This window comes from Streptomyces sp. NPDC107522, from assembly GCF_055657525.1.
On record NZ_JBVKAU010000005.1, the window covers coordinates 422674 to 477974 of the forward strand.

Annotated in this window: 53 protein-coding genes and 1 riboswitch (1 of these 54 running past the window's edge); of the genes, 24 read left to right on the plus strand and 29 right to left on the minus strand. The window is 71.3% G+C overall.

What is annotated here, in order from left to right; all coding sequences use genetic code 11:
• Positions 1-161: 161 nt before the first annotated feature.
• Complete coding sequence (locus ACZ7L6_RS19090; protein ID WP_471925269.1) at positions 162-1088, minus strand: peptidoglycan-binding domain-containing protein; 927 nt, start codon at positions 1086-1088, stop codon at positions 162-164.
• Positions 1089-1389: 301 nt separating this feature from the next.
• Here ACZ7L6_RS19090 and ACZ7L6_RS19095 point away from each other — a divergent pair, with 301 nt between their 5' ends.
• Entirely contained in the window at positions 1390-3453 is a 2064-nt protein-coding gene (locus ACZ7L6_RS19095; RefSeq protein WP_471925271.1) for an MDR family MFS transporter, read from the plus strand.
• A 63-nt stretch (positions 3454-3516) separates the two neighbouring features.
• Here the strand turns inward: ACZ7L6_RS19095 and ACZ7L6_RS19100 are convergent, their stop codons facing one another.
• On the minus strand, positions 3517-4011 hold the full coding sequence (locus ACZ7L6_RS19100) for a GNAT family N-acetyltransferase (RefSeq protein ID WP_471925273.1): 495 nt from the start codon (positions 4009-4011) through the stop codon (positions 3517-3519).
• A gap of 223 nt (positions 4012-4234) precedes the next feature.
• Between ACZ7L6_RS19100 and ACZ7L6_RS19105 the strand changes: the two genes are divergently transcribed.
• Together ACZ7L6_RS19105 and ACZ7L6_RS19110 are read left to right on the plus strand one after the other, a co-directional pair.
• Positions 4235-4930, plus strand: a complete 696-nt coding sequence (locus tag ACZ7L6_RS19105) for a hypothetical protein (protein ID WP_471925275.1) — start codon at positions 4235-4237, stop codon at positions 4928-4930.
• 5 nt (positions 4931-4935) lie between these two features.
• Positions 4936-5379 carry a hypothetical protein gene (locus ACZ7L6_RS19110; protein ID WP_471925277.1) on the plus strand — a complete coding sequence of 148 codons (444 nt, stop codon included), beginning with the start codon at positions 4936-4938 and terminating at the stop codon, positions 5377-5379.
• Positions 5380-5389: 10 nt separating this feature from the next.
• On the opposite strand, the gene ACZ7L6_RS19115 is transcribed toward ACZ7L6_RS19110, so the two are convergent.
• Positions 5390-5839, minus strand: coding sequence for a DnaJ family domain-containing protein (locus ACZ7L6_RS19115; protein ID WP_471925279.1), 450 nt, complete (start codon positions 5837-5839; stop codon positions 5390-5392).
• 98 nt (positions 5840-5937) lie between these two features.
• Here ACZ7L6_RS19115 and ACZ7L6_RS19120 point away from each other — a divergent pair, with 98 nt between their 5' ends.
• The gene (locus ACZ7L6_RS19120; protein WP_398817565.1) at positions 5938-6330 is read left to right on the plus strand and encodes a hypothetical protein; all 393 of its coding nucleotides are present in this window, start codon (positions 5938-5940) and stop codon (positions 6328-6330) included.
• 73 nt (positions 6331-6403) lie between these two features.
• Here ACZ7L6_RS19120 and ACZ7L6_RS19125 read toward each other — a convergent pair whose 3' ends face one another.
• Complete coding sequence (locus ACZ7L6_RS19125) at positions 6404-7072, minus strand: O-methyltransferase (protein WP_471925281.1); 669 nt, start codon at positions 7070-7072, stop codon at positions 6404-6406.
• Between the two features lie 51 nt (positions 7073-7123).
• Positions 7124-8269, minus strand: coding sequence for a DUF2330 domain-containing protein (locus ACZ7L6_RS19130; RefSeq protein ID WP_471925283.1), 1146 nt, complete (start codon positions 8267-8269; stop codon positions 7124-7126).
• A gap of 370 nt (positions 8270-8639) precedes the next feature.
• Here ACZ7L6_RS19130 and ACZ7L6_RS19135 point away from each other — a divergent pair, with 370 nt between their 5' ends.
• On the plus strand, positions 8640-10700 hold the full coding sequence (locus tag ACZ7L6_RS19135) for a bifunctional glycosyltransferase 87/phosphatase PAP2 family protein (protein ID WP_471925285.1): 2061 nt from the start codon (positions 8640-8642) through the stop codon (positions 10698-10700).
• Here ACZ7L6_RS19135 and ACZ7L6_RS19140 read toward each other — a convergent pair.
• The 3 genes from ACZ7L6_RS19140 to ACZ7L6_RS19150 form a co-directional block, all read right to left on the minus strand.
• Positions 10654-12243, minus strand: a complete 1590-nt coding sequence (locus ACZ7L6_RS19140; protein ID WP_471925701.1) for a hypothetical protein — start codon at positions 12241-12243, stop codon at positions 10654-10656. The two genes, ACZ7L6_RS19135 and ACZ7L6_RS19140, sit on opposite strands and share 47 nt — an antisense overlap.
• Before the next feature lie 101 nt (positions 12244-12344).
• Positions 12345-16565 (minus strand): caspase family protein, encoded by a 4221-nt coding sequence (locus tag ACZ7L6_RS19145; protein WP_471925287.1) that lies wholly within the window; start codon positions 16563-16565, stop codon positions 12345-12347.
• Positions 16562-17392 carry a hypothetical protein gene (locus ACZ7L6_RS19150; RefSeq protein ID WP_471925289.1) on the minus strand — a complete coding sequence of 277 codons (831 nt, stop codon included), beginning with the start codon at positions 17390-17392 and terminating at the stop codon, positions 16562-16564. Before ACZ7L6_RS19150 ends, ACZ7L6_RS19145 begins: the two co-directional genes overlap by 4 nt.
• Before the next feature lie 304 nt (positions 17393-17696).
• On the opposite strand from ACZ7L6_RS19150, the gene ACZ7L6_RS19155 reads away from it, so the two are divergent.
• Entirely contained in the window at positions 17697-18404 is a 708-nt protein-coding gene (locus tag ACZ7L6_RS19155) for a hypothetical protein (protein ID WP_471925291.1), read from the plus strand.
• 20 nt (positions 18405-18424) lie between these two features.
• Here ACZ7L6_RS19155 and ACZ7L6_RS19160 read toward each other — a convergent pair whose 3' ends face one another.
• A complete protein-coding gene (locus ACZ7L6_RS19160; RefSeq protein ID WP_471925293.1) occupies positions 18425-18841 on the minus strand; it encodes an ATP-binding protein in 417 nt (138 codons plus the stop codon).
• Positions 18842-18933: 92 nt separating this feature from the next.
• Here ACZ7L6_RS19160 and ACZ7L6_RS19165 point away from each other — a divergent pair, with 92 nt between their 5' ends.
• On the plus strand, positions 18934-19785 hold the full coding sequence (locus ACZ7L6_RS19165) for a helix-turn-helix domain-containing protein (protein WP_471925295.1): 852 nt from the start codon (positions 18934-18936) through the stop codon (positions 19783-19785).
• A complete protein-coding gene (locus ACZ7L6_RS19170; RefSeq protein ID WP_471925297.1) occupies positions 19745-19948 on the plus strand; it encodes a DUF397 domain-containing protein in 204 nt (67 codons plus the stop codon). The genes ACZ7L6_RS19165 and ACZ7L6_RS19170 overlap by 41 nt, the downstream gene beginning before the upstream one ends.
• Here the strand turns inward: ACZ7L6_RS19170 and ACZ7L6_RS19175 are convergent.
• A complete protein-coding gene (locus ACZ7L6_RS19175; RefSeq protein WP_471925299.1) occupies positions 19945-21114 on the minus strand; it encodes a steroid 3-ketoacyl-CoA thiolase in 1170 nt (389 codons plus the stop codon). The two genes, ACZ7L6_RS19170 and ACZ7L6_RS19175, sit on opposite strands and share 4 nt — an antisense overlap.
• A gap of 191 nt (positions 21115-21305) precedes the next feature.
• On the opposite strand from ACZ7L6_RS19175, the gene ACZ7L6_RS19180 reads away from it, so the two are divergent.
• A complete protein-coding gene (locus tag ACZ7L6_RS19180; protein ID WP_471925301.1) occupies positions 21306-22541 on the plus strand; it encodes a cytochrome P450 in 1236 nt (411 codons plus the stop codon).
• Positions 22542-22757: 216 nt separating this feature from the next.
• Here the strand turns inward: ACZ7L6_RS19180 and ACZ7L6_RS19185 are convergent, their stop codons facing one another.
• The 6 genes from ACZ7L6_RS19185 to ACZ7L6_RS19210 all read right to left on the minus strand — a co-directional run bounded on the left by ACZ7L6_RS19185 (position 22758) and on the right by ACZ7L6_RS19210 (position 29073).
• Entirely contained in the window at positions 22758-23174 is a 417-nt protein-coding gene (locus tag ACZ7L6_RS19185) for an aggregation-promoting factor C-terminal-like domain-containing protein (protein ID WP_471925303.1), read from the minus strand.
• Between the two features lie 335 nt (positions 23175-23509).
• Positions 23510-24349: an ECF transporter S component gene (locus tag ACZ7L6_RS19190; RefSeq protein WP_471925305.1), complete on the minus strand. Its 840-nt coding sequence runs from the start codon at positions 24347-24349 to the stop codon at positions 23510-23512.
• The gene (locus tag ACZ7L6_RS19195; protein ID WP_471925307.1) at positions 24346-26031 is read right to left on the minus strand and encodes an ABC transporter ATP-binding protein; all 1686 of its coding nucleotides are present in this window, start codon (positions 26029-26031) and stop codon (positions 24346-24348) included. The genes ACZ7L6_RS19190 and ACZ7L6_RS19195 overlap by 4 nt, the downstream gene beginning before the upstream one ends.
• On the minus strand, positions 26028-27101 hold the full coding sequence (locus tag ACZ7L6_RS19200; RefSeq protein ID WP_471925703.1) for a CbiQ family ECF transporter T component: 1074 nt from the start codon (positions 27099-27101) through the stop codon (positions 26028-26030). Before ACZ7L6_RS19200 ends, ACZ7L6_RS19195 begins: the two co-directional genes overlap by 4 nt.
• Before the next feature lie 113 nt (positions 27102-27214).
• Positions 27215-27850: an SCO2322 family protein gene (locus ACZ7L6_RS19205; protein WP_471925309.1), complete on the minus strand. Its 636-nt coding sequence runs from the start codon at positions 27848-27850 to the stop codon at positions 27215-27217.
• On the minus strand, positions 27847-29073 hold the full coding sequence (locus tag ACZ7L6_RS19210; RefSeq protein ID WP_471925311.1) for a prenyltransferase/squalene oxidase repeat-containing protein: 1227 nt from the start codon (positions 29071-29073) through the stop codon (positions 27847-27849). Before ACZ7L6_RS19210 ends, ACZ7L6_RS19205 begins: the two co-directional genes overlap by 4 nt.
• Before the next feature lie 111 nt (positions 29074-29184).
• Positions 29185-29326, minus strand: a riboswitch (cobalamin riboswitch).
• A gap of 35 nt (positions 29327-29361) precedes the next feature.
• Here ACZ7L6_RS19210 and ACZ7L6_RS19215 point away from each other — a divergent pair.
• Positions 29362-30027: a phosphotransferase gene (locus ACZ7L6_RS19215; RefSeq protein WP_471925313.1), complete on the plus strand. Its 666-nt coding sequence runs from the start codon at positions 29362-29364 to the stop codon at positions 30025-30027.
• A gap of 39 nt (positions 30028-30066) precedes the next feature.
• Here the strand turns inward: ACZ7L6_RS19215 and ACZ7L6_RS19220 are convergent, their stop codons facing one another.
• From ACZ7L6_RS19220 to ACZ7L6_RS19230, 3 genes are all read right to left on the minus strand, one after another.
• Positions 30067-30555 carry a nuclear transport factor 2 family protein gene (locus ACZ7L6_RS19220; RefSeq protein ID WP_471925315.1) on the minus strand — a complete coding sequence of 163 codons (489 nt, stop codon included), beginning with the start codon at positions 30553-30555 and terminating at the stop codon, positions 30067-30069.
• A gap of 42 nt (positions 30556-30597) precedes the next feature.
• Positions 30598-31626: an MBL fold metallo-hydrolase gene (locus ACZ7L6_RS19225; RefSeq protein ID WP_471925317.1), complete on the minus strand. Its 1029-nt coding sequence runs from the start codon at positions 31624-31626 to the stop codon at positions 30598-30600.
• Positions 31627-31698: 72 nt separating this feature from the next.
• Positions 31699-31905, minus strand: coding sequence for a hypothetical protein (locus ACZ7L6_RS19230; RefSeq protein WP_471925319.1), 207 nt, complete (start codon positions 31903-31905; stop codon positions 31699-31701).
• A gap of 143 nt (positions 31906-32048) precedes the next feature.
• On the opposite strand from ACZ7L6_RS19230, the gene ACZ7L6_RS19235 reads away from it, so the two are divergent.
• The 3 genes from ACZ7L6_RS19235 to ACZ7L6_RS19245 all read left to right on the plus strand — a co-directional run bounded on the left by ACZ7L6_RS19235 (position 32049) and on the right by ACZ7L6_RS19245 (position 34571).
• Positions 32049-33506, plus strand: a complete 1458-nt coding sequence (locus tag ACZ7L6_RS19235) for an aldehyde dehydrogenase (RefSeq protein ID WP_471925321.1) — start codon at positions 32049-32051, stop codon at positions 33504-33506.
• Between the two features lie 6 nt (positions 33507-33512).
• Positions 33513-33746 (plus strand): ferredoxin, encoded by a 234-nt coding sequence (locus ACZ7L6_RS19240; protein WP_471925323.1) that lies wholly within the window; start codon positions 33513-33515, stop codon positions 33744-33746.
• An 84-nt stretch (positions 33747-33830) separates the two neighbouring features.
• Complete coding sequence (locus ACZ7L6_RS19245; protein ID WP_471925325.1) at positions 33831-34571, plus strand: tetratricopeptide repeat protein; 741 nt, start codon at positions 33831-33833, stop codon at positions 34569-34571.
• Positions 34572-34834: 263 nt separating this feature from the next.
• Here ACZ7L6_RS19245 and ACZ7L6_RS19250 read toward each other — a convergent pair whose 3' ends face one another.
• Positions 34835-35452, minus strand: a complete 618-nt coding sequence (locus ACZ7L6_RS19250) for a TetR family transcriptional regulator (protein WP_471925327.1) — start codon at positions 35450-35452, stop codon at positions 34835-34837.
• A 210-nt stretch (positions 35453-35662) separates the two neighbouring features.
• On the opposite strand from ACZ7L6_RS19250, the gene ACZ7L6_RS19255 reads away from it, so the two are divergent.
• The 3 genes from ACZ7L6_RS19255 (at position 35663) to ACZ7L6_RS19265 (ending at position 39088) form a co-directional block, all read left to right on the plus strand.
• Complete coding sequence (locus ACZ7L6_RS19255; protein WP_471925329.1) at positions 35663-37207, plus strand: glycosyltransferase family 4 protein; 1545 nt, start codon at positions 35663-35665, stop codon at positions 37205-37207.
• A 64-nt stretch (positions 37208-37271) separates the two neighbouring features.
• Positions 37272-38021 carry a class I SAM-dependent methyltransferase gene (locus ACZ7L6_RS19260; RefSeq protein ID WP_471925331.1) on the plus strand — a complete coding sequence of 250 codons (750 nt, stop codon included), beginning with the start codon at positions 37272-37274 and terminating at the stop codon, positions 38019-38021.
• Positions 38018-39088, plus strand: a complete 1071-nt coding sequence (locus ACZ7L6_RS19265; RefSeq protein ID WP_471925333.1) for a prenyltransferase/squalene oxidase repeat-containing protein — start codon at positions 38018-38020, stop codon at positions 39086-39088. The genes ACZ7L6_RS19260 and ACZ7L6_RS19265 overlap by 4 nt, the downstream gene beginning before the upstream one ends.
• A 107-nt stretch (positions 39089-39195) precedes the next feature.
• Here ACZ7L6_RS19265 and ACZ7L6_RS19270 read toward each other — a convergent pair whose 3' ends face one another.
• From ACZ7L6_RS19270 to ACZ7L6_RS19295, 6 genes are all read right to left on the minus strand, one after another.
• Positions 39196-39489 (minus strand): hypothetical protein, encoded by a 294-nt coding sequence (locus tag ACZ7L6_RS19270; protein ID WP_471925335.1) that lies wholly within the window; start codon positions 39487-39489, stop codon positions 39196-39198.
• A gap of 48 nt (positions 39490-39537) precedes the next feature.
• Positions 39538-40551 (minus strand): LLM class F420-dependent oxidoreductase, encoded by a 1014-nt coding sequence (locus ACZ7L6_RS19275; RefSeq protein WP_471925337.1) that lies wholly within the window; start codon positions 40549-40551, stop codon positions 39538-39540.
• A 104-nt stretch (positions 40552-40655) separates the two neighbouring features.
• Entirely contained in the window at positions 40656-41444 is a 789-nt protein-coding gene (locus ACZ7L6_RS19280) for a hypothetical protein (RefSeq protein WP_471925339.1), read from the minus strand.
• Positions 41445-41607: 163 nt separating this feature from the next.
• Positions 41608-42570 (minus strand): N-acetylmuramoyl-L-alanine amidase, encoded by a 963-nt coding sequence (locus ACZ7L6_RS19285; RefSeq protein ID WP_471925341.1) that lies wholly within the window; start codon positions 42568-42570, stop codon positions 41608-41610.
• 112 nt (positions 42571-42682) lie between these two features.
• On the minus strand, positions 42683-43333 hold the full coding sequence (locus ACZ7L6_RS19290; protein WP_471925343.1) for a class I SAM-dependent methyltransferase: 651 nt from the start codon (positions 43331-43333) through the stop codon (positions 42683-42685).
• A 100-nt stretch (positions 43334-43433) separates the two neighbouring features.
• Positions 43434-45191 carry an MFS transporter gene (locus tag ACZ7L6_RS19295; RefSeq protein WP_471925345.1) on the minus strand — a complete coding sequence of 586 codons (1758 nt, stop codon included), beginning with the start codon at positions 45189-45191 and terminating at the stop codon, positions 43434-43436.
• Positions 45192-45345: 154 nt separating this feature from the next.
• On the opposite strand from ACZ7L6_RS19295, the gene ACZ7L6_RS19300 reads away from it, so the two are divergent.
• From ACZ7L6_RS19300 to ACZ7L6_RS19320, 5 genes are all read left to right on the plus strand, one after another.
• Positions 45346-45891 (plus strand): alpha/beta fold hydrolase, encoded by a 546-nt coding sequence (locus ACZ7L6_RS19300; RefSeq protein WP_471925705.1) that lies wholly within the window; start codon positions 45346-45348, stop codon positions 45889-45891.
• 13 nt (positions 45892-45904) lie between these two features.
• Positions 45905-47350, plus strand: coding sequence for an MFS transporter (locus tag ACZ7L6_RS19305; RefSeq protein ID WP_471925347.1), 1446 nt, complete (start codon positions 45905-45907; stop codon positions 47348-47350).
• A 51-nt stretch (positions 47351-47401) separates the two neighbouring features.
• Positions 47402-47941, plus strand: a complete 540-nt coding sequence (locus ACZ7L6_RS19310) for a SigE family RNA polymerase sigma factor (protein ID WP_471925349.1) — start codon at positions 47402-47404, stop codon at positions 47939-47941.
• The gene (locus tag ACZ7L6_RS19315; RefSeq protein ID WP_471925351.1) at positions 47941-48780 is read left to right on the plus strand and encodes a hypothetical protein; all 840 of its coding nucleotides are present in this window, start codon (positions 47941-47943) and stop codon (positions 48778-48780) included. Before ACZ7L6_RS19310 ends, ACZ7L6_RS19315 begins: the two co-directional genes overlap by 1 nt.
• Positions 48781-49025: 245 nt before the next feature.
• Complete coding sequence (locus ACZ7L6_RS19320; protein ID WP_471925353.1) at positions 49026-49775, plus strand: class I SAM-dependent methyltransferase; 750 nt, start codon at positions 49026-49028, stop codon at positions 49773-49775.
• Positions 49776-49796: 21 nt separating this feature from the next.
• Here the strand turns inward: ACZ7L6_RS19320 and ACZ7L6_RS19325 are convergent, their stop codons facing one another.
• The gene (locus ACZ7L6_RS19325; RefSeq protein WP_471925707.1) at positions 49797-50429 is read right to left on the minus strand and encodes a response regulator; all 633 of its coding nucleotides are present in this window, start codon (positions 50427-50429) and stop codon (positions 49797-49799) included.
• Between the two features lie 421 nt (positions 50430-50850).
• On the opposite strand from ACZ7L6_RS19325, the gene ACZ7L6_RS19330 reads away from it, so the two are divergent.
• Genes ACZ7L6_RS19330 through ACZ7L6_RS19340 form a run of 3 tightly spaced genes read left to right on the plus strand, consistent with a single transcriptional unit; the run spans position 50851 to position 53797 of the window.
• Positions 50851-51726: a MaoC/PaaZ C-terminal domain-containing protein gene (locus tag ACZ7L6_RS19330; protein ID WP_471925355.1), complete on the plus strand. Its 876-nt coding sequence runs from the start codon at positions 50851-50853 to the stop codon at positions 51724-51726.
• Between the two features lie 30 nt (positions 51727-51756).
• Positions 51757-52833 (plus strand): Zn-dependent alcohol dehydrogenase, encoded by a 1077-nt coding sequence (locus tag ACZ7L6_RS19335; RefSeq protein ID WP_471925357.1) that lies wholly within the window; start codon positions 51757-51759, stop codon positions 52831-52833.
• 25 nt (positions 52834-52858) lie between these two features.
• On the plus strand, positions 52859-53797 hold the full coding sequence (locus ACZ7L6_RS19340; RefSeq protein ID WP_471925359.1) for a 3-oxoacyl-ACP reductase: 939 nt from the start codon (positions 52859-52861) through the stop codon (positions 53795-53797).
• A 70-nt stretch (positions 53798-53867) separates the two neighbouring features.
• Here the strand turns inward: ACZ7L6_RS19340 and ACZ7L6_RS19345 are convergent, their stop codons facing one another.
• On the minus strand, positions 53868-54020 hold the full coding sequence (locus ACZ7L6_RS19345) for a hypothetical protein (protein ID WP_433039393.1): 153 nt from the start codon (positions 54018-54020) through the stop codon (positions 53868-53870).
• A gap of 96 nt (positions 54021-54116) precedes the next feature.
• Positions 54117-55301, minus strand: the 3' portion of a protein-coding gene (locus tag ACZ7L6_RS19350) for a hypothetical protein (RefSeq protein WP_471925361.1). The gene runs 3 nt beyond the window's last position; only the last 1185 of its 1188 coding nucleotides appear in the window; the start codon falls outside the window, past its right edge; it ends in the stop codon at positions 54117-54119.

Below are 55301 nucleotides of genomic sequence, written 5' to 3' on the forward strand. Positions count from 1 at the left end.
CCTCGCAGCCCGGCCCAGCCGACGGTGCCGGTGCCGACCCAGGGGTGCGGGGAACTGCGCGATCAGCCACCGACCACCCGCAGCCGCCCTCGAACCCGAAGCCCCGAGCTATTGGACGAACAACGCCGCCGCCTCGCAGCCCGGCCCCAGTCAGCGCAGCGTCACGGCTCGGTCGTTTCCGACTCCAGCTTCTCCCTCGTCGCCAGGTCGTACACCCCGTACTCCTCCGGCTGAACCCCCCGCGCCCACTGATACCGGCTGACCGCGTCCTCGACGCCCTCGTTGTAGTTGCCCTTGGCCTGCCGTGTGTAGAGGCCGAGCTGGGTCAGGCGGAGTTCGAGTTCGGTGACCTCGGGGCCGCGGTCGCCGCGGCGGAGGGTCTGGGGTGCGGGTGCGAGCTCCGCGGCGGATGCGTCCTGGGAGGCCGTGGCCTCGGGGGAAGAGGGAGGCGTCGGCGGCTCCGTCGAGCGCGACGGAGTGGGGGACGCGCTCGACCTCGACGGGGACGCTGACGGCGACGAGCTCTCCGTGGGGGACGCGGGCGCGGCGGGCGGCGGAGCCGATCGCGTCGGTGCCCCGGTCGGTGACGGCTCCCGCGAGGCCTCGCTGGTCGACGGTGCCGGAACACTCGGCCGTACGTCGTTCGGAAGTGCCGTCTCCCGCGACGGCGTCTCGTAAGCGAACAGGCCACTGGCCAGACCCGCCGCCGCCAGTACGGCCACGAGCGCCCCGCCCGCACCGAGCAGGACCGTACGGCGGTGCCGGCCCGCCCCGCGCGGTGCGTCGTCGCTGTCGCCCTCGTCGTGGAGGACGTGGCGAGCCGTACCCGGTTCGAAGAGGCTCAGGTCCTCTGCGTTCGGTGTCGTCGGTGGGGGCGACAGGGGGGTGGGGAGTGGCGAGGCCGTCGGTCCGGTGACGGACGGTGCGGTGGGTGGGGCCGTCGGCGGCACCGCTCGCAGCGGCATCGTTTCGTCCGCGCCGCCCTCGCCCTCGCCCTCCAGCTCCACGTATGGCCGTATCCGCAACGGATCGAAGTCCTCCGCCGCGGCCGCCTCCGCCGTACGGGCATCTCTCAGAGCCTCGGACACGCGTGCGCCGCAGCCGCACGACGGGGTGTTGTCGACCGCTCTCGGTGCCCCGCACTCCGGGCACTGGCGGCCATGCGGGTGCCCCGGGTCGTCCGGACCCATCGCTCCCTCTGTTCCCCTCGGCTCGCTCACGTGTTCGTCCCTCCCCTCGCGAACTCCCCACATTACGCAGACGTTCCTCACGTGGTCTCCGCAAGCCCCCGGAATAACCGATTCCAAAGGGACTCAACAGGCCATAACCGAGCGAAGCGATCACGATGGGAGGTGCAGGGAGGTGTAACGACTGCCTCGGGAGGTCTTCATGGGCGGCGATGCGCACGGTATGACGGGAAATGTGCGTGACGCGCAGCCCCCGAAGAGGGGAGTCGAGGCGCACGAGAACGTGCCCGGCAACGTCCTCGTCTCCATCGGCGCGCTGCTGCTCGGCATGCTGCTCGCCGCCCTCGACCAGACCATCGTCTCGACCGCGCTGCCGACCATCGTCAGCGACCTCGGCGGCCTGGAGCATCTGTCGTGGGTCGTGACCGCGTACCTGCTGGCGTCGACCGCCGCGACTCCCCTGTGGGGCAAGCTCGGTGACCAGTACGGGCGCAAACGGCTCTTCCAGATCGCGATCGTCATCTTTCTCGTCGGCTCCGCGCTGTGCGGCATGGCGCAGGACATGGCGCAGCTCATCGCCTTCCGGGCGATTCAGGGGCTCGGCGGCGGCGGGCTCATGGTGCTGTCCATGGCGATCGTCGGCGACATCGTCCCGCCTCGTGAACGGGGGCGGTACCAAGGGCTGTTCGGTGCCGTGTTCGGGGCGAGCAGTGTGCTGGGGCCGCTGTTCGGCGGGGTGTTCACGGAGCATCTGAGCTGGCGGTGGGTGTTCTACGTCAACCTTCCCGTCGGGGTCGTCGCGCTCGCCGTCATCGCCGCCGTCCTGCGGATTCCGCGCAAGTCGACGCGGCATGTCATCGACTACCTCGGGACGTTCCTCATCGCGTCCGTCGCCACCTGTCTGGTGCTGGTCGCGTCCCTCGGCGGGACCACGTGGGGCTGGGGGTCGTGGCAGATCGTCGGGCTGGCCGTGCTCGGGGTGGTGCTGGCCGTCGCGTTCGTCGCCGTGGAGCGGCGGGCTGCCGAACCCGTGCTGCCGCTCAAGCTGTTCCGGGTGCGGACGTTCACGCTGTCCGCGATCATCAGCTTCGTCGTCGGGTTCGCCATGTTCGGCGCGATGACCTATCTGCCGACGTTCCTCCAGGTCGTGCAGGGCGTCAGCCCCACCATGTCCGGTGTGCACATGCTGCCGATGGTGCTCGGCATGCTGCTGTCGTCCACCGGGTCCGGGCAGATCGTCAGCCGTACCGGGCGCTGGAAGGTGTTCCCGATCACCGGGACCGCGGTCACCACCCTGGGCCTGCTGCTGCTCCACCAGCTGGACATGGACAGCTCCACGTGGGAGATGAGCGTGTTCTTCTTCGTGTTCGGGCTGGGGCTCGGGCTGGTCATGCAGGTGCTCGTGCTGATCGTGCAGAACGCCGTCTCGTACGAGGATCTCGGCGTCGCCACCTCCGGGGCGACCTTCTTCCGGTCCATCGGGGCCTCGTTCGGGGTCGCCGTCTTCGGCACGGTCTTCGCGGGGCGGCTCGACGACAAGCTCGTGGACGCGTTCCGGGGGGTGCAACTGCCGCCCGGGGTCTCGCTGGACGGGCTGGAGGCGGATCCGCGGGGCATCGCCGAACTGCCGGGGGCGTTGCGGCCGGCGGCGCTTCAGGCGTACGCGTCCGCCATCACCGACGTGTTCCTGTACGCCGCTCCTGTCGCGCTGCTCGGGTTCGTGCTGGCCTGGTTCCTGCGGGAGGACAGGCTGCGGGGGTCGGTGCGCGCACCCGATGTCACCGAGACGCTGGCCAGCAATCCGGTCGAGCGGTCGTCGTACGACGAGGTGTGCCGGGCGCTGTCGGTGCTCGGGACTCGGGAGGGGCGGCGGGAGGTGTACCGGACGATCACCGAGCGGGCCGGGTACGACCTGCTGCCGGCGGCGAGTTGGCTGCTGCTGCGGATCAAGAGGTACGGCTGGGTGGAGCCGGCACTGCTCACCGAGCGCACCGCTGTGCCGCTGCCCGTCATCCTCGACGCCGCCCGGCAGGTCGAGGGGCGGGGGTTGGCCGTACGCGAGGGGCTCGACCTCGTGCTGACCGCGGAGGGGCGGGAGGTTGCCGGGCGGTTGGCCCGGGTGCGGGAGGAGTCGTTGGCGGAGTTGCTGGGGGACTGGTGGGGGCCGGATCGGCCTACCGATCTGATTCAGCTGGTGAAGGAGCTGAACGAGGAACTGTGCGGGTCGGACCGGGAACAGCCGGGTGCGGGTGCCTCCGGCGGTTGAGCCGGGATGCCTGCGGCGGGCTGTGTCGCTGACCGGGGGCGCGCGTCCGGGGGCCGCAGGCCCTCAGCAGTGCAGAGCCTTGCTGAACCAGTGCTCCGCGTACGGTTCGTCGTTGTGCGGGGCCGTCTCCTCGTAGCCGAGGTGGGTGTACAGGGCGCGGGCCTCGGCCAGGTCGTGGCGGGTGTCCAGGACGATGCGCGTGGCGCCGTACGCGCGTGCCGTGTCCTCGGCCGCCCGTACGAGCACCGTGCCGCCGCCCCTGCCCCGCATCCCCTCGTACACGAACACCCGCTTGAGCTCGGCGGTTTGCGCGTCCAGCAGTCGCACACCGGCGCAGCCGGCCGGCTCGCCCGCGTACCGGGCCAGCAGCAAGGTGCCCTTGGGCGGCCGGAGTTCGTCCCAGGTGGGGGCGGCGATCTCGCGTTCCAGTTCGGCGGGGTCGGTGCGGCGCCCCTCGTGCAGGAGGTAGTAGCGGTCGCTGACCTCCGTGTAGTACGCCCGCCAGAGCGCGGCTGCGACGGGGGAGTCGGGGGGTTCCGGGGTGACGGTCCAGGTCATGCCGTCATTGTCGGTGGGGGGATCAGTGGGCCCGCAAGCGAATATGGGTGGCCTCGGGGCCGCCCGTCCCCCCTCGATGCCCTGTTCCATGCGCCAACTGCGCAGGCCGTACACCCACTGGTGCAGGCCTTCGCCGCCGGTGCCCAGGGGGTGTTCGCGCCCCGAGTCCAGGCCGGCGTTTCGGCGGCCGTTTGAGGGGGGCCTTCCGGGCAACCCGGCACACATGTCCACAAGTGTGATCGTTCTGATCGTGATCGCGGCGGTCGTCGTCGTGCTCGGCGCGGCCGTCCTGGCCCTGCGCGCTCGGGGTGCGCAGGGCAGCGGGGGTCTGAAGCGGCGCTTCGGGCCCGAGTACGAGCGAGCCGTGGCCCGGCACGACGGGGACGCCAAGGCCGCCGAGAGGGAGCTCGCCCAGCGGGTGGAGCGGCACGGCGGGCTGCGTGAGCGGCCGCTGGAGCCGGTCGAGCTCGAGCGGTTCGAGGCCCGCTGGACGGCGGCCCAGGAGCACTTCGTCGACTCGCCGAAGCAGGCCGTCGACGAGGCCGACCGGCTGCTGGCCGAGCTGGCGCAGGCCCGCGGGTTCCCGGACGGCGCGCAGTACGAGGAGCAGCTCTCCGCCCTGTCCGTGCACCATGCCGATCACGTGCACGGCTACCGGCACGTCCACCGCGTCGCCCATGCGCACGTGGGCGGCGGACAGGAAGGCGGCGGGCCGGGGACGGAGGAGATGCGCGAGGCCATGATCGAGGCCCGGGCCCTGTTCGAGGATCTGACGGCCCCCGTCGGGCGTCACCACGGGGCTTCCCGGGAGTCCCACGAGTCCCGCCGGGACAGCGGCGGGCGGACGGCCGCCCGCACCGACGGCCACCGCGGCCATCTGCCGTGGACGTTCACGGGGCGTCACGCGAAGGGGAGTTGAGTGACATGACGGACGCGACGACCGGCAGGGGAACGGATCCCCAGGAGCCGGCGAGGAGCGGGCCCGTAGTCGCGCCCACCGGCGGTACGGAGCACGGCGGCACCGAGTCGCGTGTCACGACGCCGGGCGGGATCGACACGGAGAGCGGGCACGTCGCCACGCCGCTCTTCCCGCACGACGAGTCCGACAAGTTCGAGCTGCAGCTGCAGCACGCCGTCTCCGGGTTCGTCGACGGCCCCCGGGCCGCCGTGGAGGAGGCGGACCATGTCCTGGAGGAGCTCACCGGCCGCCTGACCGAGGCGGTGGCGCAGCGCCGCCGTACCCTGCGCGGGTCCTGGCAGTCCATGGACGTCGCCGAGGACAGGCCCGGCTCGTCCACCGACACCGAGCAGCTGCGTCTCGCGCTGCGCGACTACCGTGAGCTGGCGGAACGGCTGCTACACATCTGACTGCCGACTCCTACACATCTGACCCATCCGGCACATCAGCCTCGTCCGTCGCCCGGCGACCCTCCCGACGCTGCCGCCACTGCCGTACGACCTCTTCGACGTCGTACGGCTTGCGGCCCAGCGGCGGGCCGGGCGGCGGCTTCAGCAGCATGTCACGGATCTTGACGTTCACGTCCGTGATGATCTTCCGGACGATGCGCTCGGTCGGCGCCGCGTAGGCCGCCGTCAGCGCGTCCTCCGCCTCCTTGCGCAGGGCCAGGCCCGGCGGCAGGACCGACAGGCCCTCGCGGGCCATCTTGCGTTTGACCCACCACAGTTCGTCGTACGGGGATTCCAGGTCGGTCGGCAGTGGCTTGCCCGCGCCGGGCAGCCGGTCGAAGTCGCCGCGCGCCTGTGCGTCGCGGATCTGCTTGTCGGCCCAGGACTCGAACGGAACACCGGGGGGCTTTCGCTCGGTCATGAGTTCATTGTGCCGGACGCGGCGGTGCCGGGCGATTTATCATGCGGCCTCGGTGGCCAAAACGGCCGCCGTACAAGGACGTTTCAGAAGGAGCGCACGTGCTCGAACTCACCATGGCCGCCGTGTCCGCGGCGGACGAGGGTGCCACGGCCGGCATGCTCATGGCCGACGCGCCCAGCGAGCCGGGCGCCGTGCTGCGGGTGGGCCGCGACAAGTCGGTGTGCCGACTGGCGACGCCGGACGACTGGCTGTTCGTCTCGCGCGTCCACCTGGAGTTCCTGTGCGGTCCGGACGGCGGGTGGCAGGTGACCTGGCTGCGCGGCTCGCAGGCGGAACCGTCCTCCGAAGTGCGGGTGATGGTGGGGGAGTACGCCCAGCCGATCGCGTACGGCGGGACGGTGCCGCTGCCCAGGGGCGGCAGCGGCGAGATCGTCGTCCAGGACCGGACCGCGCCCCGCAGCGTCAACGTCGGCTTCTATCACGAGGCGTGAGCCGGGGAGGGGCTGAGCCGGGGAGGGGCTGAGCCGGGGAGGGCTGAGCTGGGGGGCCTGAGCGGCCGGGGGCTCACAGCACGCGGGCCAGGGCGAAGCCGTCGTAGCCCTTCGTGCCCACCGTCTGGATCGCCGTGCCGTTCAACCTCGGGTGGCTGCCGATCAGTTCGATGGCGGCGCGGCTGCCCCGGATGTCCGGCGCGGTGCTGTCCGCGTCGGCGACCCGGCCGCCGCGCACCACGTTGTCCACGACGATCAGGCTGCCGGTGCTCGTCAGCCTGAGGGCCCATTCGATGTAGTGCGGGTTGTTGGCCTTGTCGGCGTCGATGAAGACGAGGTCGAAGGGGGCGGGGTTCTCGTCGGCCAGCTTGGGCAGCGACTCCAGTGCCGCGCCGACCCGCACCTCGACGATCTTGTCCAGCCCGGCGCGCGCGATGTTCCGGGTGGCGACCTCCGCGTGCTTGGGGTTGTACTCCAGTGAGATCAGCCGGCCGTCGGCGGGCAGGGCGCGGGCCAGCCAGATGGTGCTGTAGCCGGCGAGCGTCCCGATCTCCAGGATGTTCCGGGCGCCCTGGATCTCGGCGAGGAGCTGGAGGAACTTGCCCTGGGGTGCGGTGACGTTGATCATCGGCAGTTCCGCCGCCTCGCTGTCGCGCAGGGCGGCCTGCAGGGCGTCGTCCTCGGGTGAGAGCTGGGCGGAGAAGTACTCGTCGACGTCGTCCCACCGCTGCGACTCGCTCATCGCCTTGCCTTTCGTGTGCGTGTCCCGTCCGGGCTTCCAGGATGCCTGGATTCAGGCGACCGGCGCAGGTGGCTGCGCCGGGGGCGGCGGCATTTCCGGCCGCCGGGAGCGTCGTACGGCGAACGCGGCCGCCGTCGCCACGGCCAGGGTGAGCCCGCCGGCCACCGTCAGCAGCCACGCCGGGGTGCCGGCCACCGTGCGCAGCCGGTCTTCGTGGATCACCTGCTGGAAGGTGTCGTCGGCGGGTGCGCGGCGCAGTACGTGGTCGCCGGAGATCCGTTCGGGGTACGGGAACTCCTGGCCGATCGCGGTCAGGAACGGAGTGCCGGACGCCAGCTCGGCCAGCGGGCCGGACGTCCCGGTCACCCGTCCGGCGTAGGTGACCCGTGCGCGTTCGCCGCCGATCCGGGAGCTCGGTTCCATGCGGTGCGCGGCCAGGACGTACAGGCCCAGGGACTGCGGGGTCTCGGCCAGGCGCGACAGGCGCATCGGGTAGACCGGCTCGTCCGACCGGAAGGTGAGGTGCAGCGGGTCCAGCATGCCGGTCAGCGGCTCGCCGGCGCTCTGCGGGGCGAGCTTGACGGCGACGTACTGCCAGCGTTTCTCGACGTACGGCCGAAGCGCCCCGGTCAGCCGGGCCGGCAGGGTGAAGCCGTTGCGGTCCAGCCAGCCGTCGAGGGCGCCGGGGTCGGTGGCCGTCAGCCGGGCCACGTCGAAGGGGCCGAGGCGCTGCCGGCCGACGACGCTCACGCCGGTGCCGCCGCGGGCCCAGGGCGGACGGGGGCGGCCGGCGGCGCCGTCGCCGGTCACCAGCGGCCAGTCGCCGTCCTGGGGCCAGAAGTGAGGGCGTTCGCGGTGCACGGGCGCGGTGACGTCGTGCAGCTCGTCGAAGAGCGCGGGGTCGCCGAGCCGGACCGTCGCCCGCCCAGGCACCGGCATGATCCACGCGACCCGCTCGGCGTCCCCGCCGACGGTCAGCCGCATCACGACCTGCTCGCGCACCCCGTCCCACCGCACGACGGACTCCTCGCGCCCGACGGTCACGCGCCGCGCGTCGCCGGGCACCATGGCCCCGCAGCCGCACGCCCACGCGGGCGCCACGAACTGGCCGAGCTGGAGGGCGAGCAACGCCAGGGCGAGGGTGAGGACGCGGCCGCGAGGCCGACGCCGGCCCCGTGTCGGCAGTAACTCCGCCATTGCGCGCAGCGCCTCCATTCCCGCAGGCCTCCCCACGGTTGTGATGTCCGGCCCCCTCGTTCCGCCGCCCGGCGTGCCGAGTTCCGCCGCCCGGCGTGCCGACGCCCGGGCTTCAGACGGTACGGCGGATGATCCGGTCGCGGGGCCCGCGTTCCGGGATGTGATCGATTACGCCCCATTGGCGGAGACCCCACCGGAGGCGAGGCGCCCGGCCCCCGACTATCGTCATCCGGACAAAAGGAGAGCGGACGTCAGGTGAATCGGGGGTTGCCTGCGTCTCTCCCGGGGGCGATGCGGGCCCCATAGGGTTCGTAAGGATTCCTGACGCGTGTGCCGTGTGGGACGAGGCGGGGCGGGAGGCCGACGAGGCGTGGCGAAGGCGGAGCACGGTGGGCGACCGGCCGAGGCGCTCGGAGCCACGGCTGTCGGCGCGGTCCAGGTGCGCGTACGGATGGCGCGACTCGGGCTGTGGCTGATCGCCGCGATCCTCGCCGTACGGCAGGTGGCCGTCGTCCTCAGTACCCCGGACGGGGAGCGGCTGACGGATCTGGAGACCTGGGTCGGCCCGGACGGCGTCCTGCATGTGAAGGGTTCTCTGTACGACTCGACGCAGTTCACCGGCACCCCGTTCGGCGGACTCGTCCTCAAACCGCTGACCCGCGCCGCCGAGCAGGCCCTCGGCTGGGGCTGGACGTTCGGCACCCTGCTGCTCGTCGTCGCCCTCGGCCTGGTCGCCGCCCGCGCCCTGCCGCAGCCGGTCAGCCGGCGTACCTCGCTGCTCGCCGCGCCCGTCGCGATCAGCCTGCTCATGCTGTCGCTGCCGGTGCGCAACACCCTCTACCTCGGCCAGACCAGCATCATGCCGGTCCTGCTCGTCCTGCTCGGCTGCTTCGCCGTGCGCGGCGAGCGCACCAGCGGCGTGCTCATCGGCCTCGCGGCCGCGCTCCAGCCGACGCTGCTGCTGTTCACGCCGCTGCTGTGGTTCACCGGCCGCCGCCGGGCCGCGCTCGCCACGGGGGCCGCGTTCGGCGGGTGCACGGCGCTCGCCGCCGTGGCGATGCCGCACGACTCGTACACCTACTGGGTCCACCACATGGCCGGCGTCGGCCTCGGTGGCCGCGCCGACGACCTCGGCAACCAGTCCCTGCACGGCGCCCTGCTCCGCCTCGGGCTGACCGGCCCCCTGGAGATCGCCCTCTTCCTGCTCGTCGGCGCCGCCGTCGCCGTCCTGGCCCTGCGCCGCGCCGTGCGCTACGCCCACGACGGGCAGTTGCTCCTCGCCGTGGCGATCACCGGCTGCGCGGCGATCGTCGTGTCCCCCACCGCCTGGCAACACCAGCTGCTGTGGGTGCTGCTCGCCGTGGTCGGCCAGGTCGGCAGGCGGGCCTCCGACCGGTATGTGTGGCCGATCGCGATCGTGCTGGTCATGACCTTGCCGGCGAGGATGATGGTGCCGGACAAGGCGCTCTTCCACCCCCTGCGCGCCGACCTCGTCCTCCTGGCCGCGCTCGCCACGGCAGCGGTGGTCCCGTTCCTGTCGCGCACCTCGCCGTACTGGCAGACGCCGATCCCGACCCAGTACGCCGACCCGGCCCCGTCCCGCTTCCGGCGCATCCCGCTGGTGTCGTTCCTGCGCCGGGTGATCAGCCGCCCGAACCTGCTCTTCGAACTCCTCCTCATCCGGGTCACGTACTACGCGTACGCCCAGATCCGCCTCGCCGCCGCCGGAGGCTCCAACTCGGCCGGCCGGGTCACCGCCGAGGAGAACGGCGAGGAGATCCACTCCATCGAGCGCGCCCTGCACATCGACATCGAGTACTGGGCCAACCACGCCGTGGTGAAGGTCGACTGGCTGCGGGACTTCTTCGACTTCTACTACACGTCGTTCCACTTCGGCGTCCCGCTCACGATTCTCGCCGTCCTCTACTGGCGCCGCCCCGTCGACTACCGCTGGGCCCGCACGGCGATCGGCTTCGCGACGGTCTTCGCCCTGATCGGCTTCTGGCTCTACCCCCTCGCCCCGCCCCGCCTGATGCCGGGCCTCGGCATCGTCGACACGGTCCACGGCCCGCAGGACTTCTCCAAGCCCGACTACGGCACGCTCACCGAGCTCACCAACCAGTACGCGGCGATGCCGTCGCTGCACTTCGGCTGGTCCCTGTGGTGCGGGCTCGTGATCGTCATCCTCGCGCCCAGATGGTGGATGAAGCCCCTGGGCCTGCTGCACCCCCTGTTCACGGTCACCTCGATCGTCGCCACCGGCAATCACTGGGTGCTGGACGCGGTCGGCGGCGCGCTGGTCGTGGGCGCGGGCTTCGGCATGACGTACCTGTTCCAGGGCCCGCGTGCCCGGACCGTGACGGCACAGGCGGAGAAGGACGCGGTCAACAGCGGCGCCCGGGCTCCGGTGAAGGACCGTACTCCGAGCTGATCCGGTACTCGCCGGGGGCGGAGACGGTGAGCCGGGTGAACTCGCCCTCGGGTGCGAGGCAGCCACCGCCGTCCACGTGCAGCCACGGCGAATGGGCTATGCGCACCGTGGCGGTCCCGGCCCGGGCCATGCGGACGACGACGTCGGCGCTGGACGTCGACACGACGCTCGCGGGCTCGGACACCAGCGGCACGGCGTCCCGCACCCGGTACACCCGCCAGTGCGCGTCCTGCCACACCGGCTCCAGCCAGTCGGGCCGGTGATCGCGTATCAACCGGGCTTCTTCCTTGGCGTACCCGTCCGGCTTGCCCATCGGCAGCACGACGAACCCGACGGCCCAGCGATCCAGCCACTTGCGGTAGGTCGCCGCGTCGAACGACCCGTCGTAGAACAGCCGGGCCCGCTCCATGTCGAGCTGCCGGTTCCAGCCGCGGGCCATGTTGACGTGCGGGGCGAGCCCGCTGGCCTCGCGGTGGTTGCGGGCCGGGACGACCTCGACGCGGGTGCGGTCGGCGCCGAGGTGGTCGAGGGCGCGGACCACTCCGTGGGTCTCGGTGGCCCAGGCGGGCACCCTGGTGGAGACGTACAGGTCGTCCCCGGTCTTCTTGCCGACCCAGCCGACGGAGAAGACCAGCGCGGCGATGAGCAGGTTCCGGCGGACCTTGGCGAGACCGGGCCGGGCCAGCAGGACGGCCAGGAGGGCCGCGGGTGCGAAGAGTTCGGCGAAGCGCTCGACGTTCGTGCCGATGGGGGAGGGGATGAGATACGTCAGGACGCTCCCGCCCGCGTACACGGCACCGCTCCAGCGGGCGACGCGCCAGGTGCGGGGCGCGAACGCGGTGACGGCCAGGCCCAGGAAGAACGGCGGCCATATGCGGTCGGCGAACATCAACTGCTCGCCCTTGAAGGGGAAGAGGAGGGTCGTGGCGCCGACGGTGACGGCGGGTGGGAGGAGGAGGGCGAGGGCGCGGGCGTAGTCGCGGGTGAGCAGGAAGGCGGCCCCTACGACGACGAGGAACAGCCCTGCCACCGGGCTGGCCATGGTCGCGAGGGCGGCGTAGGCGGCGGCGAGGACGATCCGTCTCTCCCGGGCAAGCCGTCTGTCGCGGGTGAGCATCAGGCACGCGGCGAGCCCGAAGGCGACGCCGAGCGCGAAGGTGGTGCGGCCCGAGGCGACGTTGCACCACAGGGCGAAGGACGCGAGGAGGGCGGGGCCGAGAGGTCTTCGCAGGCCTTCCACGCGGGTGATGAGGACGGCCGCGAGCCAGGTGGCGGTGATGCCGGAGATGACGGTGACGGCGCGGACGCCGACGGCGGCCATCAAGTACGGCGATATCAGGCTGTAGTTGGCGGTGTGGGTGCCGCCGTACCAGAAGAGGTTGTAGGCCGAGTCGCCGTGCCGGGCCGTGAAACCGGCCCAGGCGTACTGGGCTGCGAGGTCGCCGCCGCCGGTGGCCAGGAAGGCCCACCAGATCGCGTAGAGGGGGACGGCCGGGAGGGTGGCCAGCAGCGGGATCCGGTGACGGCTCCAGAGGGTGCGCAGGAGCTGCTTGTGGGCAGGGGAGGCCGGCTGCGTGGGCCTGCTACGGGTGAGTTGCTCGGCTGTGACCACGTGTTCGAAGACGTGGAACCGGGCCGGGACGTTCACTCGCGGGTGAACAGGGCTATGTCGCTGCCGAAGGCCACGGCCAGGCGGCCGATTTCGGGGAGGAGCAGGGATCGGGAGGCTCCCGGTGCGTGGACCATGCCGACGGGCGCGCGGCTCTCCAGGTCCCAGATGCGGACTGTGTCATCGGCGGAGCCGGTGAGGGCGACCGCGCGTCCGTCGAGGACCGCGCAGCTAGCCCAGTAGACCGGCTTGCTGTGACCGGTCATCGGTTGCCCGATGGGGTGACCTGTCCTCAGATCCCAGACTCTTACCGTGTTGTCCTCGGTGCCGGTCACCAACACGGGGCGGTCACCCATGTCGCCGCAGGCCATGGCCGTCGCCATACCGGGAATCTCCGCGATGGTCCGGCGGAACCGGCTGGCGGCCAGATTCAGGATTTGGACCGTCTGCTCGTTCGAGACGACGGCAACCGGGCGTCCGTCCAGGACGGTAACCGCAGACGACTCTCGCGCTTCCAATTGGCGGAGGGGATGGAGGGCAACACCGGACTCGAGGTCCCACGCGCTCGCCCACACCGCCCTGCCGTCCAGCGGGAAGCCCAACGCGACGGGGCGGCCGTTCAGAATCGCGCATGTCATGCCGTCCACCGGCCTGCCGGGAACGGTGAGCGGCAGCAGCGTGCTCTGCCGCGTTTGAAGGTCCCATACCCGCACGGTGCCGTCCAGCGAGGTGCTGATGGCGACCGGACGACCTCTTAGTACCGTGCATGCCACACTCCATACCTCGCTCGTATGACCCCTCAGCGGCTCGCCCATGGGCAGACCGGTGACCGCGTCCCACATCCGCAGGGTGGAGTCCTCCGAGCCGGTGACGAGGACCGGCAGTCCGTTCACCACAGCACGGTCTATCGCGCGGATATGCTGTGTGTGGCCTGTCACCGGCCTGCCGAAGGCAGTGTCGACGGACAGGTCCCAGACCCTGACCGTGCCGTACGCACCGCCTACCGCCACGGGTTGGCCGGCCAGTGACGTGCAGGTCATCGACGTGGGGGCTCGTGTGTGGCCTTGGAGACCCCCGATCCGTCGACGTGCCTTCAGATCCCAGATCCGTACGGTGTTGTCATCTCCGCTGGAGATGGCGATCGCACGGCCGGACAACTGGGTGCATGCCAACGCGTCCACCCACTCGCCGTGCCCCTCGAACATCGCCAGGCTCCGCCGGGTCTCCATGTCCCAGATGTGTATTTTGCCCTGGTATGAGCAGCCGACGGCGACGTGGCGGCCACCCAGCACTGTGCACGCCATGGCCAGAATCCAGAACTCGTCCGCGCCTTCCAGTTGGCCCAGCTCGCGGCATGTCACCAGATCCCATACCTGTATCTGTGAGCCCGTAGAACCGGTGATGGCGATCGGACGGCCACGTACTTCGCCAACCGCCAGAGCGGTCGCGTGGCCGTTGATCTGCATCGGCGCACCCACAGGCGAAGCGGTGGCCAGATCCCAGAGGCGCACTGTCTCGTCATCCGAGGCGGTGACGGCGACCGGACGCCCCTCCACTGTCGTGCAGGCCAGATGTTCCACCTCCTTGGTATGGCCGGTCATGGGCTGCCCGAGGAGTCGACCTGTGGTCAGATCCCAGACCCGTACTCTCCTGTCGTCCGATCCGGAGACGACGACCGGGCGGCCGTCCAGCGTCGTGCACGCCAGCGAACTGACCCTGCCTGTGTGCCCGCCCAGAGGCGGACCAACGGGCAGGCCGGTGTTGAGGTCCCAGACCTGAAGTGTGCCGTCCTCCGAGCCGGTGACAGCGACCGCGCGACCGTCCAGTTCTGTACACGCCATGCTCCAGATCGTCTCGTTGATCGAGAAGGCGTTGCGGATGTTGCCCGCCATCAGCGAACCGGATGCGGCCAGAGGCTTCCAAACGCCCTTGGAAACACCGCTGTTGAAGGCGTCGACAAGGGGCTGATCGTTGTAACGGGCGGCGTCCAGCGCGAGGACCAGCCGACGGCCGGCCGGGTCGAGACGGCGATGGACGTCGAGGGACGCGCGGTAGACGGCCGTCTGGAAGCGGGCGGTGTCGCTCTTCACCGCCAGCAGGAGGGGTACGAGGGTGTCGGCGTCGGCGTGGACGAGGTACTCGGGTTCGGCAACCAACTCGTCGAGCAGACCAGCCTGGGAGGCGTGGACGGCGATGTGACGGAGTGCGTAGGGATGGGCGCGCGCCCAGTCGCGCGAGCCATCGAGCCGATACGGCACAGTACGCCGCAGGGCCGTCGTGAACGCCCGATGAGCCTGGCCGGCCTCCCGTCCCAGTCGCAGATACTCCGCCATCGCCTCGTGATACAGCCGGTACACCGACCGGCCGTCCTCGACGGCCTCCACCACATACGCCCCCGCATCCCGCCGCAGCTGGTGCAGGTCCTCGTTGGTGTACCGGCGCCCCGACAACTCCGAGGCCAGCGGCGCCCAGATGTCCTCCCACGGCAGCCCCTGTCCCTCGGCGTACGCGAGCGGCCGCAGCAGGTCGAGGATCCGCTCGGCGCCCTCGCCGAAGCGCAGGTGCAGGTCGCGGTGCATGGCGTCGGCGGCCGCGCTCGGCAGTGATCTGCGCCAGCCGGGATCCCCGGGATCGGGTAGCGCGCGTGCCGCGGCGAGGGTGCCGGCGGTGATGCGCGCGACGAGGAAGGACGGCCCGGCTGCCGTGGCGACGGCCTCCGCCACCCCCAGCCGCAGACGGTTCTCGCAGTCCAGATACGGCGACTCAGGGTGCGCGTCGATCAAGTTGCGGACCGTGTAAGCCAGTACCGCCTGTGGATCGGCGTACCGGGGCGAGTCGAGGTCGATGTGGTTCTCCCGCGCCAGGCCCAGCGGAGCGAGGAGATGGGGCCGCGTGCCCAGCAGCAACCTCAAGCGCGCCCCGGCCAGTTCCATGAGCGGTCGCAACACCTGGCTGCACAGCGCGTTGGGCGTGGCCGACTCGTCCAGGCCGTCGATCAGCACCACCCGGGGACGCTCCGGCTCCGGGCCGGCGTCCAGGTGGTTCAGCAGGTCCGCCACCGTCTCCACCTGCGGCAGCCGCAGCGCCGCCGCCAGCGCCCGCAACACCTGCTGGTCGGTGAGGTTCTGGGCGTAGACCGCCGTACGGACGGTCTTGGGCGGCGGCAGCAGCTCCGCGCTCAGCCCCAGACTCGACAACGGCACGGTCCGCCGGTACTCCGGGTCGCTCACTGCCGCCAGCAGGCCGAGCACCGCCGTCTTGCCGGACCCGGGACCGCCGGTGACCACCAAGGCGGGCCGCTCGTCATGCAGTTCGCGAAGCCACCCGGTGATGTCCCCCAGGGCCTGATGACGCCCCGAGAACCACCACCCCACCCGGTGCTCGTCCCGGTGCCCCATCGCTCGCCGCAGCAGCCGCGTCCGGAACTCCACGTCCCGCCGCTTGTCCTGCTCGTCCCACTCGGCCGCCTGTTGCAGGGCCATGTCGGTGTGGGAGAGCCGGGTGCTGTGCTTGGCGTTGGGGAGGAAGGGCGGGATCTCACCGGTCAGGCCGATGATCTCCAGTCCGATGTGCTGGAAGTCGGGGCGCTTGGGGTTCTGTGTCGTGGCGTTGACCACCGCGTCCAGGGCCAGCAGCTCCGGTGTGTAGCCCGCCGTGGCCAGACTCGTGACCGCTTCCGTCAGTAGGTCGGGAAACGCCCCTGTCTGGGCCAGCTCATTCGGCTGCGCGGACGTGATCACCGCGAGCCCCGCATCCCGCTCCCGCCAGTTGCTCTTCAACTTGGCCATGGAGGCGAGCAGTTCATTGCCGCCCTGTCCCGAGAAGCACGTGTCCAGCATCAGCAGCAGCCGGCGGACCTTCGTCCCGGCGAGGATCTTCCGGGCCAATGTGCTCGGCGGCAGCGCGTCGTACAGGTCGTCGGGGTTGGTGTCGGACGTGAGGAGTACGTACTCGTCGTTGTCGAGCAGTTCACCGTGCCCCGCGATGTACACGGCCACGATGTCGTCGGGCCGACGGTCAGGGGAGCGGCAGAACTCCCGTAATTCCCAGAGGAGTTGTTGCTGCGTCGGGTTGGCGCCCAGATCGGAGACGTGCTCGTAGCCGAGCCTCGTGGTGAATAGCTCCACCATCGTGCGGCGCGCCTCGACCAGGCCCGGCCGGTCCCACTCCGGTGCGTGCGGGTAGCGGCTGACCGCGGTGGCGATCAGGAAGCGTCGGGGACCACCGCATTCCTCGGCAGGCGTACCGCCGCTCATGCCAGTCCCTCCGCCACGGCCTCGCCCGCCTCCTGCGCCGTGAGGTAGAGGGTGGCGTCGTGCGCATGGGAGCCGTTGTGGACGACCTTCCCGACGACTCCCGTACCGAAGAACAGCGACAGGTCCTTCACCGCAGCCACCACATCGCCCTCGTCGACGACGTTCGTCCACGCCGTCGTGCCGGGCCAGCCGCCCGGTTCGGGCCGGAGCCGGTCGAAGACCATCCGCATCCCGAGAGGCGAGCCCAGCGTCACCAGCGCCCGCACCTGGTGGCCGGGGCGCGCGCATAGCGCCTCGTACGCCACGACCGAGCCCAGCGAGTGGGCGACGACCACCCGGGTGTCCGGCCCGATCGCCTCCTCCACGCGTGCGCGAGCCGCCGCCCGCAAGCCGTCATCCGTGAGATAGCGCCGTACCTGCTTGAGGTCGAAGACCAGCGCCCGCAGGGAGAGGTCGGCGAAGAAGCGTGAGTGCTGTAGCACCCGCAGTGCTGTCTGTACTGCCCGAGGTGCACGCGCCAGCGTGTCCCCTCCCGGCGGTGGCACGGCCGGGTCCGTCCGGGCGCAGGCCGTCCACCACTCCAGCAGCAGCTCGGCCTCGAAGCCCTCCTCGACGTCATCGGCCGTGAACATCGGGTCACCGACGGCCAGGGTGTGGCCCGGCGGTCGGAACAGGTCGCCGTAGAAAGCCATGTGGAAGTCGCCCGGGGCGAGCCGCTCACCCGCCCGCTCCAAGCCGTCCGCGAGTGCTGGCTCCCAGTCCTTCAGCAGGGTGTTGCCACCCAGCCGCTGCTTGCCCACCCCGTGCACACCGACGATTCGCGCCATCGCCTCGTCCGCCCCGTTCCCCCGAGCCTCGCAAGTCTCCCCACTTTAGAGGCAATCGAGCCGATCGGACCGGCGGCTTCTCAGACGATCCAGTGGGAAAGCGGGGCGAGAGCGAGAACCTTGTGCCAAAGCTGATCTCGTGACCATGGATGAGGACCCCGAAGCTCGCGGAAACGACGGAGACGACGGCGACGGCGGCGGGGTTTCCCCCGCGCGGCCGGACCCCGCCGATCGGAGCCGGCGAGTCAGGAGCGCGAGACAACGCGTGTGGCGCTCGCGGCGACGGATCCTGGTCGGAGCCTTCGTGACGGCTCTGGGAGCCGCGCTGGCAACACAGGCCGTCACCTGGCTCGACCAAGGGCTGGGTTCGGTGCTGGGCGACGATGAGCCGCCGCCCGAACCGTTCGCCGTCCGCGCCGACCCGCTGGCCTGTCCCCCGTTCTTCGCGCTGCCCGCGGGTGTGTCCGCGCCCGAGATGCAACGCAAGGTCGACGAACTGACCGGCGGTGACGAACTGGTCGTGACAGAGGACTGGGAGGGGTTCCGAAGGGACCTGCTGCGGCTCGGAGCCGACCTCCGTGTCGAGGAACTCGACCTGGTCGTACGCAGTTCCCTGAGCGACGACGTGGTGCTCAAGCGCATCCGTATCGAGGTCGTGGAACGCTCCGAGACCGACTCGGTACCCTCCTTCTTCGTCCCCGGCGGCTGTGGTGACCTGCCCGAACATCACTACGCCGTGGACCTCGACGACGCCCGGCCCCGCCTGTCGCCCGGTACGTTCTCGTACACGGTCCACCGACGGGACACCGTGCGCATCCGCCTGAAGATCGACACGGCGCACACCGACTGCCGCTGGCGGCTGCACCTGGACTGGGACGGCCCGCGAGGAGCCGAGACCACCACTCTCCCCGGCGGCGACGCGACCTACCGCTCATACCCCGCCCAGGAGGAAGACGCCGAGGCCGTGGCCCCGGGACTGACCGCGATGCCCACCGACCTCGGCTCCCCGTAGCTGAGGAGGGACGCGGCCGGTCATGTCCGGCACTCGAACCACACGGTCTTGCCGCCCCCGGTCACGCGGTCCACGCCCCACTTGTCGGCGACCGCGTCCAGCAGGACGAGTCCTCGGCCGTTCTCGGCATCCGGCGCCAACTCCGCCGGCGAGACGAGAGGTTGAGCAAAGCCGTCCGTCACCTCGACCCGCACCCCGCCTGTCTGCCGCAGCACCAGCACCTCACACCGCCGGTCGGGAACATGCCGTACGACGTTGGCGACCAGTTCCGTCACGCCCAGCTCCACGGCATGCGACAGGTCGGTCATGCCCCACTCGCCGAGCAGCGAGCGCGCGATGGTGCGGATGTGCCGGGCCGAGTGTGCGCCGGCGGTGAGGCCCAGCCGGTACTGGGCACGGAAGGGGACCTGGGCGGCCGGGGGAATGTATCCGTTCACGGTATGAGGGTGACCTGGCGCAACTACTCTGGGCTACGGAACAGATACAACCGGTCCCGGAGTGGGCCGAGTTGCGTGAGAGGGGGCTCTGCGTGACCCACATCAACACCCTCGACCCGGGCGCCTCGCCACTGGACTACTACGGCTTCGAGTTGCGCCGGTACCGCGAGACCGCCGGCCTGACCCAGAAGCAGCTCGGGGCCATCGTCTACTGCACCGGTTCGCTCGTCGGCCAGATCGAGACGGCCCGGAAGCTGCCGACGCTGCAGTTCAGCGAGCGGGCGGATGTGGCGTTGGGGACGGGTGGGTTACTGTCCCGGCTGCATGAGCTGGTGATGCGTAGTCAACTTCCGGCCTGGTTTCAGCAGGTGGCGGAGTTGGAGGCGCGGGCGGTCGAGATCGGCTCCTTCCAGGACCATATGGTTCTCGGTCTACTTCAGACCAGGGCATACGCGCGTGCTGTTCTCGGTGTGCTGGACGACACCAACCTCGACGACCGCAGCGAAGTACGGCTGGCCCGTCAGCGCATCTTTGAGAAGCAGGACCCGCCGGTCTTCTGGGCGATCCTCAGCGAGGCAGCGCTGTACCAGGAGATCGGCGGCCGGGAGACCATGCGGGAGCAACTCGCCCACCTGTTGTCGTTCGAGAACAACCCCCGGGTCAACATCCAGGTGCTGCCGTTCTCGGCCGGGGCGCACGCGGGGCTGCAAGGCTCGTTCGACGTCTACCGCTTTGCGAGCGATCCGACCATTGTTTACACGGAGGGCTACGGCGGCAGCGGGCATCCGACCGCTAACCCGGAGACCGTCAAGATGTGCTCGCTCCGTTACGATCATCTGCAAGCCGCCGCACTCTCCATCAAGGACTCGGCGGAGCTGATCCGGCGCGTAATGGAGGAGCGTTATGGAGAGCACCGAGATTCTGACGGGGATCCAGTGGCGTAAGTCCAGCTACAGCGGCGATGAAGGCGGCCAGTGCGTCGAGATCGCCGAAACCCCCCACACCACCATCGCCATCCGCGACTCCAAGAACCCGGCGGGCCCGATCCTCACCCTCGGCCCCGCCGCGTTCTCCACCTTCGTCACCTGGACGTCGGCTGTCTCCTAGAGCCGCTGAATGATCGTCCCGGTGGCCAAGCCACCCCCCGCGCACATCGTCACCAGCGCGAACTCCTTGTCCGCCCGCTCCAGTTCATGAAGCGCGGTCGTGATCAGCCGGGCCCCGGTGGCCCCCACCGGGTGCCCGAGCGCGATCGCACCGCCGTTGACGTTGACCTTCTCCAGGTCCTGCTCGAAGACCTGCGCCCAGCTCAACACGACGGACGCGAAAGCCTCGTTGATCTCGACGAGGTCGATGTCCTTCAGGGACATCCCGGCCTTCCCCAGCACCGCCTTCGTCGCGTCGATCGGACCGTCGAGGTGGAAGTGCGGGTCGGCCCCCACCAGCGCCTGCGCCACGATCCGTGCCCTCGGCCGCAGCTTCAGCGCACGCGCCATCCGTTTCGACGCCCACATGATCGCCGCCGCGCCGTCGCTGATCTGCGACGAGTTGCCCGCCGTATGGACAGCGGTGGGCATGATGGGCTTGAGGCGGGCCAGCGCCTCCGACGACGTGTCGCGCAGTCCCTCGTCCTTGTCGACGAGCCGCCACATGCCCTGCCCGGCGCGCTGCTCGTCCTCGGTCGTCGGGACCTGGACCGCGAACGTCTCCCTCTTGAACCGCTCCTCCGCCCAGGCGGCCGCGGCCCGTGCCTGTGACATCAGCCCGAGCGAGTCGACGTTCTCCCGGGTCAGCCCTCGATGGCGGGCGATCCGCTCCGCCGCCTCGAACTGATTGGGCAGATCGACGTTCCATTCGTCCGGGAACGGCTTCCCGGGCCCGTGCTTGGACCCCGACCCCAGCGGCACGCGGGACATCGCCTCGACGCCGCAGCTGATCCCGACGTCGATGACGCCCGCCGCGATCATGTTGGCCGTCATGTGCGAGGCCTGCTGCGAGGACCCGCACTGGCAGTCGACCGTCGTCGCCGCCGTCTCGTACGGCAGGCCCATGGTCAGCCAGGCGGTGCGCGCAGGATTCATGGACTGCTCGCCGGCGTGGGTCACCGTGCCGCCGACGATCTGCTCGACGCAGTCCGCGGGGATGCCGGTGCGGCCCAGGAGTTCGCGGTAGGTCTCGCCCAGGAGATAGGCGGGGTGGAGGTTGGCGAGCGCGCCGCCGCGCTTGCCGATGGGGGTGCGGACGGCTTCGACGATCACGGGTTCGGCAGCCATGGGTGCGGATCCTCTCCGAGGCTCTGCGGAACTAGTACGTGTTCTAGTTCTGTGTGCAGTTTGCTGATGAAGGCTGGCTGACCGCAAGGGTTGTGCGGGCAATTGGAGGGCCCATGGCTATTGCCAGTTGTAGAACCCGTTACTACCGTCGCGGTGATCCCTCCTAGCTGATGGACCGTCAGGAGCTGCTCATGCCCTGTCCCGCGCTTCCCGACGGGTTCGACTTCACCGACCCCGATGTGCTGCACCACCGCGTACCCCTCCCGGAGTTCGCCGAGCTGCGCCGCGCCGAACCGGTCCGCTGGATCCCGCAGTCGGGCAACGTGGCCGGGTTCCAGGACGAGGGCTACTGGGCGGTGACCCGGCACGCGGATGTCAAGTACGTGTCGACGCACCCGGAGTTGTTCTCGTCCTCCCTCAACACCGCGATCATCCGCTTCAACGAGCACATCGAGCGCGACGCCATCGACGCGCAGCGGCTGATCCTGCTGAACATGGACCCGCCCGAGCACACCCGGGTCCGTCAGATCGTGCAGCGCGTCTTCACCCCGCGTGCCATCCGTGCCCTGGAGGAACGCCTGCGGACACGGGCGCTGGCGATCGCCGCGAACGCCCGGGACCGCTCCGGCCCCTTCGACTTCGTCACCGAGGTCGCCTGCGAACTGCCCCTCCAGGCCATCGCCGAGCTCATCGGCATCCCGCAGGACGACCGGGCCAAGATCTTCGACTGGTCCAACAAGATGATCGCGTACGACGATCCCGAGTACGCCATCACCGAGGAGGTCGGGCAGGAGTCGGCCACCGAACTCATCGCGTACGCCATGAACATGGCCGCCGACCGCAAGGAGTGCCCGGCGAAGGACATCGTCACGACGCTGGTGGCGGCGGAGGACGAAGGCAATCTCCGCTCCGACGAGTTCGGGTTCTTCGTGCTGATGCTGGCCGTCGCGGGCAACGAGACCACCCGCAACGCCATCACCCACGGCATGCACGCCTTCCTCACCCACGCCGAGCAGTGGGAGCTGTACAAGAGGGAGCGCCCCGCTACGGCGGCGGAGGAGATCGTCCGCTGGGCGACCCCGGTGGTCTCCTTCCAGCGCACGGCGACGCAGGACACGGAACTGGGCGGCAAGCAGATCAGGAAGGGGGACCGGGTAGGCATCTTCTACGCCTCCGCGAACCACGACCCGGAGGTCTTCACCGACCCCGACACCTTCGACATCACCCGCGACCCCAACCCCCACCTTGGCTTCGGCGGAGGCGGTCCCCACTACTGCCTCGGCAAGTCCCTGGCCGTCCTCGAAATAGACCTCATCTTCAACGCCGTGGCCGACGCCATGCCCGACCTGCACCTGGTCGGCGATCCGCGCCGCCTGCGCTCGGCGTGGATCAACGGCGTGAAGGAACTCCAGGTCAGCACCGGCTGACCCGTCCCGAGGGAGGCAGGAGCACCCCCTGTCCCTACGCCCCGTTCCTGCCTCCCCCGAGGCGGCTTCGCCGCCTCGGGGTGCGCGGGGGCACTGCAAGGGGCGCGGGGAACTGCGCGACCAGCTCCCACGCACCCGCAGCCGAGAAACACGGCGAAGGCGGCGGCCCCGGGGATCAGGGGGCCGCCGCCTTCAGTTCTGTCTGGCGGGGTCGGCTCAGTACCAGCCGTTCGCCTGCCAGAAGTTCCAGGCGCCGCACGGGCTGCCGTAGCGGTCCTTCATGTAGTCCAGGCCCCACTCGATCTGGGTGGCCGGGTTGGTCTTCCAGTCGGAGCCGGCGGAGGCCATCTTGTTGCCCGGGAGGGCCTGGACGAGGCCGTAGGCGCCGGACGAGGCGTTGGTGGCGTTGACGTTCCAGTCGCTCTCGTGGTCGACGATGTTCGAGAAGCACTGGTACTGGGCCGAGTCCGAGATCATCTTCTTCGCGATCGCCTGCGCCGAGGAGGTCGAGGTCGTCGCGGCCTGCGCCGGGGCGGCGGCGAACAGCGTGCCGGCGGTGGCGGCGGCCAGGGCGGCACCGGCGAGGGCCTTCTTCGGGGCGGAGATGCGGCGGAAGGTGGAAACGACGGACACGGGGAGCCTTTCTTCGGGGACAGAGCGCCGCGGGCATGCCGGAACCACGCGATGCGAGGCGGGGGCATGCGTCGGCGCCGCGGCCCTGTGGGCACGTCGGCGCCGTGCGACGTCGTCCAGAGAAGCAGGCCGGGAAGGCGTCCGCAATGAGCCCTTTTGCTAGTTGTGGCCGTATGCGGGAGGAAGGTCGTTTGTGTGACGTGGCTCTCAATGTGCAGGTCAGACGTCGAATTGCCGTGTCCATGGCATCCGAATTGTCCAACTAAAGTGATTCGTAGGTGATGTGGGTCATGTGGGGTGGTTCACCGGGTGCGTAACGGCCCGCGTGCGCCGCTTCACCCTGCGGGAGCGTCGAATGTGACCGGGCTCTCGAAGGCGGCACGGCGCGTGGCCCGGCGCAGCGCCTTGAGGATCGCCGGGCCGAGCGTGAAGGTGAGGATCACGGTGACGACAGCCCGGCCGAGGTCCCAGCCGAGCGACGTCGCCAGGCAGTACGCGACGAAGCGGGCGAGGTTGGCCAGGGGCCCGGCCTCGGGGTCGGGAGCGATGTTCGAGCCGTCCGCGAGGAGGTACGGCCAGCCCTGCATGTTCATCACCGTGCCGTAGGCGAACGCGGCGAAGAAGCCGTAGCCGGCCAGCAGGACCAGCTCACCGCGCCCCCGCAGACGGTCCGGGCCCGGCAGCAGCCCGGCGCCCATCGTGAACCAGCCCATCGACAGCATCTGGAACGGCATCCACGGCCCCACGCCGCCCGTGAGCAGGGCGGAGGCGAACATCGTCACCGCGCCGAGGACGAACCCGAAGCCCGGGCCGAGAACCCGGCCGCTGAGCACCATCAGGAAGAACATCGGCTCGATGCCGGCCGTCCCGGCGCCGAGCGGGCGCAGGGCGGCGCCGGTCGCCGCCAGCACGCCCAGCATCGCCACCGCCTTCGGGCCGAGCCCGGACTCGGAGATCGTCGCGGCGACGACGGCGACCAGCAGGAGCAGCAGGCACGTGAACAGCCACGGGGCGTCCTGCGCATGGGCGCTCACCTGCGCCTCGGGCGGGGCGAGGAAGGGCCAGCCGAGCGCGGCGACGCCGACCGCGCTGACCAGGAGGAGGGCGGCGACGGAGCGGGGTCCCAGACGGACGGCTCGGGCCTGGGGAGCACGGGGAGTGGAGCGGTCGGTCATGCCAGGGCCTTCCTCACCTCGGCGACCGTGAGCCACTTCTGCGGGGCCAGGATCTTGGCCACCTGCGGGGCGAAGGAGGGCGAGGCGACCACCACGTCCGCCGCTGGGCCGTCCGCTATCACCTCACCGTCGGCGAGGAGCACGACCCGGTGGGCGAGTTCCGCGGTCAGCTCCACGTCATGCGTCGCCAGCACGATGGCGTGCCCCTGCGCGGCGAGGTCGCGCAGCAATGTGACGAGGCGGGCCTTCGCCGCGTAGTCCAGGCCGCGGGTCGGTTCGTCGAGGAGGAGGAGAGGAGGGCGGGCGGTCAGGACGATGGCCAGCGCGAGCGTCAGACGCTGGCCCTCGGAGAGGTCGCGGGGGTGGGTGTCGTCGGGGACGTCCGGGAGGAGCGCGGAGACGAGGGCGCGGCAGGTGCCGGGTGCTGCGTCGGCGTCGGCGTCGGCGGTTGTGCACTCGGCGGCGACCGTGTCCGCGTACAGGAGGTCGCGGGGTTCCTGGGGGACGAGGCCGACGGCTCCGCCGAGGGTGACCGAGCCGGCGGAGGGTTTGATGAGGCCGACCAGGGTGTTGAGGAGGGTGGATTTTCCGGCGCCGTTGCGGCCCATGACGGCGACGATCTCTCCGAGGGTGACGGTGAGGTCGATGCGGTGGAGGGCGCGGATGTGGTCGCGGGTTATGGCGAGGGCTCGTACTTGGGCTGCATGTGTGGTTGTTGGGGCGGTGGGGGTGCGCCTGCGTCGGAACCATCGGCGGTGGGTGGGTGTTTCGCCCAATAGCGCGGGGGGTGTTGATCGTTGGCGGCTGAGGGTTCGTTGTGGTTGATCGCGCAGTTCCCCGCGCCCCTTGAGGGCGAGGCCCTCCCGCTCCTTGAGCTGTTCCCGCAGGTCCGCTGCACACCGCCGCGCGTCCCGGACCGTCAGAGGCAGGGGGGACCAGCCTGCCAGGCGGCCGAGGTCTACGACCGGGGGATACACCGGGGACACGGCCATCACCTCCGCCGGGGTGCCGAGGATCGGGGCCGCGCCCGGGGACGGGAGCAGGGCGACCTGGTCGGCGTACTGGATGACTCGTTCCAGGCGGTGTTCGGCCATCAGGATGGTGGTGCCCAGGTCGTGGACCAGGCGTTGGAGGACCGCCAGGACCTCTTCGGCGGCGGCCGGGTCCAGGGCTGACGTCGGTTCGTCGAGGACCAGGACGCTGGGGTGCGGGGTGAGGACGGAGCCGATCGCCACGCGCTGCTGCTGGCCGCCGGAGAGGGTGGCGATGGGGCGGTTGCGGAGGTCGGTGAGGCCGAGGAGGTCCAGGGTCTCCTCGACCCGGCGGCGCATGACGTCGGGGACGAGGCCCAGTGACTCCATGCCGTAGGCCAGTTCGTCCTCGACGGTGTCGGTCACGAAGTGGGAGAGGGGGTCCTGGCCCACCGTGCCCACCACGTCCGCGAGTTCGCGGGGCTTGTGGGTGCGCGTGTCCCGGCCGGCCACCGTGACGCGGCCGCGCAGGGTGCCTCCGGTGAAGTGCGGGACGAGTCCGCTCACCGCGCCGAGGACGGTGGACTTGCCGACGCCGGACGGGCCGACGAGGAGGACCAGTTCGCCTTCCGGGACCTCGAAGTCGACGCACTGGACGGTGGGTTCGGGGGCGCCGTCGTAGGTCACCGACATGTTCTCGAAGCGGATCACGACGGCTCCTTGGGGGCGGCGGGACTGCGGGGTGCGGGGCTGACGAAGGCCGGGAGCAGGCCGAGTAGGACGGCCGCCGCGGGCCACAGGGGGAGGGTGGGGACCTCGAGGGGGATCACGCCGGGGTGCAGGGCCGCCGGGTCGCGGGTCGCGGCGAGGGTCAGCAGGGCGGCGACCGCCGCGCCGGAACCGGCGACCAGCCAGGCGCGGGCGTCCCAGCGGTCCGGGCGGTAACGGGTGCGCAGGGTGCGGCGACCGCCGAGGCGGAGCCCTGCCAGGGCGGCGGCGACTCCGATGAGGAGGGCCGGGACGCCGTACGTGCCGCCTTCGGCGGTGAGGAGGCCGTACGTCCCCGCGCAGACGCCCAGCAGGCCGCCGAGGGTGAGCGCGGTGGTCGTACGGCGGACGCGGGGCGGGACGTCGGCGGTACGGCCGTAGCCGCGGGCGTCCATCGCGGCGGCGAGCGCGACGGAGCGTTCCAACGCGCCCTCCAGGACCGGGAGCCCGACGTGCAGCAGGCCGCGGATGCCGGTGTGGGGGCGGCCGCGCAGGCGGCGGGCGGCGCGCAGACGCTGGACGTCGGCGATCAGGTGGGGAGCGTAGGTGAGGGCGACCACCACCGCCACGCCCATTTCGTAGAGGGCGCCGGGGAGGGACTTGAGGAGGCGGGTCGGGCCGGCGAGGGAGTTCGCCGCGCCTACGCAGATGAGGAGGGTGGCGAGTCTCAGACCGTCGTAGAGGGCGCTGAGGAGGGTCTCGGCGGTGACCTTGCCGCCCAGGCGGATGCCCTGGGCCCAGTGGGGAAGCGGGAGTTCGGGGAGGGTGACGATCACGTGGGTGCCGGGGAGGGGGGAGCCGAGGGCGGTGGCGAAGAGGAGGCGGATGAGGAGGACGGCGAGGGCGAGTTTGACGAAGGCGGTGTAGGAGCGGGCTGTGGGGGTGTCGGGGCGGCAGGTGGCTACTACGTAGGCGGAGGTTGCTATGAGGAGGGTGAGGAGGAGGGGGTTGGTGGTGCGGGTTGCGGCGGTGCCGAGGGACAGGGACCAGAGCCACCAGGCACCGGGGTGCAGCTGTGGGCGGGGGGTTGGGACGCTTGCCTGCGCCGGCCGGGTGCCGCCCCTCTTAGGGACGGGCGCCGCCCCAGCGGCACGACTGCCCGCAGGCTGGGTGGCTCCGCCTGCCGTCACGCTCGCCGCCGTCGTGCCTGCCACAGCGCTGCCGTTCCCAACACGGCCACTACGGCGATCCCCGCGACCAGGCCCAGCGACGGGCCGCCGTCCGACTCGTCCGTCTTCTCGGTGGCCGTCGGTTTCTTCGCCCCCGACACCTGCTCCCCGCACCCCTTCTCCGGGTACCCCGCGATCGCGCACAACAGGGCGTTCGTGTCGTACCGCAGCGGCCTGGCCACGGAGGCGAGCGCTTCCGCGGTTGTCGCGTCGGCGGTCACCCGCGCGCATGCCGTACGTCGAGCCGGTGGCGTCTCGCCCGACGGGGCGTCAGCCGGCGTACCGAAGTCGATGACGAGAGCAACCCGCTTCTTGCCGTCCTGGGGCGGAGTCCTCGCGCAGATCACCTCGAACACCGCCGCGCCCCTCGGGCGGGCCGCGTCCTTGGAGTCCTCGCTCACCGCGAAGCGGAAGCCCTGGACGTCGCCGTCGGAGGGGCGGGCGGTGGAGGGGCCCTGGGTGGCGTAGGTCCAGGTGTCGCCGTCGCGGTCCCAGAAGGACCAGTAGCGGTAGCCGGTCGCCTGGGCGGCCTGGGCCGCGCCGGTCAGGAGGACCAGCGCGGCCAGGAGCGGGGCGAGCGCGCGGCGTATCACTGCCGTCCGCCCTTGTTGCGGCCGCTCAGCAGGAAGCCGATGCCGATGCCCACGACCAGGAAGATGCCGACGTACCACCACACGCCGAAGGGGCTGTCCTCGTCCTCCTCCTTCTCGTCCGCGGCCTTGTCCGCCGCCTTGTGGGGTGCCGGGCCCGTCGCGTTGAGCTGCTCGACCAGGTCCGTGCCGGCGAAGTCCCGGGGGTCGGCGCCCGCCGCGTCGGCGGCGAGGATCAGCTGGGCGTAGGCTGCCGGGCCGCTCTGCTTCGCCCAGGACGCGGCGTTCTTCTCCAACCACTCCAGGGGCTTCTGGGCCGCCGCCTCACCACCCTGTACGGCGAGTGCGACGACCGCGTCCGCGGTGTTGCCGTAGTCGGGCTGGTCCTCGGCGCCGGCGAGGGCGGACGTGAGGTGGCCGTCCTTGGCGAGTTCCTTGCCGAGGTACGCGGCGCCGTTGGCCGCTGCCTGCTCCGGGGTGAGGCGGGAGCCGTCGGCGCAGGCGGCCTCCGCCTTGTCGCCCGCCTTCGCCGTCAGCATGCCCTGGCCCAACGCGCCGACGACGGCCGCCGCCGTCGCATCCGCGTTGGCCGACAACTTGCCCTTCTTGTCCGGCTGGTAGGCGAAGGCGCCGCCACCGTCCTCACCGCAGGGGAGGGCGAGGGACACCAGGGCGTCGTACGGCGACTTGCCCCCCTTGCGTACGTCGCCCGGCTTCTCACCGACGGCCGCGAGCGCACCGATCACCACGGAGGTCGAGTTCGCGTCACTCGCGCCGCCCGCCGCGTACCCCCACCCTCCGTCCTTGTTCTGCACGGACTTCAGCCAGGCCACCGCCTTGCCGGTCACGGCGTCGTGTCCGCCGAGCGCGGCGAGGGCCTGGACGGCGGCGGCCGTGTTGTTGGTGTCGACCATGGTCTTCGCGTCGCAGGCCTTCGAGGTGTCGGCGCGGAACGCGGCGAATGCCCCGCTGGCGCACTGCTGCCCGGTGAGCCAGTCCACGGCCTTCGCCGCCGGCTTCACGCCCACCGTGTCCTGGGCGAGCAGCGCGAGGGACTGGCGCCAGACACCGTCGTACGTCGGGTCGGTCGTGCCGTACAGCCCGGCGGGGAGCGCGACGGACGGTGACGCGGACGGGGACGAGTCGGCGGCGACTGCGGGCGTGGCAGTGGCCGTGCCGATCACGGTGACGGCGGCCAGGGCCGCGGCGCTGCGGCGGACGTACATGATCGGCGGGTGCCCTTCCCTAGGGGAACCGGGCAGCACAGGGGAGACCCCGGGCGGCTCGGCTCCGTACCTCGACGGTGCCGTGCGCCGGCCGGTTGCCGGTGCACGTGAGCCGGTCACAAGACCCGTGCGGGGCGATCCGGCTTGCCACTGGGTGGCTCACGGTTGCGGGTCAGCGCCGGATTTGCACCGGCTTCCCCCCGTACGGGTGTGATGACGACGCCGACACTCTACCCGGCCGTAACCGAACCCCTGAGGGCCGCCTGGGCGGGCGGGTAGGTTCGGGCCATGGCTGAGGGGACCGTGGGGAGACTGCTCGGGTCGGGGCGTACCGCGGACGTGTACGAACTCGACGAGGCGTGGGTGGTGCGCCGCTTCCGGGACGGGTACGGGGATGGGCCGGCCGAGGGCGCGGTGATGGCGCACGTGCGCGAACACGGCTATCCGGCGCCGCGGGTGCGGCTCGCCGACTCCTCGCGGACCGATCTGGTGATGCAGCGGCTGTCGGGGCCGACGATGCTGCGGGCGCTGGCCGAGGGGGAGATGGGCGCGGACGAGGCGGGCGGCATCCTCGCCCGCCTGCTGCGGCAACTGCACCGCGTCCCCGCACACCGGTCTCAGGGCTCGGTGCTGCACCTGGACCTGCATCCCGACAACGTCATCCTCACGCCCGACGGCCCCTACGTGATCGACTGGGACAACGCACGGGACGGCGACCCCGCCCTGGACTGGGGCTCCTCCGCGGTGATCCTCGCCCAGGTCGCCGTGGACGACGGACCCTTCGCCGAACCTGCCCGACCCCTCCTGGCCGCCTTGCTCGCCGACCCGTGCGACCTCACCGAGGCCGGCCTGGCGCAGGCGCTGCGGCGCCGCGCGGAGAATCCGACGATGACTCGGCGTGAGGTCGAACTCCTCGGTGACGCCGGGGAGTTGATCCGTACGTTCATGCGCTAGTGGACGCGAGTGGAGGCGGGCACCGGTCCGCGGAATAGCTCAGCTGTCGACCCTCGGCATGGGGCCGCCGAACGGCAGGTGCAGGGTGCGGGAGGCCAGCAGCCACTGACCGGCGATGCGACGGAAGGTGTCCTCGATGGGGGTCCCCCCGCTCGAGCGAAGTCGAGAGTGGGGGAGGCCGACCTGGACCGGCGGGCCGGCCGGCACCATGCCGCCCGTCCAGCCTTCGACGCGGTACGTCGTGAAGTACGACGTGGCCTCGGCCGTGTCCGGGGAGGTCACCGTGACGCGGATGTTGGACATGATCCGCCGCGAGAGTTTGTCCGCCGGCCGTGCGCCGAAGTACGTCCGCAGTGCCTTCCGTCCCTCGGAACGCCGACCGTCTCCCGGAGGAGGCCACTCCCACCGGCCGTCCTCGGTGAACAGGTCGGCGACGGAGGCCGGTTCGCCGAGGTCGAGGCGGTGGACGAAGTCGAGGATCAGGCGCTCGCAGGCACGTTCGGCGAGGAGTTGCTCCATGGGGTCCATGAGGCCGTTGGTACCAGCCGGGAGCGCAGCGGCACGATCGAATTACACCGCCACGTATGTCACCGGCTCACTCCCCGCCACCGCCTCCGCCCGCCCCAGCTTCACCAGCTGCCGCAGATGCGACTCGGCCTCGGCGATCGCGATGTTCCGTGAGCCGTAGGGGATCTGGTCCCAGGTCCGGTTCCATTCCATGCGTTCGGCCAGCTGCCAGGGGGTGAGGGGCTCGGACAGCAACGCCAGCAGTCCGGTGAGGCGTTCCTCGTGGTGGGTCAGCAACTGCCGTACGCGGGCGGGCGCGTCGGTGAACGCGTGCTGGTGGGCCGGGAGGATCTCGGCGGGTTCGAGGCGGCCGACGCGTTCGAGGGAGTCGAGATAGTCGCCGAGGGGGTCGGTGACGGTCGTGTCGTCGGGGTCCTCGTACAGGCCGATGTGCGGGGTGATCTCGGGGAGCAGGTGGTCGCCGGAGAACAGGCGGCCGTGGCCCGGGAGTCGGGCCGGGTGCTCCTCCTCCAGGTGCAGGCAGACGTGGCCGGGGGTGTGGCCCGGGGTCCAGATGGCGCGCAGGCGGCGGCCGGGGAGGTCGAGGAGCTCGCCGGGGACGATCTCGCGGTCGGGCGCGGCGGGGGAGAAGCCGAGCAGGGAGCGGGGGCGGCGGGCGGCGCGGAGCGGGGACACGTGGGCTTCTGGGGCGCCGGCCGCGGTGAGCTTGTCCGCCATGTAGGAGAACCAGCGCTCGGGGCGGGTCGCGCGGGTGCGCCGTACGATCGCCGCGTCCGCCGCGTGCATCGCGATCCAGGCGCCGGAGGCCTCGCGCACCTTGCCCGACAGGCCGTGATGGTCGGGGTGGTGATGGGTGATGACCACGCCGTGGATCTCGGCGGGCGCGGTGCCGCACGCCGCGAGGCCCTCGGCGAGGGCGTCCCAGGAGGCCGGGTCGTCCCAGCCGGTGTCGATGAGCACCGGGCCGCGGTCGGTGTCGACGACGTACACGAGGGTGTGGCCGAGCGGGTTGTCAGGGATGGGGACCTGGAGGGACCGGACGCCGCCGCCGTGGTCGTACACCTGCGCCATGGGCTCCCCAATCGCCGCACACCGGCCACCGACGGCCACTATAACTAGAACGGGTTTCGATGGGAGCCTGAGTCACCCAGGCTTGGCGTTCCGTATCCGCTCCGGGGTCCAGAACTCCCTGATCTCCTCGGGGCTCTTCGTCTCCCGGTGGACGGACACCCCGTTGCCCTGCGTGACGTCGTCCCAGTTCGAGGCCATCCATACGACACCACAGACGGCCGTCGTCATGACCGTCGCGAACACCGCCCACGCGCGCCTGCGCTCACGGTTTGCCGTCATCCACCGTTCCTCCCCGTCGACTTGATCAGCGTAGGCGTGAGTGATGTGCGATCCGTGGACTCCTCGTAGTGGAACTGGTATCAGTTCTGAAACAGCGTCAGAAACCAAGGAAACCCGCTCCAGCTCCGCAGGAGGCGTCGGCCATGACCGAGCTCGTGGAACACGGACAGCTGTTCATCGGCGGGGAGTTGACCGACCCCCTGGGCAAGGACGTCATCGAGGTCATCTCGCCGCACACGGGGGAGGTCATCGGTCGCGTGCCGCACGCCTCGCCGGCCGACGTCGACCGGGCGGTCGCGGTGGCGCGGCGGGCGTTCGACGAAGGCCCCTGGCCACGGATGTCGCTCGACGAGCGGATCGAGGTCGTCACCCGCATCAAGGACGGCATCGCCCTGCGGCACGAGGAGATCGCCCGTGTGATCTCCTCCGAGAACGGTTCCCCGTACTCCTGGAGCGTCCTCGCCCAGGCGCTCGGCGCGATGATGGTGTGGGACGCGGCGATCACGGTCGCGCGGAACTTCACGTACGAGGAGCGGCGCGACGGCGTGCTGGGGAAGATCCTCGTGCGGCGCGAGCCGGTCGGGGTCGTGGCGGCCGTCGTGCCCTGGAACGTCCCGCAGTTCGTCGCCGCCGCCAAGCTCGCGCCCGCGCTGCTCACGGGCTGCACGGTGGTGCTCAAGCCGTCGCCGGAGTCGCCGCTGGACGCCTACCTGCTGGCGGAGATCGCGAAGGACGCGGGGCTGCCGGACGGGGTGCTGTCCATCCTCCCGGCCGACCGCGAGGTGAGCGAGTACCTGGTCGGGCACCCGGGCATCGACAAGGTCTCCTTCACCGGATCGGTGGCGGCGGGCAAGCGCGTGATGGAGGTGGCGGCCCGCAATCTCACGCGCGTGACGCTGGAGCTGGGCGGAAAGTCGGCGGCCGTCGTCCTGCCGGACGCGGACGTCGAGGCGACGGTCGCCGGTGTCGTCCCGGCGGCGTGGATGAACAACGGCCAGGCATGCGTGGCCCAGACCCGCATCCTCCTGCCCCGCTCCCGCTACGACGAGTTCGCCGAGGCCTTCGCCGCGGCGGCGGGCGCGCTGGTGGTCGGCGACCCGCTGGACCCGGCGACCCAGGTGGGCCCGCTGGTGGCGGAGCGTCAGCAGCGCAGGAACCTCGACTACATCCGCATCGGCCAGGAGGAGGGCGCGAAGATCCTGACGGGCGGCGGGCGTCCGCAGGGCCTGGACCGGGGCTGGTACGTCGAGCCGACCCTCTTCGGAGACGTGGACAACTCGATGCGGATCGCACGCGAGGAGATCTTCGGCCCCGTGATCTGCCTCCTGCCCTACGGCGACGAGTCCGAGGCCGTGAAGATCGCGAACGACTCCGACTACGGCCTGAGCGGCAGCGTCTGGACGGCCGACACCGCCCACGGCATCGAGGTCGCCCGCCAGGTCCGTACCGGCACGTACTCGGTGAACACCTTCAGCCTGGACATGCTGGGCCCGTTCGGCGGCTACAAGAACTCGGGCCTGGGGCGCGAGTTCGGCCCCGAGGGCTACGGCGAATACCTGGAGCACAAGATGATCCACCTTCCGGCCGGCTGGGAGGCGTGAGGGGACATGGGCGACCGCTGGCACGTCGAGGTCGACCGGTCGGTGTGCATCGGCTCGGCCCAGTGCGTCCACCACGCCCCCGACGGCTTCCGCCTCGACACCGGCCGCCAGTCCCATCCGGCCGACCCGGAGACCGACGCGAACGAGAAGATCCTGGCCGCGGCGGAGAGCTGCCCGGTGGAGGCGATCGTGATCACGATCCTGGGGAGCGGGGAGCCGGTGTTCCCACCGGAGGACTGAGCCTGTCCCCGCCCCGAGGAGCGGCGCTGTCGGCGACGCGTTGTACTCTCCTGCGGTTCCGGCGGGTCGACAAGGGTGGGGAACGTGCGCAGGTCCGAGGCCAGAGAGCTGCTCAAGCAGGCACGCACGGCATGGGAGGCCGAGGACTGGCGGCGCTCCGCGGAGCTCCACGAGCAGGTGCTCGCGCACTTCCCGGACGAGGAGCCGAGCGCGGTGTGGTGGTACGACGCCGCGCTCGCCCACAAGTTCCTGCGCAACTGGCAGAAGGCCTACGAACTCGGGCGTGAGGCCGCCGCCCGCTCACCGCGCGGCGAGGGCGACCCCGCGTACTGGAACCTCGGCATCGCGGCCACCATCCAGCGTGACTGGGCGACGGCCCGGGACGCCTGGGCCGGCTTCGGTATCGAACTCCCGGACGGCGAGGGCGAGATCGAGGGCCGCTTCGGGAACGCCTGCGTACGGCTGGACACCGGCGGGACGCGGGAGGTTGTCTGGATCGAGCGGCTGTGCCCGACGCGCGGACGGGTGGTCAACGTGCCGGTCACGGGGGGCCGGAGGTACGGGGAGATCGTGGTCCACGACGGCGTCCCGAACGGGGAGCGGGTCGTCGACGGCACGAGTGGTCTCCGACGAGCGCGGGTCGCCATCAGAGGGATGGCCGAGGTTGCTTCGCGGCTTCGGGTTTGTGGGGGCTGGTCGCGCAGTTCCCCGCGCCCCTTGGGCGTCACCGGCACCAGCATGACAGTGCACCGTCGGTCACCTGCACCTGCACCTGCACCTGGGCGGTCGGCTAGGCAGGGTGTCCGATTTTGCCCAGGAAAATAGCTATCCGGGGTGTTCTCTGCGGCATTGGGCGTTCTATTATGGAAGTCGGCCTACGGGACGAGTGAGGGAGCCCGAACCGGAGTAGCCGACTCTGGCGGGAAGCCGAAGGGCTTCCGCTGGGGCCGACATCGACGGTCCGGGCTGAGAGGCCGGAAAGTCGGAAGACCGAGAGGTCGGAAGACCGGAAGGCGACCCCCAGTACCTGATCCGGGTAATACCGGCGCAGGGAACCCGTCTCGTAGGTCTTTCGTGTGCCTGTGCGCCTAGGGCTGATCCGGTGCCGTCAGGTCGATCAGGCGGCAGACCGTCTCGATGTCGATCTTCACCTGGGCGATCGAGGCGCGGCCCGAGAGCCAGGTGATCAGGGCCGAGTGCCAGGTGTGCTCGATGACGCGGACGGCGGAGAGCTGCTCGGGCGTCGGGTTCTCCAGCCCCATGGCGTCCAGGATGATCACCGTCGTCTGCCGGGACACCTGGTCGACCTCGGGGGACACGCTGCGGTCGGCGAAGGTCAGGGCCCGGACCATGGCGTCGGCCAGATGCGGCTCGCGCTGCAGCGCGCGGAAGGCACGCATCAGGGTCTCCGCGACCCGCTCCGCCGCCGTCTCCCCGTGCGGCGGCTTCTTTCGCAGCGTGCCGTGCATGTGCTCCAGCTGGTCCTGCATCGTGGCGACCAGCAGATGCACCTTGGACGGAAAATAGCGGTACAGCGTGCCGAGCGCCACCTGCGAGGACTCCGCGACCTCCCGCATCTGCACCGCGTCGAAACCACCCCGGCTGGCGAGCTGCGCGCTGGCGTGCAGGATGCGCCGGCGACGGGCCTCCTGCCGCTCGGTGAGAGGCGGCGAGGCCGGGCTTGCGCTACTGACTTCCGCAGGCATGGATCCCGTTCCGTGACAGTCGGTGAGGGTGAGTGACCGGACAGAGCATGCCAGGGCGTCGGTCGTGGCGTGAATCACCTGATCCATCGCTCACAGCGGCGCTACCTGCCGGTAGATTCAGAGCCTCTTGAACGATCAAGTCTGAAACTTGTTCTAGATTAGCGTCCCGGCGTAATCTCGCGGGACATCGCAGGGAGAAGGGGGCCCAGAGTGACCGCTGAGGCCAGGGAGGCCGGGTCCCCACAGGACCCTGCCGCCGACGGCGAGCGACCGCTCGACATCGCGCTTCTCACCTATAAAGGGAACCCGTTCTGCGGCGGCCAGGGCGTCTACGTACGGCACCTCTCCCGCGAGCTGGCCCGCCTCGGCCACCGTGTCGAGGTCATCGGCTCCCAGCCCTACCCCGTCCTCGACGAGGGCGCGGAGTACGCCGACCGCCTGACCCTCACCGAGCTCCCCAGCCTCGACCTGTACCGCCAGCCCGACCCCTTCCGCACCCCCAAGCGCGACGAGTACCGCGACTGGATCGACGCGCTGGAAGTGGCGACCATGTGGACCGGCGGCTTCCCCGAGCCGCTGACGTTCTCGCTGCGCGCCCGCCGCCACCTTCGCGCCCGGCGCGGCGACTTCGACGTCGTACACGACAACCAGACCCTGGGCTACGGCCTGCTGGGCGACGTCGGCGCGCCCCTCGTCACCACCATCCACCACCCCATCACCGTGGACCGGCAGCTGGAGCTGGACGCGGCCGAGGGCTGGCAGCGGCGGATGTCGGTGCGCCGCTGGTACGCCTTCACGCGCATGCAGAAGCGCGTGGCACGCCGACTGCCGTCGGTGCTGACCGTCTCGGGTACGTCCCGCGCGGAGATCGTCGACCACCTCGGCGTACGGCAGGACCGCATCCACGTCGTCCACATCGGCGCCGACACCGATCTTTTCTCGCCGGATCCCTCGGTACGGCAGATACCGGGCCGCATCGTGACGACCTCCAGCGCCGACGTCCCGCTGAAGGGCCTGGTCTTCCTCGTCGAGGCCCTCGCCAAGGTCCGCACCGAGCACCCCGACGCCCACCTCGTCGTCGTCGGCAAGCGGCCCGAGGAAGGGCCGGTCGCGCAGGCCGTCGAGCGGTACGGCCTCGAAGGCGCCGTCGAGTTCGTCAAGGGCATCTCCGACGCGGAGCTCGTCGACCTGGTCCGCTCGGCCGAGGTCGCGTGCGTGCCGTCGCTCTACGAGGGCTTCTCCCTGCCGGCCGCCGAGGCCATGGCCACCGGGACGCCGCTGCTCGCCACGACCGGCGGGGCGATCCCGGAGGTCGCCGGACAGGACGGCGAGACGTGCCTGGCGGTACCGCCGGGCGACGCGGGGGCGCTGGCCGCCGGCCTGAGCCGACTGCTGGGCGACCCGGAGCTGCGCGCCCGACTCGGCGCCGCGGGCCGTGAGCGGGTCCTGCAGCACTTCACCTGGGCCCGCGCCGCCGAGGGCACGGTGGCCCGCTACCGCGAGGCGATCGCCCGCTCCGCGGGCCCGGAGTCCGCCCGCTCCGCAGGCCCCGCTTCCGGCCGCTCCGCGGCAACAGCGACCGACCGCTCCGCGCTCCAGACGCCCGCCCGCTCCGCGGCCTCAAGAGATGTCGTACAGACAGGGGTGACCGACGCGGCGGACACCGCAGAACCCGCCCGCGTCACGGAGGCCGTCGGCGTCACCGAGTCCGCCCGCGTGACCGAGGCCGCCGCCGTCACCGAGGCCGCCCCGTGACCCCCCTGCACACGACCCTCGACCCCCGCCCCTCCAACCGTTCCGACCGCGAAAGCAGGCCCACGTGCTGACCGTCGACTTCTCCCGGTTCCCGCTCGCCCCGGGCGACCGCGTCCTGGACCTCGGCTGCGGTGCCGGCCGGCACGCGTTCGAGTGCTACCGGCGCGGCGCCCAGGTCGTGGCGCTGGACCAGAACGGTGAGGAGATCCGCGAGGTCGCGAAGTGGTTCGCGGCGATGAAGGAGGCGGGGGAGGCGCCGGAGGGGGCCACGGCCACCGCCATGGAGGGCGACGCCCTCGCGCTGCCCTTCCCGGACGAGTCCTTCGACGTCGTCATCATCTCCGAGGTCATGGAGCACATCCCGGACGACAAGGGCGTCCTCGCCGAGATGGTGCGGGTGCTCAAGCCCGGCGGCCGTATCGCCATCACCGTCCCCCGCTACGGCCCCGAGAAGGTCTGCTGGGCCCTGTCCGACGAGTACCACGAGGTCGAGGGCGGCCACATCCGCATCTACAAGGCGGACGAGCTGCTCGCGAAGATCCGCGAGGCCGGCCTCAAGCCGTACGGCACCCATCACGCCCACGCGCTGCACTCGCCGTACTGGTGGCTGAAGTGCGCGTTCGGCGTCGACAACGACAAGGCGCTGCCCGTGCGGGCGTACCACAAGCTGCTGGTCTGGGACATCATGAAGAAGCCGCTGGCGACCAGGGTCGCCGAGCAGGCCCTCAACCCGCTGATCGGCAAGAGCTTCGTGGCGTACGCGACCAAGCCCCACCTGCCGCGTATCGCTGAGACCGAGGCGGCCGCCAAGTGACCACCCCCCGGACAGAACACCTGGTCCTGCCCGGGGTCCTCACCGCCGAGCAGGCCGCCGCGACCGTCGCAGGGATCCTCGCCGTCCAGCGGGAGGACGGGGCGATCCCGTGGTTCCGCGGACACCACCTCGACCCGTGGGACCACGTCGAGGCGGCGATGGCGCTGGACGCGGCAGGTGAGCACACGGCGGCCGAACGGGCGTACACCTGGCTGGCGACCCACCAGAACGAGGACGGCTCCTGGTACGCCGCCTACCTGGACGGCGCCTTCGACGACGTCACCGACACCGGGCGCGAGACCAACTTCGTCGCCTACATAGCCGTAGGCGTCTGGCACCACTACCTCTCCACCGGCGACGACACGTTCCTGGACCGCATGTGGCCGTCCGTCTACGCGGCCATCGAGTTCGTCCTCCAGCTCCAGCAGCCCGGCGGGCAGATCGGCTGGCGGCGCGACGAGGACGGTACGGCGACGGCGGACGCCCTGCTGACCGGTTCCTCCTCGATCCACCATGCGCTGCGCTGCGCCCTGGCCATCGCCGAGCAGCGGGAAGAGCCGCAGCCGGACTGGGAGTTGGCGGCGGGCGCCTTGCGGCATGCGATACGGCGGCATCCGGAGCGGTTCCTGGACAAGGACCGGTACTCGATGGACTGGTACTACCCCGTGCTGGGCGGGGCGTTGACCGGCGCCGAGGCCAAGTCCCGTATGGAGGAAGGCTGGGACAGCTTCGTCGTGCCCGGGCTCGGGGTGCGGTGCGTCGTGCCGAATCCGTGGGTGACGGGGGGAGAGTCGGCCGAACTCGCCCTCGCACTGTGGGCGATGGGCGAGTCCGACCGGGCGCTGGAGATCCTGCAGTCGATCCAGCACCTACGGGACCCGGAGAGCGGGCTGTACTGGACCGGCTACGTCTTCGACGACGACGCGATCTGGCCGCAGGAGCTGACGACTTGGACGGCCGGGTCGGTGTTGCTGGCCGTCGCGGCGCTGGGCGGGCACGAGGCGACCTGTGCGGTGTTCGGTGGGGACCGCTTGCCGACGGGGCTTGACCCGGATTGCTGCGCCTGAGAGCTCGGGTGGCTTTTGTCGTGTGGCGGGCGCGGGTCCGGTGTGGCTGGTCCCGCGCCCACGCGGCGGAGCCGCATATCGATACAGGCCCGCGGCCCTAGGGCGTTTCAGTGGCGGTGGACTCGATTGGCCAAGGCGTGTCCGATGAACAGGTAGACCACTGCCGCCAAGCCGTACCCCGCCACGACCCTCGCCCACGCCTCGTCGAACGTGAACAGGTCGTACGACCACCCCGCCAGCCACCGTGCCGCGTCATGGATGAACTGCACGAAGTCGTTGGCGCGGTTGGCGTCCAGTAGGTACATCAGGATCCACAGGCCCAGGATGAGGGCCATGATGTCGGCCACGATCGCGATGACCGTGCCGGCCTGGTTCGCACCGTTGCGATATCGAGGGGACATGCCGGTCGGGTGACCCTTGAACCCTGGATGAAACCTCGGCGCGTCCGGCTATGAGTTGAGCTCGGCGAGCACGCGCAGGGTGTGCCGGTCCGGTGCCAGCGCCAGCAGATCCGTCACCGGCCCCTTCCGCCACAACTCCAGCCGCTCGGCGATGCGTTCACGCCGCCCGACGAGGGAGATCTCGTCGGCGAAGGCGTCCGGGACGGCGAGGACGGCCTCCTCCCGGTGGCCGTCGAGGAACAGCCGCTGGATCCGGCGGGCTTCCTCCTCGTACCCCATGCGGGCCATGAGGTCGGCGTGGAAGTTGCGGGCCGCGTGGCCCATGCCGCCGATGTAGAAGCCGAGCATGACTTTGACGGGGAGCAGCCCTTCGGAGACGTCGTCGCAGACCCGCACCTGGGCCATGGGTGCGACCAGGAACCCCTCCGGCAGGTCGGCGACGGCCTCTCCGTACACCTCCTCCGGCCTGCTCGGCGACCAGTACAACGGCAGCCAGCCGTCGGCGATCCGAGTGGTCTGGGCGACGTTCTTGGGGCCCTCGGCGCCGAGGAGGACGGGGAGGTCGGGGCGGAGGGGGTGGGTGATCGGCTTCAGGGCCTTGCCGATGCCGGTGGCGTCCGCGCCGCGGTACGGGTGGGGGTGGAAACGTCCGTCGAGTTCGACGGGCGCCTCGCGGCGCAGCACTTGCCGTACGACATCCACGTACTCCCTCGTCGCGGTCAGCGGCGACTTCGGGAACGGCCGCCCGTACCACCCCTCCACCACCTGCGGCCCCGACAGCCCGAGACCCAGCATCATGCGGCCCCCCGAGAGGTGGTCGAGGGTCAGGGCGTGCATGGCGGTGGTGGTGGGGGAGCGGGCCGCCATCTGGGCAACGGCCGTACCCAGCTTGATCCTCGACGTCTGCGCGGCGATCCAGGTGAGCGGCGTGAAGGCGTCGGAACCCCAGGACTCGGCGGTCCACACGGAGTCGTAGCCGAGCCGCTCGGCCTCCTGCGCGAGGGGTACGTGGTCCGCGGAGGGGCCGCGGCCCCAGTAGCCGAGTGCGAGCCCGAGCCGCATGCCGCCTCCTGACGGTACGTCAGATCCGTGCCGTGGGCTTGCGACTGTACGACAACGGCCCCGCACCGGGAAGGGTGAGGGGCCGTTGAGGAGAGCGGTGGGGCTCAGCCGCGCTGGATGCCCGAGGTGTCCTGGAGCACGCCACGGCGTCCGTCCTGCGTCTGCGCGACCAGGGCGGCGCCGCGCTGTTCGACGGCCAGGTACCAGGTGCCCGGCGCGAGTTCGGCGATCGGGGTGGGCGAGCCGTCCTCCGCGAACAGGGGACGGGGGACGGGCACGGCGAACCAGAACGGCGAGAAGTCCGCGGCGGGCGCCTGCGGCTGCTGAGCCTGCGGCGCCTGCTGAGGCTGCCCACCGAAGGGCTGCCCGGGCTGCGGCTGACCACCGTACGGCTGCTGCGGCTGCTGGGCACCCGGGTATCCGTAACCACCCTGGGGCTGGCCGCCGTAGGGCTGGGGGGAGGCGGGGCGGGGGGCGGGGAGGAGGGCGCCTTGCAGGGCCGGGACCAGCGGCCCGGCGATGGCGCCGCCGGCCAGGACGAGGGCGGCGATGAAGCCGAGGATGAGGCCACCTCCGGCCTCGATGTTGTCGGGGACGTCCACCAGGAACCAGAAGAGGACCCACGCATCGAGAACAGCGAAGGCTGTACCGACCGTCCCGAGATCCAGGCCCGCGACCTTGCGCGGCTGCGGCAGGATGCGGTTGACGATGATCAAGGCGGCGCCGATGATTCCGCCCATGTAGACGCCCATGCCGGTGTAGAGCTGTTCCCAGGCATTCGGGGTGTCGCTGACGCCGTCGGCGGTATAGAAGCTGAGGAAAGACGCGATGAACAGCAACACCGCTGCTCCGATCACCACGCCGTCGCCTCGAGTGAGGGAGCGGATATTCACTTCAGTCGGTCCTTCAGTTCAGTCGTCACGTCATCGGTAGAGGCGTCGCTGTCACCATGTCGCCGTCAGGCCCCGGTGTGAAGCGCGGGGGTGGCCCCTCATCGTACGGACGACCTTATCGTCCGACCGACGAGGCTGTCCGCCGGGATCAACCCGTGGACCATTACCCCCGCAGGAAACTCACGATTCCCTCAGAGATCCCTTGCGCCGCCTTCTGCCGCCACGCGCCGCTGGTGAGCAGTGCCGCGTCCTTGCTATCGCGCATGTTGCCGCACTCGATGAACACCTTGGGAACCGTTGACAGATTGAGACCGCCAAGATCCTTACGCGTGACGAGTCCCGTGCCGTCGCCGACGTAGTTGGAGGGCGCGCTGCCTGTGACGCGGACGAAGGAGCCGGCGATGCGTTCGCCGAGGTCTCGGGAGGGGGCGACGATCGGGCCGGTGTCGGCGGCGCCCGCGTCCACCTTGCCCGGGAGGATGACGTGGAAGCCGCGGTCGCCGGCCGCCGCGCCGTCGGCGTGGACGGAGACGACCGCGTCTGCCTCAGCCTTGTTGCCGATCTGCGCCCGTTCGTCCACGCACGGCCCCCACGACCGGTCGCCGTCCTGCGTGAACTTGACCGTGGCGCCCTGCTTCTGCAGCAGCGTGCGCAGACGGTGGGCGACGTCCAGGGTGAACTCGGCTTCCGTGTAGCCGTCGTTGGTGGACGTACCCGTGGTGTCGCACTCCTTCCAGTTCGTGCCGATGTTCACCTTGCGGTTGATCTCGGCCGTGTGCTGGAAGTTGTGGGGGTTGTGGCCCGGGTCGATGACGACGACCTTGCCCTTGAGGGGGCCGGAGGCGGCGGGCGCGGAGGTGGAGTCGGCCGTGGAGCCGGCCGTGGAGTCCGCGGTCGGGGTCGGGCCCGGCGGCTTGTCGTCGGTCGTGGTGGAGGCCGTCGGCGCGGAGGACGGCGACCGTACGGCCGTACTGCCTGACGCGCCTCGGCCGCCGGTGTCACCCGTCGCCTCGTACATCACCCATCCGAGCAGCGCCCCCGGCACGAGGGCGGCGGCCGCGACCGTCAGGGCGCGGCGTCGGCGGCGGGGCTGGGGAGGATCGAAGTCCGGACCTACGTACGACACGCCTGACACCTTACGGGCCGGCCCGGGCGTCCGGCGGTAAGCCACGGTCGCGCCGCGGCCGGGCGACGGTCGAGCGATGCCGCCGGGATGCCGACGGGATGCCGACGCGGAATCAGACTCCCGTCCCCGTCCGCCGCAGCACCCGCAGCGAGTCCGTCACCGACACCTCCGTGAACGCCCCGGACTCCAGCGCCCGCAGATAGACGCGGTACGGCGCCTGCCCGGTGAACTCGTCGGCCGGGTCCGGGAACACGTCGTGGATGACGAGCAGTCCGCCCTCCGCCACATGCGGCGCCCAGCCCTCGTAGTCGGCGTTCGCGTGCTCGTCGGTGTGGCCGCCGTCGATGAAGACCAGGCCGAGGGGCGAGTTCCAGATCTTCGCGACCTGCGGTGAACGGCCCACCAGGGCCACCACATGCTCCTCCAGGCCCGCCTTGTGCAGCGTGCGGCGGAACGTCGGCAGCGTGTCCATCAGGCCGATCTCGGGGTCGACCGTCTCCGGGTCGTGGTACTCCCAGCCCGGCTGCTGCTCCTCGCTGCCGCGGTGGTGGTCGACCGTGAGGGCCGTCACGCCGGCCTCGCGGGCGGCGTCGGCGAGCAGGATGGTGGAGCGGCCGCAGTAGGTGCCGACCTCCAGGAGCGGCAGGCCCAGCCGTCCGGCCTCGACGGCCGCCGCGTAGAGCGCGAGCCCCTCGCCCGTGGGCATGAAGCCCTTCGCGGCCTCGAACGCGGCCAGGATCTCGGGCTTGGGGGCCGGGGCCATGGGGGTCCCTTTCGGTCGTGCGAGCGTGTGGGCGCCCATCGTGCACCACACCCCCCGTCATGTGGACGACGGGGGGTGTGGGAGCGGGGCGTCAGGGGTCTCAGGCGGTGACCGTCTCCCCCGGCAGCGACAGGTCCAGGTCGACGGGGCTGTCGTCGCCCGTGTGTGTCGCCGACGAGGCGAGCGGGGCGTGGCCGTCGGCCCGGGCGGCCAGGACGTAGGCGCCCTGGGCGGGGACGGAGAGGGCGTAGCTGCCGTCCTCCGCGGAGAGGGTCGCGCCGGCTTGGCGGCCCCGCCGGTCGATCAGCGTCACCTTGGCGCGGGCCACCGGGGTGCCCTCGGCGTCCAGGACGCGGCCGCGGAAGCCGCGCAGGACCTCTTCGGCGCGCTCCAGGTTGGCGTCCTCCTCGCTGCTGGCGCGCAGCTGCGGGTGCGCGGCGGCCGGGCGGTGCTTCGGGAGGAACAGGGCCAGCAGGAGGCCAACGGCCACCGCGGCGGTCGCGATCAGGAAGGAGACGCGGAAGCCGTGCATGGTGGGGATCGCCACGCCGTTGACGTTGTTCGCGGTGTTGGCCAGCACCATGCCGATGACGGCGCTCGACACGGACGTACCGATGGAACGCATCAGCGTGTTGAGGCCGTTCGCCGCGCCCGTCTCCGACGCCGGGACCGCGCCGACGATCAGGGCGGGGAGGGAGGAGTAGGCGAGTCCGATGCCTGCGCCCAGGACGACCGCGATGACCAGGCTCTGCCAGGGGGCGCTCATCAGGCCGAGGCCGGCGCCGTAGCCGATCGCGATGATCAGCATGCCGAGGATGAGGGTGGTCTTGGGGCCGTACTTCGCGGACAGGCGGGCGTAGACCGGGGCCGTGAACATCATCGTCAGGCCCAGCGGGGCCACCAGCAGGCCCGCGACGACCATCGACTGGCCGAGCCCGTAGCCGGTCGCCTTCGGCAGCTGGAGCAGCTGGGGGAGGACGAGGGAGACGACGTAGAAGCTGACGCCGACCATGATCGACGCGAGGTTGGTGAAGAGGACGGCCGGGCGGGCCGTGGTGCGCAGGTCGACCAGCGGGGCTTGTGCGCGCAGTTCGTAGACACCCCACAGGACGAGGACGACCGCCGACGCGGCGAACAGGCCGAGCGTGGTGCCGGACGTCCAGCCCCAGTCGCTGCCCTTGGTGATCGGCAGGAGGAAGAGGACGAGGCCGGCGGACAGGCCGAGCGCGCCCAGCAGGTCGAAGGAGCCTTCCGCGCGGACCTTCGACTCCGGTACGACGAGGAGGGTGAAGGCGATGGCGAGGGCGCCGAGGCCTGCGGCGCCGTAGAAGAGGGCGTGCCAGTCGGTGTGCTGGGCGACCAGGGCCGCGGCGGGCAGCGCGAGGCCGCCGCCGACGCCGATCGAGGAGCTCATCAGGGCCATCGCCGAGCCGAGGCGCTCGCGCGGCAGCATGTCGCGCATCAGGCCGATGCCCAGGGGGATCGCGCCCATCGCGAAGCCCTGGAGGGTGCGGCCGACGATCATGGGGAGCAGGTCACTGGTGACCGCGCTGACCAGTGCGCCGGCCACCATCACGGCCAGGCTGGTGATCAGCATGCGCCGCTTGCCGTAGAGGTCGCCGAGACGGCCCATGATCGGGGTGGCGACGGCGCCCGAGAGGAGGGTCGAGGTCAGGACCCAGGTGGCGTTGCTGGGCGTGGTGCTGAGCAGCTGCGGCAGGTCCTTGATGACCGGCACGAGCAGGGTCTGCATCACCGCGACCACGATGCCCGCGAAGGCGAGGACCGGGACGAGGGCCTTCCCTGCCGCTCTGCCGGTGGGCTGGTCGGCCGACGGGTGCGTCGACGTGTGCGTCATGGGGCGGGGCCTCCGGGCCGGGGGAGTGAAGTCAGGTACGTGTGTCCTGAACTACGTATGCATGGGCAACTATTCCGATGCTTTGGCGTACTAACGAATTCTTGACCATTCCATGAGGAAGTGATCGTCCGTCAGGCGAGCGCGGCCGCCCCCGATCACAGAGAAGAGCGCGCCGCGAGGGCGGGCAGGACCAGACGACCGGCGTGGGCACAGCCTGAGCGAGCGGCCGGGGCAGGGGTCCCGGTTCGAGGACGAGGAGGACCTGGCCGCGCTTATGGAGGCACTGGGGCTCGCGCCCGCCTACGTCGCGGGCAACTCCTTCGGTGCCTCGACGGCGCTCGGCCTTGCCGCTCGGCGTCCTGAGCTGTTCCGCGGTCTCCTGGCCCACGAACCTCCGCCGGACCGGCTCCGCGAGACGTTCCTCACCGACGCCCCCACCTTCCTGGACGAGCGGTCCGACCCGGAACGGGCGAGCCTCGACCTCGGCGGTCTCGCCGACTACAGCGGGCCGGTCCTGCTGGCACAGGGCACGGAGAGCCCGCCGTACTTCGCCACGATCACCGCCCGGCCGGCCGGGGCACCCCGACGAGTACGCGGCCCGCGTGTGCGGCTTCATCGAGCAGCAGAACGAGCCCTACGACAGGGACTAGGACCCGCGACCGAGACGGGAGGGCGCGAAAAGCCGATGCAAGGGGCGTAACCCGGTTGAGAGCATGACACCCATGCTCGAAGCCGCCGACGCCACCCGCACCACTCGCCGTACCGCGCCGCCCACCTGGCTGGTGGTGGCGCTCGCGTGTGCCGGGCAGTTCCTGGTCGTGCTCGATGTGTCCGTGGTCAACGTGGCCCTGCCGTCGATGCGGACCGATCTCGGGCTGAGCGCGCAGGGCCTGCAGTGGGTGGTGAACGCGTACGCGATCGCCTTCGCGGGGTTCATGCTGCTCGGCGGGCGGGCCGGGGACCTGTACGGCCGCAAGCTGATGTTCCTCGTGGGGCTCGGCCTGTTCACCCTGGCCTCGCTGGCCGGCGGGCTGGCCCAGGAGGGCTGGCAGCTGCTGGCCGCGCGGGCCGTGCAGGGGCTGGGGGCGGCGGTGCTGGCGCCCTCGACGCTGACGATCCTCACGGCTGCGGTGCCGGAGGGCGCTCCCCGTGCGCGGGCGATAGGTACCTGGACCGCCGTCGCCGGGGGCGGTGGCGCGGCGGGCGGCGTCGTCGGCGGCGTGCTGGTCGACGTGCTGTCGTGGCGCTGGGTGCTGCTGATCAACGTGCCCGTGGGGGCGGCGGTGCTGGCCGCCGCGCTCCTGTGGCTGGCGGAGAGCCGGAACGGGGACGGGCGGCGGCTGGACCTTCCGGGTGCGGTCCTGGTGACAACGGGGCTGGCCGTCCTGGCGTACGGCATCTCGCAGACGGAGGCGGAGGGCTGGGCGGCCGGCGCCACGGTCGTACCCCTCCTCGCCGGCCTGGCGCTGATCGGTGTGTTCCTCGTCGTCGAGGCGCGTACGGCCGCTCCGCTGATGCCGCTCGGGCTGTTCCGCCGGCGTGCGGTGTCGTCGGCGAACGTGGCCATGTTCCTGTGCGGGTCGGCGATGTTCTGCATGTGGTTCTTCATGACGCTGTACGCACAGAACGTGTTGGGTTACACGCCGCTGGAGGCCGGTCTCGCGCTGGTGCCGAGTTCTCTGGCGGTCGTCTTCGGATCCAAGGTCGCGCCGCGGTTCATGCGGGTGCTCGGGGCGCGCGGTCTGGCGGCCGCGGGGACGGCCGTGGCGGTCGCCGGGTTCGTCTGGCAGTCGACGATGACCGTGCACGGCACGTATCTGACCTCGATCATGTTCCCGGGCATCCTGATGATGCTGGGCGCGGGCCTCGCCTCGACCCCGCTCGCGGCGCTGGCCACGTCCGGGACGGCGCCGGGGGAGGCCGGGCTGGTGTCGGGGCTGGTCAACACCTCGCGCACGATGGGGGGTTCGCTGGGGCTCGCGGTCATGTCGACCATCGCGTCGGCCCGTTCGGCACATTCGGCGGGTTCGACGGGGAGCGTGACGCCGCAGGCGCTGACGGAGGGGTACGCGCTGGCGTTCCGGGTGGGGGCCGGGGTGCTGGTCGGCGGGGTGGTGCTGATGGTGGTGTGGCTGCCGAGAAAAATGTCCGCGGCCTGAGGCAACGGTCCGGGCGGTCCATGGACTCCTTCAGACATCTAGGAGGTGCCCATGGGGGATCGCAAGGCGGCTCGGGACTCGGAGTTCCAGAGCTTTGTCATCGGCCGCTGGCCGCGGCTGATGCGGACGGCATTTCTCCTCACGGGGGAGCAGCACGCCGCGGAGGACCTGGTCCAGTCGACGCTCGAACAGGTCTACGTGGCCTGGCGCAGAGTCGACTCGGCCGACGACCCGGAGGCCTATGTACGGCGCGTGATGATCAACGCGCACGCACGCAAACACCGCAGGCGACTCAGGGAGTTCCTCGCACCGAAGGACGACTCCGGCCTGGTGCGCGAGGTGGCGGACACCGGCGACCGCATCGCCCAGGCCGAGGACCGCAGCGCCCTGCTGTCGGCGCTCGCCCAACTGCCGCCGCGGCAGCGGGAGGCGGTGGTCCTGCGGTACTGGGAGGACCTGACCGAGACGCAGACGGCGGAGGCGATGGGCTGTTCCGTCGGCGCGGTGAAGAGCAACGCGGCCAAGGGGATCGCGAAGCTCCGCGCCATACCGGGACTGGCCGAGACGGTGACGCAGGGAGGGCGGAAGTGATGAGCGCGGACCGGGAGACGAACCACGGTATGACCAGCCACGACATGACCCCCACGGACATCTCCCTCCTGCTGGCCGACGCCGCGGACGAGGTCGAGATCGGCATAGCCCCCTACCAGGCGGTGATGCGCGGTGGGCGGCGGCGCCGGGCGCGGCGGTGGGCGGTGGCCGCGGCGACGGCGCTGGTGCTGGCCGGGGCGTCGGGCGGGCTCGCGGTGGCCGGGCTCCAGGGCGGGAACGGACAGCTGACGCCGCCGTCGGCCACACAGTCGCCGACGGGGGAGCAGCTGAACCCCTACACGGCCCAGCGGACCACCCTGGCGATCGGAACGGACCAGGGCAAGGAGTGGCGGGTCGTCATCGACGTGTGGCCGGCCCCGCGCGACGAGGTGGAGGCGGCGGGCCAGTGGGAGGCGATGGGCCACTACGCGTACGGTGAGCGGCCCGCGGACGCGGACCGCTCCTCCGATCTGGTCGGCAAGAGCTCGTACTTCGTGTGGCGCAGCGTCGGGGACGAAGAGCAGTCGGTGACGATGCTGGGCACGTTCGGCAAGGAGGACACCCTGTCGGGCAAGGACATCGAGCACGCCTCGCTCCCTTTGGACCCGAACGTCGCCGCCCCGCACCGCCTGGTCGTCGGCCAGGTCGCCACGACCGCCCAGCGCGTCGGCTGCACTTGGGCGGACGGCACGACGACCCAGGTCCGCAGGGTGCCCCTGGGATACGACGTCAACTCCGACGAGCAGGTGATCCGCCCGGCCGACGGATCCCCGGTGAACTGGTTCGTGTGCCTGGCGCCGGAGGGGACGGCGTACAAGTCGGTGAAGGTGACGAAGTAGGAAGGGCCGGTGAAGGAGAGGGCCGGTGAACAAAGCCCGGGCAGCGTCACGCAGAACGCCGCCCTGACGGTCATGGGACAGGGGCCTCCCGGCACTTCACCTGTCCCCGGGGTGATGCCTCAAGGCCCGCCGCCACGGCTGCGCACACGGCCGTGAACGGCGTCCACCTGGGCCCCTCGCACACCCGCTGACCTGGGCTTTCAGGCAGACCCGGCATACGATCGCCGCACGGGAGAGGGGGCCGGATGGACCGGAACATTCGCTCGGTGGACGACGTACTGACGCTGCTGGACGGCATGGTCGGACAGGAGTCGGACCGCTGGACCAGCGGCGCGGCGGACTGGTGGGACGCGTTCTACGCCGACCGCTCCAGGCCGGTGCCGTTCTTCGTCGGCAAGCCCGACGAGAACCTGGTCTCCTACCTGGACCGCGGTCTCGTCACCGGTGGCCCCGGGGCGAGACGGGCCCTCGACCTGGGCTGCGGCCCGGGCCGTAACGCGCTGTTCCTGGCCGCGCGGGGTTTCGAGGTGGACGCGGTGGACCTGTCGCCGTCCGCCATGGCCTGGGCCGAGGAACGGGCCCGCGGGACGGGAGCGACGGCCACGTTCCACTGCGGGGACGCCTTCGAGCTCACCAGTAGCGAGCTCAGGGGACCGTACGACCTGGTCTACGACTCGGGCTGCTTCCACCATCTGCCCCCGCACCGCCGCATCAGCTACCTGAGCCTGCTCGACCAAGTCCTCGCTCCCGGCGGCCACTTCGGCCTCGCCTGCTTCGCGGCCGGTGGCATGGGATCGGAACTGTCCGACGCCGAGTTCTACGACCGCTCCGGTCTGCGGGGCGGACTCGCCTACACGCCCGAGTCCCTGCGGCGGATCTTCTCGGACCTGACGGAGGTCGAACTCCGCCGCATGCACGACGAGCCGGCCGACTCACCGCGTTTCGGCGAGGACTTCCTGTGGACGGCGTTGTTCCGCCGGAAGCCCGCCCCGTGAAGCGGTGCCGAAAGGCACCCGCTACAGCCACCCCTGCCGCCGGGCCTCCCGCAATGCCTGCCCGGGGTTGGGAGCGCCGGTCTTGGTGACGGCCGATGCGAGGCAGTCCCGGACGGTCGGCTCGGAGAGATGCAGTTGACCGGCGATGTCGGTGACGGTCCCCCCGTCGGCCGAGGCCTTGAGGACGGTGCACTCCTGGGGCGTGAGCGGGTTGGGGACGGCGTTCACGGCGGTCGCGGCGAGGGCCGGGTCGATCACCGTCTCACCGGTCAGCACCCGGCGGATCGCGGCCGCCAGTTCCTCCAGGGGGGCGTCCTTCACCAGGAAACCGGCGGCACCCGCGTCCATGGCCCGGTGGAGGTGTCCGGGGCGCCCGTGGGTGGTCAGGAGCAGCACCCGGCAGTCCGGCACCTGGTCACGCAGCTCGGCAGCGGCGTCGAGGCCGCTGCGGCCCGGGAGGTCCACGTCGAGGAGGGCGACGTCGGGACGGTAGGCGAGGGCGGCGTCCACGATCGCGTCCCCGGCCGACACCTGCGCCACGACCACGATGTCCGGCGCCATCCCCAGCAGTAAGGCAAGCGCCCCACGTGCCATGCCCTGGCCCTCGGCGAGCAGGACCCGGATGGACTTGGCGGGCCGGTGATGCGGGGGCATTTCGTTCACGACCCAAGGGTAGGCGCGCGGTCCGGCGTCCGCGCCGGCCGTGGCCCGGCGGAAAGCGAGCCGTCCCTGCCGGGCCGGAGCAGTGCGGGGCCGCTCCCGCCCCGCCCACTTCTCCGCCTCCGCCGCCGAGGCCGCGGCCGTGCCTGCTGAGGCACCCGCGCCGCACGCGTGGCCGGCCGGTGCCCGGACGCGCCCCGGCGATGCCGCCCGCGGAGCCCACGCCGAACCGGCGAACCCGATCTGATGAGGCGTCAGGAGTCTTCACAAGTGCGGTGCGCTCGGCTATACAGGGGGCGCCGGACTGGAACGCGTTCTAGAACGGCCCGTGACGACCTCGGTGCGGCCGACGGTGCGGACGGCCGTACCGAGGTCTTGACCGATCCGCCGGATGCCCCGTTCTGTCAGGAGCCCCATGCCCATCGACGCCGCCAAGGCCGTAGCCGCCGAACCCCGGACCGGCGAGATCTCCTGGACCGCGAAGGACGTGCAGCTCTACCACCTCGGCATCGGCGCGGGCGCCCGCCCGGACATCGCCGGCCCCGCCACCGACCCCGACGAACTGCGCTACACCCTGGAGTCCCGGCTGCACGTCCTGCCGAGTTTCGCCACCGTCGCCGGCGCCGGCTCGCCCGGCGTGATCAGCAGCCTGTCCATGCCCGGCATCGAGGTCGACCTCGCCCGCGTCCTGCACGGCGGACAGTCGCTCACCGTCCGCCGCCCGGTGCCCGTGGCGGGCACCGCGACCGCCACCGGCCGTATCGCCGCCGTCTACGACAAGGGCAAGGCGGCCGTCCTCGTCATGCGCACCGAAGTCGCCGACGCCGACGGCCCGTTGTGGACCAACGACGCGCAGATCTTCGTACGGGGAGAGGGGGGATGGGGCGGGGACCGCGGCCCCTCCGCACGCCTCGAACCACCCACCGGCGACCCGGACAGGGTCGTCGAGCGGCCCGTCCGCGAGGACCAGGCCCTCCTCTACCGCCTCTCCGGCGACCTCAACCCCCTGCACGCGGACCCGGAGTTCGCCAAGATCGCCGGGTTCGAGCGGCCCATCCTGCACGGGCTGTGCACCTACGGGATCACGCTCAAGGCGGTCGTCGACACGCTGCTCGGCGGGGATGTGACCCGGGTGCGGTCGTACGCCACACGGTTCGCCGGGGTCGTGTTCCCGGGGGAGACCCTGCGGATCCGGATGTGGCGGGAGCAGGGCCGGGTCCGGGTGGAGGTGGGCGCTGTCGAGCGGGGCGACGCGCCCGTCCTCGCCGACACGATCGTCGAACACACCTGAGTCAGACCGTTGCCCGAGGGGAGCCGCACCATGCGAGCAGCCGTACTGCACGAGATCGGCCAGGACAAGCTCGAGGTCTTCGACGACGTCGAGGCGGTGGGCTTCGGTCCCGGCAGGGTGAGGGTCCGGGTGCGGGCCACCGGGCTGTGTCACTCGGACCTGTCCGCGATGGCGGGGGTGCTGCCGCAGCCGGCTCCCTTCGTGCCCGGTCACGAGGGCGCCGGGGAGATCCTCGAAGTCGGGGAGGGCGTCAGCAACCTCAAGCCCGGCGACCGCGTCGTCGTCTGCTGGCTGCCCGCCTGCGGCGCCTGCCCCGCCTGCAAGCGCGGCCAGACCGAGCTGTGCCTGGCCGGGTTCATGAACGCCGGCACCCCCAACTTCAAGCGCCCCGGCGGTGACGTCTTCGGCTTCGCCGGCACCGGCACCTTCGCCGAGGAGGTCGTCGTCGACGCCGGCTGCGCGGTGCCGATCCCCGACGACGTCCCCTTCGACATCGCCGCCCTCATCGGCTGCGGGGTCACCACAGGACTCGGCTCCGCCCTCAACACCGCCGACGTGGAGGCCGGTTCCTCGGTCGCCGTCATCGGCTGCGGCGGCGTCGGCATCTCCGCGATCCAGGGCGCCCGGCTCAAGGGGGCCGCCGAGATCGTCGCCGTCGACCCGGTCGCCTCGCGCCGCGAGTCGGCCCTCAGGTTCGGCGCCACCAGGGCCGTCGCGCCGGACGAACTGCCCGACGCCAAGCAGCAGGTCACCGCGGGCGAGGGCTTCGACTACGTCTTCGAGGTCGTCGGCAAGTCCGCCACCGCCAGGACGGCGTACGAGAACACCCGGCGCGGCGGCACGCTCGTGATCGTCGGGGCGGGCGCCATGGACGACTTCCTCCAGCTCAACATGTTCGAGCTGTTCTTCGACGAGAAGCGGATCCTGCCGTCCATGTACGGCGGCGGCGACGTCCTGCGCTCCTACGAACGCACCATCGCCCTGTGGCGCGCCGGCCGTATCGACCTGGCGGGCCTGATCACCCACCGCGTACCGCTCGCCGACATCAACGAGGCCCTGGACCAGATGCGCACGGGCACGGCGCTGCGTACGTGCATCGAGATCTGAACCCACCCGCTGCGAAGGGGCGTCGATGTCACTGCCACTCGAGGGACTGTCCGCCGTCGTCACCGGCGCCGGCCGCGGTCTGGGCCGGGCCGAGGCACTCGAACTCGCCCGGCTCGGCGCGGCCGTCGTCGTCAACGACTACGGACAACCCGGCCGGGACGGCTCGGGCGAGGCCTCCACCGCTCCCGCCGAGGAGGTTGCCTCCGAGATCCGCGAGGCGGGCGGCAAGGCGCTCGCCCACACCGGGGATGTCGCCGACTTCCCACAGGCCCGGGCGCTCGTCGAGTCGGCGATCAGCGAGTTCGGCAAGCTGGACATCCTGGTCAACAACGCCGGCATCCTGCGTGATCGCATGGTCTTCTCCATGGCGGAGGAGGAGTGGGACTCGGTGATTCGGGTCCACCTCAAGGGCCACTTCAACACCACCCGCTTCGCCGCCGCGCACTGGCGCGAGCGGAGCAAGGCGGCGGGCGGGCCGGTGTACGGGCGGATCGTGAACACCTCGTCGGAGGCGTTCCTCGCCGGATCCGCCGGGCAGCCCAACTACGCGGCGGCGAAGGGCGGAATCGTCGGCCTCACCACCTCCACCGCCCTCGCCCTCGCGAAGTACGGCGTGACGGCCAACGCCATCTGCCCGCGCGCCCGCACCCGCATGACCGAGGACGTCTTCGCCGGCCTGGAGCGTCCGGAGGGCGGCCTGGACCCTCTCGCCCCCGAGCATGTCGCCCCGCTCGTCGGCTACTTGGCCTCCCCGGCCGCCGCACGCATCAACGGCCAGCTGCTCGTCGTGCACGGCGGCATGGTGGCGGTCGTCGAACGGCCCCGGGTGCAGGCGAAGTTCGACAGCAAGCAAGAGGCCTTCACGTACGACGAGTTGGACGCCGTACTCGGTCAGCACTACGCGGCACGGCCACCGGGGGAGACGTTCGGCGCGGTGGAGGTACTGGGCCTGAAGAGGGCGTAGAAACAAGACCTGAGAAGGGCGTGGAAACAGGAACGGCCCCGCTCCTCGCAAGGAGCGGGGCCGCGCGGCGTCAGGCTGCCGTCTCGGTCTCCTCGACCGGCTTGCGGTGACGGCCGCGAGGGGCCGTCTCGCTGTCGTGGGCCGAGACAGGACCCCGGTGCCTGCCGTGACCGGCGGCTTCCTGGACGTCGGACGACGGCTGGGTCGTGCTGGCGTTGCTCATCGGTAAAGCTCACCCCGTCAACATGATCTTTCAAACAGCCGGGCGAGTTTAACCGGCGTCCCACGGGCCGAATCCAGGCAGGCACACCAACCGGCACTACTTCGTTACAAGATTGCCCAACGGCGCTTGCTGCAAGGGCACAGGGCGGGGCGCGACGGGATGCGGAGGGTCCGTTTCCGAGGGCTCGCGCGAGGGCGACGCGGAGCCCTGCTGCCTCTCCGGGGCAGCCCCTGACCTCGGCTCTTCTTCCGCCGAGGCCGGGCCGGGCACCTCCATCCGCGCCACTGCGCACCGCACCTCCCGTGTGGCATACGGCAGGTGCAGCACCCCGTCCCGCGTCCAGAACCCGGCGCCCGTCAACCACCCCTCGGGCGCCGCGAGATGACGAACCTGCCGTTCCGCCGGCCGCCACACCCCGACCCAGCTCCCCACCGGCCCGTCGATGCGCAGCGCCACCCCGCAGCTCTCCGGCGTCAGCACCTGCCCCGGCTGGATCGCGAACGGCGTCACCGTGCACTCGGTCATCCGCAGGCACTCCGGGAAACGCACCGGCAGCGTGCTGCCCAGCACTCCCCAGCCCAGCCGTCCCTGCCCCGGCGAGGGGGCGTCCGAGCGGATCAGCAGCAGCCCGCTGTCCGGGTCGGCGAGCAGCACCCGGTCGTCGCTGGCGTCCGCGATCTGCAGCAGCGGCGACACCTCGCCGCCCCGTTCCAGGTCCACCACGACGGCCTTCGTACGGCCCCCTGACTCCCGGTCGAGGGCCAGCATCCGCCCGTCCCGGTCCAGCCACGCCCCACCCGAGCAGCGCCCCGGGACCTGCGCGACCTGCTCCGGCCCGAAGGCGCCCCCCGCCACCAGCCACACCGCGCCGGCGCGCCGGCCCACCGCGAGGGCGTACGCCTTGTCGCCGCCCGGAGCCGGGGGCAGCAGCCGCAGCCGGGCCTCCTCGTCCGGGCACTGCACGGCGCCCAGCAGCAGCTCACCGGTGCCGGGTCCGGTCGGGTACAGCAGCGAGAAGACGTGCCGTCCGTCGGTGCGGCGGCGGATCAGGACCCGGCCGTCGCCCATGGGCTGCACCTCGGTGCCGGGCTCCTCGGGCTGGTGGGCGGGCAGGGGAACGGCGTAGGGCTCGGGGCCGTCCAGGGTCCAGCGCTCCGGGAACCAGCAGTCGCCGTCGAGCGCGAGGCGGGCGGCGTAGGAACCGTCCGCCGTGATGGTGCAGCCCGCCCGAGGCGAGTCGCCGTCCTCGTGCTCCGCCGCGGGCTCGATCGCACAGGCCGT

Bases quoted from the DNA above. Each gene is read 5' to 3' on its own strand.
- ACZ7L6_RS19215 (WP_471925313.1), top strand. From the start codon at position 29,362: ATGGCTGAGGGGACCGTGGGGAGACTGCTCGGGTCGGGGCGTACCGCG.
- ACZ7L6_RS19330 (WP_471925355.1), top strand. From the start codon at position 50,851: ATGCCCATCGACGCCGCCAAGGCCGTAGCCGCCGAACCCCGGACCGGC.
- ACZ7L6_RS19325 (WP_471925707.1), bottom strand. From the start codon at position 50,429: ATGCCCCCGCATCACCGGCCCGCCAAGTCCATCCGGGTCCTGCTCGCC.
- ACZ7L6_RS19305 (WP_471925347.1), top strand. From the start codon at position 45,905: ATGACACCCATGCTCGAAGCCGCCGACGCCACCCGCACCACTCGCCGT.
- ACZ7L6_RS19230 (WP_471925319.1), bottom strand. From the start codon at position 31,905: ATGACGGCAAACCGTGAGCGCAGGCGCGCGTGGGCGGTGTTCGCGACG.
- ACZ7L6_RS19295 (WP_471925345.1), bottom strand. From the start codon at position 45,191: ATGACGCACACGTCGACGCACCCGTCGGCCGACCAGCCCACCGGCAGA.
- ACZ7L6_RS19270 (WP_471925335.1), bottom strand. From the start codon at position 39,489: ATGTCCCCTCGATATCGCAACGGTGCGAACCAGGCCGGCACGGTCATC.
- ACZ7L6_RS19130 (WP_471925283.1), bottom strand. From the start codon at position 8,269: ATGGCGGAGTTACTGCCGACACGGGGCCGGCGTCGGCCTCGCGGCCGC.
- ACZ7L6_RS19125 (WP_471925281.1), bottom strand. From the start codon at position 7,072: ATGAGCGAGTCGCAGCGGTGGGACGACGTCGACGAGTACTTCTCCGCC.
- ACZ7L6_RS19320 (WP_471925353.1), top strand. From the start codon at position 49,026: ATGGACCGGAACATTCGCTCGGTGGACGACGTACTGACGCTGCTGGAC.
- ACZ7L6_RS19150 (WP_471925289.1), bottom strand. From the start codon at position 17,392: ATGGCGCGAATCGTCGGTGTGCACGGGGTGGGCAAGCAGCGGCTGGGT.
- ACZ7L6_RS19345 (WP_433039393.1), bottom strand. From the start codon at position 54,020: ATGAGCAACGCCAGCACGACCCAGCCGTCGTCCGACGTCCAGGAAGCC.
- ACZ7L6_RS19335 (WP_471925357.1), top strand. From the start codon at position 51,757: ATGCGAGCAGCCGTACTGCACGAGATCGGCCAGGACAAGCTCGAGGTC.
- ACZ7L6_RS19235 (WP_471925321.1), top strand. From the start codon at position 32,049: ATGACCGAGCTCGTGGAACACGGACAGCTGTTCATCGGCGGGGAGTTG.
- ACZ7L6_RS19290 (WP_471925343.1), bottom strand. From the start codon at position 43,333: ATGGCCCCGGCCCCCAAGCCCGAGATCCTGGCCGCGTTCGAGGCCGCG.
- ACZ7L6_RS19145 (WP_471925287.1), bottom strand. From the start codon at position 16,565: ATGAGCGGCGGTACGCCTGCCGAGGAATGCGGTGGTCCCCGACGCTTC.
- ACZ7L6_RS19310 (WP_471925349.1), top strand. From the start codon at position 47,402: ATGGGGGATCGCAAGGCGGCTCGGGACTCGGAGTTCCAGAGCTTTGTC.
- ACZ7L6_RS19180 (WP_471925301.1), top strand. From the start codon at position 21,306: ATGCCCTGTCCCGCGCTTCCCGACGGGTTCGACTTCACCGACCCCGAT.
- ACZ7L6_RS19340 (WP_471925359.1), top strand. From the start codon at position 52,859: ATGTCACTGCCACTCGAGGGACTGTCCGCCGTCGTCACCGGCGCCGGC.
- ACZ7L6_RS19095 (WP_471925271.1), top strand. From the start codon at position 1,390: ATGGGCGGCGATGCGCACGGTATGACGGGAAATGTGCGTGACGCGCAG.
- ACZ7L6_RS19190 (WP_471925305.1), bottom strand. From the start codon at position 24,349: ATGACCGACCGCTCCACTCCCCGTGCTCCCCAGGCCCGAGCCGTCCGT.
- ACZ7L6_RS19250 (WP_471925327.1), bottom strand. From the start codon at position 35,452: ATGCCTGCGGAAGTCAGTAGCGCAAGCCCGGCCTCGCCGCCTCTCACC.
- ACZ7L6_RS19110 (WP_471925277.1), top strand. From the start codon at position 4,936: ATGACGGACGCGACGACCGGCAGGGGAACGGATCCCCAGGAGCCGGCG.
- ACZ7L6_RS19115 (WP_471925279.1), bottom strand. From the start codon at position 5,839: ATGACCGAGCGAAAGCCCCCCGGTGTTCCGTTCGAGTCCTGGGCCGAC.
- ACZ7L6_RS19100 (WP_471925273.1), bottom strand. From the start codon at position 4,011: ATGACCTGGACCGTCACCCCGGAACCCCCCGACTCCCCCGTCGCAGCC.
- ACZ7L6_RS19105 (WP_471925275.1), top strand. From the start codon at position 4,235: ATGTCCACAAGTGTGATCGTTCTGATCGTGATCGCGGCGGTCGTCGTC.
- ACZ7L6_RS19170 (WP_471925297.1), top strand. From the start codon at position 19,745: ATGGAGAGCACCGAGATTCTGACGGGGATCCAGTGGCGTAAGTCCAGC.
- ACZ7L6_RS19240 (WP_471925323.1), top strand. From the start codon at position 33,513: ATGGGCGACCGCTGGCACGTCGAGGTCGACCGGTCGGTGTGCATCGGC.
- ACZ7L6_RS19225 (WP_471925317.1), bottom strand. From the start codon at position 31,626: ATGGCGCAGGTGTACGACCACGGCGGCGGCGTCCGGTCCCTCCAGGTC.
- ACZ7L6_RS19210 (WP_471925311.1), bottom strand. From the start codon at position 29,073: ATGTACGTCCGCCGCAGCGCCGCGGCCCTGGCCGCCGTCACCGTGATC.
- ACZ7L6_RS19175 (WP_471925299.1), bottom strand. From the start codon at position 21,114: ATGGCTGCCGAACCCGTGATCGTCGAAGCCGTCCGCACCCCCATCGGC.
- ACZ7L6_RS19275 (WP_471925337.1), bottom strand. From the start codon at position 40,551: ATGCGGCTCGGGCTCGCACTCGGCTACTGGGGCCGCGGCCCCTCCGCG.
- ACZ7L6_RS19220 (WP_471925315.1), bottom strand. From the start codon at position 30,555: ATGGACCCCATGGAGCAACTCCTCGCCGAACGTGCCTGCGAGCGCCTG.
- ACZ7L6_RS19315 (WP_471925351.1), top strand. From the start codon at position 47,941: ATGAGCGCGGACCGGGAGACGAACCACGGTATGACCAGCCACGACATG.